At 41.5% G+C, this 57671-nt stretch carries 50 protein-coding genes and 1 tRNA gene (1 of these 51 running past the window's edge); 24 read left to right on the top strand and 27 right to left on the bottom strand.

Going from position 1 to position 57671, the window contains the following annotated elements:
- Positions 1-1081 carry the final stretch of a GAF domain-containing protein gene (locus I8752_RS33040; protein ID WP_214436394.1) on the top strand. It extends 2789 nt beyond the left edge of the window, so the window shows 1081 of its 3870 coding nt (coding positions 2790-3870); its start codon lies beyond the left edge, outside the window; the stop codon is at positions 1079-1081.
- Positions 1082-1333: 252 nt separating this feature from the next.
- On the opposite strand, the gene I8752_RS33035 is transcribed toward I8752_RS33040, so the two are convergent.
- The 3 genes from I8752_RS33035 to I8752_RS33025 all read right to left on the bottom strand — a co-directional run bounded on the left by I8752_RS33035 (position 1334) and on the right by I8752_RS33025 (position 5725).
- The gene (locus I8752_RS33035) at positions 1334-3595 is read right to left on the bottom strand and encodes a response regulator (RefSeq protein WP_318780927.1); all 2262 of its coding nucleotides are present in this window, start codon (positions 3593-3595) and stop codon (positions 1334-1336) included.
- 109 nt (positions 3596-3704) lie between these two features.
- Positions 3705-4382, bottom strand: coding sequence for a class I SAM-dependent methyltransferase (locus I8752_RS33030; RefSeq protein ID WP_214436392.1), 678 nt, complete (start codon positions 4380-4382; stop codon positions 3705-3707).
- Positions 4383-4396: 14 nt separating this feature from the next.
- Positions 4397-5725 (bottom strand): hypothetical protein, encoded by a 1329-nt coding sequence (locus tag I8752_RS33025; RefSeq protein WP_214436391.1) that lies wholly within the window; start codon positions 5723-5725, stop codon positions 4397-4399.
- A 300-nt stretch (positions 5726-6025) separates the two neighbouring features.
- Between I8752_RS33025 and I8752_RS33020 the strand changes: the two genes are divergently transcribed.
- The 7 genes from I8752_RS33020 (at position 6026) to I8752_RS32990 (ending at position 15972) form a co-directional block, all read left to right on the top strand.
- Positions 6026-10384, top strand: coding sequence for a DUF4912 domain-containing protein (locus tag I8752_RS33020; RefSeq protein ID WP_214436390.1), 4359 nt, complete (start codon positions 6026-6028; stop codon positions 10382-10384).
- Between the two features lie 20 nt (positions 10385-10404).
- Positions 10405-10704: a putative quinol monooxygenase gene (locus tag I8752_RS33015; RefSeq protein WP_214436389.1), complete on the top strand. Its 300-nt coding sequence runs from the start codon at positions 10405-10407 to the stop codon at positions 10702-10704.
- Positions 10705-10991: 287 nt separating this feature from the next.
- On the top strand, positions 10992-11771 hold the full coding sequence (locus tag I8752_RS33010) for a class II glutamine amidotransferase (protein ID WP_214436406.1): 780 nt from the start codon (positions 10992-10994) through the stop codon (positions 11769-11771).
- Positions 11772-12611: 840 nt separating this feature from the next.
- On the top strand, positions 12612-13757 hold the full coding sequence (locus I8752_RS33005) for a sulfate ABC transporter substrate-binding protein (protein WP_214436388.1): 1146 nt from the start codon (positions 12612-12614) through the stop codon (positions 13755-13757).
- Between the two features lie 125 nt (positions 13758-13882).
- Complete coding sequence (gene cysT, locus I8752_RS33000) at positions 13883-14752, top strand: sulfate ABC transporter permease subunit CysT (RefSeq protein WP_214436387.1); 870 nt, start codon at positions 13883-13885, stop codon at positions 14750-14752.
- On the top strand, positions 14739-15617 hold the full coding sequence (cysW, locus tag I8752_RS32995; protein WP_214436386.1) for a sulfate ABC transporter permease subunit CysW: 879 nt from the start codon (positions 14739-14741) through the stop codon (positions 15615-15617). Before cysT ends, cysW begins: the two co-directional genes overlap by 14 nt.
- 88 nt (positions 15618-15705) lie before the next feature.
- The gene (locus tag I8752_RS32990; RefSeq protein WP_214436385.1) at positions 15706-15972 is read left to right on the top strand and encodes an NIL domain-containing protein; all 267 of its coding nucleotides are present in this window, start codon (positions 15706-15708) and stop codon (positions 15970-15972) included.
- A gap of 265 nt (positions 15973-16237) precedes the next feature.
- Here the strand turns inward: I8752_RS32990 and proB are convergent, their stop codons facing one another.
- From proB to I8752_RS32950, 8 genes are all read right to left on the bottom strand, one after another.
- On the bottom strand, positions 16238-17347 hold the full coding sequence (proB, locus tag I8752_RS32985) for a glutamate 5-kinase (protein WP_214436384.1): 1110 nt from the start codon (positions 17345-17347) through the stop codon (positions 16238-16240).
- 263 nt (positions 17348-17610) lie between these two features.
- Positions 17611-18150, bottom strand: a complete 540-nt coding sequence (locus I8752_RS32980; protein WP_214436383.1) for a YqeG family HAD IIIA-type phosphatase — start codon at positions 18148-18150, stop codon at positions 17611-17613.
- A gap of 106 nt (positions 18151-18256) precedes the next feature.
- Positions 18257-18829 (bottom strand): DUF3727 domain-containing protein, encoded by a 573-nt coding sequence (locus tag I8752_RS32975; RefSeq protein WP_214436382.1) that lies wholly within the window; start codon positions 18827-18829, stop codon positions 18257-18259.
- A gap of 139 nt (positions 18830-18968) precedes the next feature.
- A complete protein-coding gene (gene ruvX / locus I8752_RS32970; RefSeq protein ID WP_214436381.1) occupies positions 18969-19445 on the bottom strand; it encodes a Holliday junction resolvase RuvX in 477 nt (158 codons plus the stop codon).
- Position 19446: 1 nt separating this feature from the next.
- On the bottom strand, positions 19447-20703 hold the full coding sequence (locus I8752_RS32965) for a GNAT family N-acetyltransferase (protein ID WP_214436380.1): 1257 nt from the start codon (positions 20701-20703) through the stop codon (positions 19447-19449).
- Positions 20704-20906: 203 nt separating this feature from the next.
- Complete coding sequence (locus I8752_RS32960; RefSeq protein ID WP_214436405.1) at positions 20907-21107, bottom strand: hypothetical protein; 201 nt, start codon at positions 21105-21107, stop codon at positions 20907-20909.
- 46 nt (positions 21108-21153) lie between these two features.
- Positions 21154-21351 carry a hypothetical protein gene (locus I8752_RS32955; protein ID WP_214436379.1) on the bottom strand — a complete coding sequence of 66 codons (198 nt, stop codon included), beginning with the start codon at positions 21349-21351 and terminating at the stop codon, positions 21154-21156.
- Between the two features lie 49 nt (positions 21352-21400).
- Positions 21401-23005: a peptide ligase PGM1-related protein gene (locus tag I8752_RS32950; protein ID WP_214436378.1), complete on the bottom strand. Its 1605-nt coding sequence runs from the start codon at positions 23003-23005 to the stop codon at positions 21401-21403.
- Positions 23006-23406: 401 nt separating this feature from the next.
- Here I8752_RS32950 and I8752_RS32945 point away from each other — a divergent pair, with 401 nt between their 5' ends.
- Complete coding sequence (locus tag I8752_RS32945; protein ID WP_214436377.1) at positions 23407-24345, top strand: phosphoribulokinase; 939 nt, start codon at positions 23407-23409, stop codon at positions 24343-24345.
- A gap of 24 nt (positions 24346-24369) precedes the next feature.
- On the opposite strand, the gene I8752_RS32940 is transcribed toward I8752_RS32945, so the two are convergent.
- Positions 24370-24441: transfer RNA gene (locus I8752_RS32940), tRNA-Val, on the bottom strand.
- 396 nt (positions 24442-24837) lie between these two features.
- Between I8752_RS32940 and I8752_RS38500 the strand changes: the two genes are divergently transcribed.
- Positions 24838-25095, top strand: a complete 258-nt coding sequence (locus I8752_RS38500; protein ID WP_318780926.1) for a hypothetical protein — start codon at positions 24838-24840, stop codon at positions 25093-25095.
- Between the two features lie 8 nt (positions 25096-25103).
- Positions 25104-25307, top strand: coding sequence for a hypothetical protein (locus I8752_RS38495; protein ID WP_318780925.1), 204 nt, complete (start codon positions 25104-25106; stop codon positions 25305-25307).
- 18 nt (positions 25308-25325) lie between these two features.
- Here I8752_RS38495 and I8752_RS32930 read toward each other — a convergent pair whose 3' ends face one another.
- The gene (locus I8752_RS32930; protein ID WP_214436376.1) at positions 25326-26210 is read right to left on the bottom strand and encodes an alpha/beta fold hydrolase; all 885 of its coding nucleotides are present in this window, start codon (positions 26208-26210) and stop codon (positions 25326-25328) included.
- A 5-nt stretch (positions 26211-26215) separates the two neighbouring features.
- Positions 26216-26716 carry a HugZ family pyridoxamine 5'-phosphate oxidase gene (locus I8752_RS32925; RefSeq protein ID WP_214436375.1) on the bottom strand — a complete coding sequence of 167 codons (501 nt, stop codon included), beginning with the start codon at positions 26714-26716 and terminating at the stop codon, positions 26216-26218.
- A gap of 225 nt (positions 26717-26941) precedes the next feature.
- On the opposite strand from I8752_RS32925, the gene I8752_RS32920 reads away from it, so the two are divergent.
- From I8752_RS32920 to I8752_RS32900, 5 genes are all read left to right on the top strand, one after another.
- The gene (locus tag I8752_RS32920; protein ID WP_214436374.1) at positions 26942-28219 is read left to right on the top strand and encodes a protein kinase domain-containing protein; all 1278 of its coding nucleotides are present in this window, start codon (positions 26942-26944) and stop codon (positions 28217-28219) included.
- A gap of 73 nt (positions 28220-28292) precedes the next feature.
- Complete coding sequence (locus I8752_RS32915) at positions 28293-28562, top strand: Ycf66 family protein (protein ID WP_214436373.1); 270 nt, start codon at positions 28293-28295, stop codon at positions 28560-28562.
- 57 nt (positions 28563-28619) lie between these two features.
- On the top strand, positions 28620-30104 hold the full coding sequence (locus I8752_RS32910; RefSeq protein WP_214436372.1) for a CIA30 family protein: 1485 nt from the start codon (positions 28620-28622) through the stop codon (positions 30102-30104).
- Positions 30105-30176: 72 nt separating this feature from the next.
- On the top strand, positions 30177-30518 hold the full coding sequence (locus tag I8752_RS32905; protein ID WP_214436371.1) for a hypothetical protein: 342 nt from the start codon (positions 30177-30179) through the stop codon (positions 30516-30518).
- A gap of 94 nt (positions 30519-30612) precedes the next feature.
- Positions 30613-31008 (top strand): GFA family protein, encoded by a 396-nt coding sequence (locus tag I8752_RS32900; RefSeq protein WP_214436370.1) that lies wholly within the window; start codon positions 30613-30615, stop codon positions 31006-31008.
- Between the two features lie 38 nt (positions 31009-31046).
- On the opposite strand, the gene I8752_RS32895 is transcribed toward I8752_RS32900, so the two are convergent.
- The 5 genes from I8752_RS32895 to I8752_RS32875 all read right to left on the bottom strand — a co-directional run bounded on the left by I8752_RS32895 (position 31047) and on the right by I8752_RS32875 (position 36421).
- On the bottom strand, positions 31047-32144 hold the full coding sequence (locus tag I8752_RS32895) for an AI-2E family transporter (RefSeq protein WP_214436369.1): 1098 nt from the start codon (positions 32142-32144) through the stop codon (positions 31047-31049).
- A 129-nt stretch (positions 32145-32273) separates the two neighbouring features.
- Positions 32274-33707 carry a bifunctional orotidine-5'-phosphate decarboxylase/orotate phosphoribosyltransferase gene (locus I8752_RS32890; RefSeq protein WP_214436368.1) on the bottom strand — a complete coding sequence of 478 codons (1434 nt, stop codon included), beginning with the start codon at positions 33705-33707 and terminating at the stop codon, positions 32274-32276.
- A 146-nt stretch (positions 33708-33853) separates the two neighbouring features.
- The gene (locus I8752_RS32885) at positions 33854-34573 is read right to left on the bottom strand and encodes a molybdopterin-dependent oxidoreductase (protein WP_214436367.1); all 720 of its coding nucleotides are present in this window, start codon (positions 34571-34573) and stop codon (positions 33854-33856) included.
- Positions 34574-34634: 61 nt separating this feature from the next.
- Positions 34635-35234: a cytochrome b/b6 domain-containing protein gene (locus tag I8752_RS32880; protein WP_214436404.1), complete on the bottom strand. Its 600-nt coding sequence runs from the start codon at positions 35232-35234 to the stop codon at positions 34635-34637.
- Positions 35235-35461: 227 nt separating this feature from the next.
- Entirely contained in the window at positions 35462-36421 is a 960-nt protein-coding gene (locus I8752_RS32875; protein WP_214436366.1) for an aldo/keto reductase, read from the bottom strand.
- A 79-nt stretch (positions 36422-36500) separates the two neighbouring features.
- On the opposite strand from I8752_RS32875, the gene I8752_RS32870 reads away from it, so the two are divergent.
- Both I8752_RS32870 and I8752_RS32865 read left to right on the top strand, forming a co-directional pair.
- Complete coding sequence (locus tag I8752_RS32870) at positions 36501-37106, top strand: DUF1802 family protein (RefSeq protein WP_214436365.1); 606 nt, start codon at positions 36501-36503, stop codon at positions 37104-37106.
- A 480-nt stretch (positions 37107-37586) separates the two neighbouring features.
- On the top strand, positions 37587-37847 hold the full coding sequence (locus I8752_RS32865; protein WP_214436364.1) for a hypothetical protein: 261 nt from the start codon (positions 37587-37589) through the stop codon (positions 37845-37847).
- Between the two features lie 54 nt (positions 37848-37901).
- Here I8752_RS32865 and ggt read toward each other — a convergent pair whose 3' ends face one another.
- The 5 genes from ggt to I8752_RS32840 all read right to left on the bottom strand — a co-directional run bounded on the left by ggt (position 37902) and on the right by I8752_RS32840 (position 42937).
- Positions 37902-39713, bottom strand: coding sequence for a gamma-glutamyltransferase (ggt, locus tag I8752_RS32860; RefSeq protein WP_214436403.1), 1812 nt, complete (start codon positions 39711-39713; stop codon positions 37902-37904).
- Between the two features lie 41 nt (positions 39714-39754).
- The gene (locus I8752_RS32855) at positions 39755-40492 is read right to left on the bottom strand and encodes a phytochelatin synthase family protein (protein ID WP_214436363.1); all 738 of its coding nucleotides are present in this window, start codon (positions 40490-40492) and stop codon (positions 39755-39757) included.
- 94 nt (positions 40493-40586) lie between these two features.
- A complete protein-coding gene (locus I8752_RS32850; protein WP_214436362.1) occupies positions 40587-41483 on the bottom strand; it encodes a glycine betaine ABC transporter substrate-binding protein in 897 nt (298 codons plus the stop codon).
- 66 nt (positions 41484-41549) lie between these two features.
- Positions 41550-42182 carry an ABC transporter permease gene (locus tag I8752_RS32845; protein ID WP_214436361.1) on the bottom strand — a complete coding sequence of 211 codons (633 nt, stop codon included), beginning with the start codon at positions 42180-42182 and terminating at the stop codon, positions 41550-41552.
- The gene (locus I8752_RS32840; RefSeq protein WP_214436360.1) at positions 42179-42937 is read right to left on the bottom strand and encodes an ATP-binding cassette domain-containing protein; all 759 of its coding nucleotides are present in this window, start codon (positions 42935-42937) and stop codon (positions 42179-42181) included. The genes I8752_RS32845 and I8752_RS32840 overlap by 4 nt, the downstream gene beginning before the upstream one ends.
- A gap of 362 nt (positions 42938-43299) precedes the next feature.
- On the opposite strand from I8752_RS32840, the gene I8752_RS32835 reads away from it, so the two are divergent.
- The gene (locus tag I8752_RS32835) at positions 43300-45999 is read left to right on the top strand and encodes a zinc-dependent metalloprotease (RefSeq protein WP_214436359.1); all 2700 of its coding nucleotides are present in this window, start codon (positions 43300-43302) and stop codon (positions 45997-45999) included.
- Between the two features lie 81 nt (positions 46000-46080).
- On the opposite strand, the gene I8752_RS32830 is transcribed toward I8752_RS32835, so the two are convergent.
- The 3 genes from I8752_RS32830 to hmpF all read right to left on the bottom strand — a co-directional run bounded on the left by I8752_RS32830 (position 46081) and on the right by hmpF (position 48985).
- Complete coding sequence (locus I8752_RS32830; RefSeq protein ID WP_214436358.1) at positions 46081-46410, bottom strand: type II toxin-antitoxin system HicB family antitoxin; 330 nt, start codon at positions 46408-46410, stop codon at positions 46081-46083.
- Positions 46397-46666, bottom strand: a complete 270-nt coding sequence (locus I8752_RS32825) for a toxin HicA (protein WP_214436357.1) — start codon at positions 46664-46666, stop codon at positions 46397-46399. The genes I8752_RS32830 and I8752_RS32825 overlap by 14 nt, the downstream gene beginning before the upstream one ends.
- Positions 46667-47224: 558 nt before the next feature.
- Positions 47225-48985 carry a pilus motility taxis protein HmpF gene (gene hmpF, locus I8752_RS32820; RefSeq protein ID WP_214436356.1) on the bottom strand — a complete coding sequence of 587 codons (1761 nt, stop codon included), beginning with the start codon at positions 48983-48985 and terminating at the stop codon, positions 47225-47227.
- A 598-nt stretch (positions 48986-49583) separates the two neighbouring features.
- Between hmpF and I8752_RS32815 the strand changes: the two genes are divergently transcribed.
- The 5 genes from I8752_RS32815 to I8752_RS32795 all read left to right on the top strand — a co-directional run.
- Positions 49584-50786 (top strand): response regulator, encoded by a 1203-nt coding sequence (locus I8752_RS32815; RefSeq protein ID WP_214436355.1) that lies wholly within the window; start codon positions 49584-49586, stop codon positions 50784-50786.
- A gap of 192 nt (positions 50787-50978) precedes the next feature.
- Positions 50979-51344 (top strand): response regulator transcription factor, encoded by a 366-nt coding sequence (locus I8752_RS32810; protein WP_214436354.1) that lies wholly within the window; start codon positions 50979-50981, stop codon positions 51342-51344.
- Positions 51345-51357: 13 nt separating this feature from the next.
- Positions 51358-51888, top strand: a complete 531-nt coding sequence (locus I8752_RS32805; protein ID WP_214436353.1) for a chemotaxis protein CheW — start codon at positions 51358-51360, stop codon at positions 51886-51888.
- A 16-nt stretch (positions 51889-51904) separates the two neighbouring features.
- Positions 51905-54850, top strand: a complete 2946-nt coding sequence (locus tag I8752_RS32800; protein WP_214436352.1) for a methyl-accepting chemotaxis protein — start codon at positions 51905-51907, stop codon at positions 54848-54850.
- Positions 54851-54958: 108 nt separating this feature from the next.
- Positions 54959-57671, top strand: a 2713-nt coding sequence (locus I8752_RS32795) for an Hpt domain-containing protein (protein WP_214436351.1), incomplete at its 3' end; no start/stop codon positions are given.

Genomic DNA, 57671 nt, shown 5'->3' with positions numbered 1-57671 from the left:
AAGGGCGTATGCGATCGCCCCAATATTTATTGGGCAACAACTTTGGGGCTTGCTGGCAGGTTATCAAAACTTTGCACCTCGCCACTGGGAAGATTCAGAAATTAAGTTCATCGCTCAAATTGCCAATCAGCTGGGAGTTGCCTTGCAACAAGTTGAATTATTTAGGCAAACTCAAAAGCAGACAGATGAGCTAGCACAAGCCCTATATAATTTACAACAAACTCAAACCCAACTCATCCAAACTGAGAAAATGTCTAGTTTGGGTCAATTAGTGGCGGGTGTTGCCCATGAAATTAACAATCCAGTGAATTTTATCTATGGCAATCTTTCCCATGTAAGTGAGTATACTGAAGATTTACTCAGTATGCTGCAACTCTATCAGCAAGAATGCCCTGACCCCAGTCAGGAAATTTTTCGGCACGCTGAAGAGATAGATTTAGAGTTTACCATCGAGGATTTACCTAAAACTCTAGCTTCTATGAAAATCGGGGTCGATCGCATCCGGCAAATTGTGATGTCTTTGCGGAATTTCTCTCGCCTTGATGAAGCGGAAATGAAAGCTGTAAATATTCACGAAGGTATTGATAGCTCTCTGCTGATTTTGCAACATCGCTTGAAAGCAAAATCGAACAGTCCCGACATCATGTTAGTCAAAGACTATGGTGATTTGCCTTTAGTGGAGTGTTATGCCGGACAATTGAATCAGGTATTTATGAATGTTTTGAGCAATGCGATCGATGCTTTAGAACATCATCACGAATTGTCAGCAGAAATTCATCCCAATCAAATTACCATCCGCACCACTATTGGAGAACTTAAAAACAATGTCAAGAGTGTAGTGATTCACATTGCTGATAATGGTACAGGAATTCCAGAAGCAGTGAAGGCAAGAGTATTCGATCCCTTCTTTACCACTAAACCAGTTGGTAAGGGCACTGGCTTAGGATTGTCCATTAGTTACCAAATTATAGTGGATAAACACAATGGTGTCTTTAAATGTGATTCGCAACCAGGTCTAGGAACGGAATTCTGGATTGAAATTCCAGTGTGTCAAGAAGAGGGTGTAGGGTGTAGGGTGTAGGGTGTAGGGAAGACGGCATTGGTCGGGGCGAGGATGCCCCACCAATGCCATCGTCTTGAAAAGCTTATACCAATTCAAAAAATGTTTGCGACAGATAGGGCATTCAAAATGAAATCATAGCTAGTCACAGAAGCAACCACTTCAGAGGTAATACCAGTTTAAAAAAAGAATGTGACAGATACAACTCACCAAACCCAGATGAAATCTAGCCTAATTAATTTTTAATTTTTAATTTTTAATTTTTAATTGGTATCATAGCCGCGAGTTTGCCCATACTCGTACTCGTTGGAGGCGATTGAGGATGCGGTTAGCGAGGTCTATGCCCATTACTGGTTTGCACAGGTAGTCATCCGCACCTAGGGAAAAGGCACGATTCTGGGTTTTCGCATCCGTCAGTACACTCAAAAATAACACGGGTAACTGTTGCCAACGCGGATCGCTGCGTACAACTTGGCAGAGTTCAAATCCGTTGATTTGTGGCATGTTAACATCTAACACCAGTACATCAGGCATGACGGCTTGCAACACAGTCCAGAATTGCTGAGGCTCTGCTAGAGTGGTGACTTTAAATCCCCAAGGATTGAGGATTATCGGCAAGGTGCGTAACCAATCTCGATCGTCATCGACAATCATCACCTTTGCTTCCATATTTGAACCACTCAGTAATTGCCTAAGAGTGGCGATCGCTTGTTTTGGATCTACGGATGGTTCTAAAAAGAGTTTCCCACCCCGACGTACCACTTCCAGACGGTCTGTTAACTCGCCCTGCGCTCCCACAACCAAAATCAGCAGATCGGGATAATGCTGTGTCAGAGTTTGCACCAATTCTTGAAAATCAGTAGTTTCTCTGTTTGACCCAGATGTAACTGAGGGTAGTTGAAGTAGAATCGCTTGGGGAAATTGATTGCTTGCATTCGGGATAGACTTAGAAGCTAACCATTCTCTAGCCACCTCAATTGTGGGTGCGATCGCACTGCGAATTCCACAACTTGTTGCTACTGTCACCAACGATTGAGTAAAGTAGGAATCTCGACCTACAACCAACAACAAAGGTGAATGCTCTGAGGGTAACTGATGCTGGAGCGCGATCGGATTTTGAATTTCCTGTCGTAAGGCATTTACCAAAGTCTCCATTAGCACAGCAGATTGCGGTTGTAGAGGATTGTTGCTATCTAACAACTGCTCTAGTTCGCGTGCCAGTTGCATTCCCTTTGTCAGTCCAAAGGTTCCTAGAGTTCCCACCAGTTTGTGAGCAATTTGTTGAGCTTGTTCTTGAATTTGACGATTGATTGAACCAGCTTGTAACTCTCTGACTGCTTGAGATAGCACTGTCAATTGTTCGAGGATTTTTGGTTTATTAGTTACCCAAGTTTCATTGAGGAATGCTAGGTATTGTAACTGCTGTTCAGAGTAGTGATCGCTCATAGCCCCAGACCCAAATGGTGCTGAGTTAACGCCAAGAGCAGATGAAAAAAGGGATATGGCGGCGACGGACTGTTGGCTCAACGGGGTAGTAGTTGCTACAACAGGATACGAGTCGCTACAAAGAAGTGAACTCTCCCGCGCACAACTATTTTTGTCCTTGATACTCGCATTCTCTAAAGTGCCTCCCTGAGAGTTTGAAAGTGGCACTTCTTCTCTTGCGTTTTTTACGCAAATTTTGCTACCGCTAGCACTAACGGATTCAATGGCAACTGAAGCTACGTTGCCAGGGTTTCCCCAAGTGCTGGAAGTGGCATCCAAGACTTTGACTTCCTCACCGCCTTGGCCAATTGAGGAGTGAGTTTCCTGTTGGGTTTGTGTGACTAAAGGTAAATGAGGCTGGAGTCTCGTTTCTTGTTCGGGTGCTTTGAGATAATATCCTCGTCCATGGACTGTGGCAATGAAATCTGGGGGCGCACCTGCTGCTACAAGTTTATGGCGCAATCGACGAATATGAGAGCGCACCGTCGCCTCAGCGGGAAATTCCTCCGATGACCATAATCGGTCTAAAATTTCGCTGGTACTAAAGACATGTTGGCTATCCCAAAGTAAGAGTTCTAGCAACCGATATTCTTGAGTTGTTAGGGTTAGGAGTTGACCGTTATAGGTTACTTCACAAGTACTGGGATTTAGGAGTAAATCTCCCCAAGTTAATAATGGAAAGGGACTGACGCTACTGCGTCGAACCAATGCCCGAATCCGGGCAATTAGTTCTAATCCATCAAACGGCTTAACCACGTAGTCATCCGCACCTGCATCCAATCCCCTGACTTTAGCCGTACTTGTATCCTGAGCAGTCAATAAAAGAATTGGCGTAGTATATCCCTCTGCTCGAAAGCGCTGACATAAACTAATCCCATCCAATTTGGGCAACATAATGTCCAACACTATGAGGTCATACTCAAACGTTGAACCGTATGTCCAACCCATTTCACCATCTTTGACAGTATCCACGACATAGTGATGTGCCACCAAGCTTTTTGTCAACACTGCAATTAGTGACTCATCATCTTCTACTAGTAATATTTTCACGAATGCCTCCGGGAAACCCAATATAGCAAAGTGCTGAGTAAGAAAAAGAGTGCTGAGTGCTGAGTAAGAAAAAGAGTACTCAGCACTCTTCATTGCTTGATGTTTGAGATTACTGTCGTTCAAAGATAAATATAATTGAGGCTGGTTTTTTGGTTGTAGGGTGGCAAGGTTCCTGTAATTTCAGTAAACGGTACTTTCTGAGATGAAACTCACGAATCCATGATTCAACTGTTCTGAAGTACCAAGGAGCAGGAGAAAACGGTTGATTTCCCAGTCCTTGCCATGAAGTTTCTCGCCACCCATCTTGGTATGGAAACTCACCACAAGCGATCACCGGATGAAGTGTTTGAATAATTATTTTCCCTTGGGACTCTAATAAACTCTCACCAACTTCAGCTATCTCGCCAAGAGCGCGTTCCCCAAGAATTGAAAAGTTGCAGATGAAGCACGAAAAATACTTAATAGTGCCAAATTTCTGCCCTACAAGCTCCGAGTACGAAGATACAAGAAAGCGGACATCGCCTATACACCGTGCTAATTCGATAAAATCGGCAATTGCATCAACCCCCCAGCCATCAAACCCACGCGAGAAGAGTTCGCGGCACAACCAGCCTTCACCACACCCAATATCCAAGAATGTTTTTGGTTGAAGTTCAATTACAGCTTCTAAAATAGCAGAGTCCGTCACTTGAACGCGGCTGTCAATTAGCTTCTCACGAACTACATAAGTCCACGGTTTGGCATTCGCAGCCCATGAATGCAGAATTAGTTGTTCGTTCTCATCCATATTTTATGCAAATTTTATTGAAAACCCTTTGCTGCCTTTTTTTGCCCCTTACCTTTCGGCTTAGATTTACTAACTTCTGTAACCGCTTCTTGAAATAAGTTGTGCAAATGTATGGGCACGCTAGCAATTTCTGGTAATTCTGGCTCGATAGGTTTGTCGTGTTCTTGCAAAAGTGGATTCAAGTCACTTTCTAAGTTAAATTCTGGACGTTGCAGAACAGCTTGCAATACTTTTGCTAATTGAGTTGGGTATTTTTGGGCTAACCGATGCCAGATAAAAGCGTTAATAGTTTTGTCTGTGAGATAAAAGCGAATTAGTTTTTCAGCGCCTTCAACGCTTTGCCAGTCATCGGCTGCCAAAATTGTTTGCATTTTACTGTACGTCGGTAAAAACATTTGACCCCAACGAGGATGAGAAATAGCTGTTACCTGTTCTGCTTTCTTCAATTCGCCAGGTAAATCAACTTTTGGCATCACCATTTTGCTTTTGCCACTTTTCTCTTTGAAAATTTGAGAAACTACTTTTGAGTCTCCGCCAATTTCTTCAACAGCTGCTTTGATTTCCTCTTCGTCAACGCCTGCTTCTGTTGCCATCTCGCTCAGAGATTTAGATGTATCAAGTCCTGCTGCTGCCAAGCGTTTTTCAGTAATTAATTCTTGAAATTCAGCTATTTTTTTATTCAGCTGATATCCAGGTAGTGTAATTTCATCAGTGCCAAAAAAGTCAACAAACTGCTGATGATATTCTGCTACAGATTCCCAAGCTGCCTCTAGTAAGTCTGGGGCATCGCTGTAAAGACTATTTTTATGGTTATCTTTAAAATTACCAATGGCGACAGCAAGTTTCGGTTTACCCAATTTACCCATCTGTGTATAGGGGCCGGAAAATGTCCAATAGTTCTCGGTAATCGGAGAAATACGAGTTAGCAAAATTTCTCCCGCTTTCAAGCGAGATAGTGCCTGTAAAGTTTGGCTATTGTTGGGTTTGACGATGTAGTGTTTATCTGTGAGCCAGTTTGTTAACTCAAAGCCATCGCTGAAGATTTGAGTAATGGCAAATAAACCAATAAAACTATCATGCCAGCTGCTAATCAGGTTGCGATCGCTTGGTTGTAAATCTGGATGGTTTTCTATAAATATCTCTAGTGGTGACTTTTCGCTAACTTTGCCTTCCGTAATAAAGCTGTCAACGATTAAGTCCTGTTGTGTACTATCACCACTGCCACGCCGTAACTTCTCTGCTGCATAGGTTTCTAGTGCTTGTGCTAGTTCTCCTTCGGCATCAAGGACAAAATCAACTAAAGCTTGTTTTAATTCGTGCGATCGTTCTAGTATGGCATCCACAAGTAAATCTCTTGGTTCGACAGTTGTAGGTTAGGTGTTTCTAGAAAACTTTAACATCTAGCTATTGCTAGATTTCTAGGGGTTGGTTTCATTTCTGTTCCTCTTCTAGCTCATCATTGTATATATTTCAATAGATTAATCTCTACTGAGTAAATAAAAACATGGTTGCATCCGTATATATTTACATAAGTATATATAGGAACTTAGAAGAAACTTGACAGGGAATGTATAATGAGCGCGTCTACTCTTTAATATATAAAATTTAAGACTAGCCGGCTTTCCGTACCTGATAAAGAGCATATGTGGCAACAAGAAAAAAAAGATAGTGCAATAGTTAATTTGGCATTATTGCTTGCCTTAGCTACCGCCCCTATGGCAGCAAGTCTATTTGTGTCTGCACCATTGCTGGCACAATCTGCTACTGAAGCTCCCTCTTTTGTGCTACCGCAAACAGTGGAGAATGGGACTACGGTACGGATTGATGGCTCGAATGAATTGGCGGGAATCAACCAAAGCCTCAAAGAAAGCTTTGAGAAACAGTTTTCTGGAACGAAGGTGGAAGTTGCTGCTAATGGCACTGATTCAGCAATTAAAGCTGTACTAGATGGAAATATTGATATCGCGGCAATTGGGCGCGGTTTGACTCCAGAAGAAAAAGCACAAGGTTTGGAGCAAGTCCGCCTGTATCGAGAAAAGATTGCAATCATTGTTAGTAAGGAAAATCCTTTTAAAGGCAGCTTGACTGATAGAGAATTCGCTAGGATCTTCCGAGGAAGAATTAAAAATTGGTCGCAAGTGGGAGGCGATGCCGATACAATTCGGGTGATCGATCGCCCGACAACAAGTGAAATTCGTACAGCCCTGAGCAATTACCCAGTTTTTAAAGCTACTAAGTTCGCCACAGGCTCTACTGCCACTCAACTGAGTGAAGATAATACCGCAGAAATTATCAAACAATTGGGCAAGGACGGTATCAGCTATGCAGTAGCTAACGAAGTCTCGAAACTGTCAGATATCCGAATTTTACCGTTACATCAAACATTACCAGACGATCCTAAGTATCCTTTTTCACAGCCATTAGTTTACGTTTTCAAGAAAAATCCTAGCCCAGGTATAGCAAGTTTCCTTGGCTTTACCCTAGCGTCGCCAGGAAAAAAGGCAATAGAAGCAGCTAGAACCGCCCAAGCAAATGCAATCGCTAACGGTGGAACGTTATTAACGGCTGCCACTCCCACGCCGAATCCAACGGCAACCGCTACACCCAGCCCAGAAGCGACATCTGGGGCAACCGCTACACCCAGCCCAGCAGCGACATCTGCCGAACAGCAACCTGTTGTACCTCCTGCTGCTGATAATCCAATTGCTGAAGGAAAAGTACCACTTTGGTGGTTGCTGTTGCCTTTGGCTGCGATCGCCGGATTGCTAGCGTGGTTTCTCAGAAGTAGCCCATCGAATACTCAAAGCACCAATAACGCGCCAGATACTCCCAATTCCCCCGCGCCGACAGATAATACTAACGTTGCTCCTACCCCCGTCAGCGAATCTGAAATTAAAACGCCATCCAACCAGACAATATCAGATTTGCCAGCAGAAACCCCGACAACTTCTAACTTGAGCGACACAACTCCAGCCATTGCAAATACAGGCGAAAATATCTCCTCAATAGCAGGTGCAGCTTTAGCAGCAGGAGCGGGAGCAGCTATCTTGTCTCCAGTTACTAAACAAGAAACAGATAATCAAAATCCCCAAGAAACTACTAATTTAAATAATTCTGCGGCGGTCGATCCTTACGATATTGGCGAGTCACCGTGGGATATGGAAGCACCAGCAGCTGTTGTTAATACTTCTTATCCACAAATATTAGATGCGTCTCAAGGTACGCAAAAGGTAGAACCTCCTACACAGGAAGTTGCAGATATAATTCCCAATCGGCCTGATGTGCCTATGGCAACTGCCGAAGAAACTAATAATCCAGAAATTGCTTTAGAACCAACAACAGAACAACCACAGACAGAATCGAACTGGTTAGAGGATATTACTTCAACTGATGCAAACCAAGCCACAGGAGCAAGCATCTGGTCTACTAATGAAGAGACTAATGACACTACACAAGGGAATTCTGCACAACTATCCTCAACTGAAATTGACGAAATGACACCTGATTTGGAATGGCCGTTGGGAGTATTTTCAGATGTAATTCCCGACCAGCTTGCAGAGGGAACTAGTCAAGTTGAGGAAGCTGAAGGAGCGAGAGAAAATATCTGGCCTGCTGATTTCGCAGTAAATAATGACACTAGGGAATTTAATCTCGATCCCGAACTCGCCTTAGGCGAATTTAGTGAAGCAACATTAGACGAACAATGGCCAGAAGCGGAAATGCCAACTTCTCTGCCAGTACTGCCAGATATTCCAGAAGAGACGTTAAATGTAGTAGCGGATGAAGCTGAACCCACTGAGGATGAAATAATCTCTAACCCACTAGAAGAAACAGAAGATTTTACTCAATCTGGATTTGCAGATTTCGCAGAAAGTGCAGCTTTAGCAGGATTAGGAATCGGCTCTTGGGCTAGCGTTCGAGACATGGCTGAATCAAATGAAAATATACCTACAGAAGACGAAACAGCTTTTAATTGGCTAGATGCAGAAGACCAAAGTAGTGTTGTCCTCACGCCCCGCACTTTTGAATGGGCTGATGTCTCGTGGCATGTTTGTGAAACTGACGAGCAAGCACTGCGCTCGGCTGGCTCTCAATTAGCACTGCGACTGTATGATGTGACAGGCATTGACCTAAGTTATCAAAGTCCGCAACTCGTACAGCAGTATGCATGTGAGTTAACAACACACGAGCACTACATAGCAATTCCTCAAAGCGATCGCGATTACGTTGCAGAAATTGGCTATCTTAGTTCTGGCAACTGGGTAACGCTGGCTCGTTCGGCAATTGTCCGGATTTTCAATCCTCCCCACACAGATAGCGAAACAGTGCTAGATGCCAACGAACAAAGCAGCCTTGTCCTCACGCCCCGCACTTTTGAATGGGCTGATGTCTCGTGGCAACTTTCTCATGCTGACGAGCAAGCATTGCGCTCAACTAATTCTCAATTAGCACTGCGATTATATGATGTGACTGACCTTGACCTGAGTTATCAGAATCCTCCTTTAATCCAACAGTATGTATGCGAGGCAGTAAAAGACAATCGCTCCATAGCAATTCCTGTAAGCGATCGCGATTACATTACAGAAATTGGCTATGTGACTGATAGCGGTTGGGTAACGCTAGCCCTTTCAGCAATTGCTCGCGTCTTCAGTCCTCCCCACACAGATAGCGAAACGAATTTGCCAGATGCCCAAGACCATAGTAGTGTTGTCCTCACACCTGCAACTTCCGAGTGGGCTGGTGTCTCGTGGCAACTTTCTGAAACTGACGAGCAAGCATTGCGCTCAACTAATTCTCAATTAGCCTTGCTACTATATGATGTGACCGACCTTGACCTGAGTTATCAGCATCCTCGTTTAATCCAACAGTATGTATGCGAGATAGTAAAAGACAATCGCTCCATCGCAATTCCTGTAAGCGATCGCAATTACATCACAGAAATCGGCTATGTCACTGATAGCGGTTGGGTAACGCTAGCTCGTTCGGCTATTGTTCGCGTCTTCAGTCCTATCCCCACAGAAAATCAGGTAAATTCACTCCACACAGACAGCGAAACAAATTTATTGGATACAGAACAAAAAAGTAATGTTGTCCTCACACCTGGGACTTCTGAGTGGGCTGAAGTTTCTTGGTATGTTTCTGATGCTGACCAGCAAGAACTGCGCTCAACAGGCTGCCAATTAAACCTGCGAATGTATGATGTGACAGGCATTGACCTGAGTTATCAAAGTCCGCAACTGGTACAGCAATATACATGTGAGCTAGCAAAACACCAACAATACGTAGCAATTCCCGCAAGCGATCGCGATTACATTATGGAAATTGGCTATGTGACTGCTGGCGACTGGGTAATGCTAGCTCGTTCGGAAATTGTTCGCATCTTTAGTCCGATCTCTACAGAGAATGCGGTAGATTTACCCCAGACACACGATGCCCAAGACTATAGCAATGTTGTCTTCACATCCCGGACTCCCAAATGGGCTTATGTTTCGTGGCAACTTTCTGATACTGACAAGCAAGCACTGCAAAAAGCTGGCTCGCAATTAGCTCTGCGGCTTTATGATGTGACTGGTCTTGACCTGAGTTATCAAAGTCCCCAGTTAGTACAGCAATATGCATGTGAGTTGGCAATCAACGAGCAATATATAGTTATCGGCAAAAGCGATCGCGATTACATCACAGAAATTGGCTATATCATTGATGGCGATCGCTGGGTAAAATTAGCCCAATCAGCCATTGTTCGTGTTTTCAGTCGTCCTGAAGGAGATTTCTGGTTTATAGCGGATGCCGAGCTAATTATCCACGGAGCAACAGACCCAGACGCAACCGTAAATATTGCTGGTAATCCCGTCAAACTCAAATCAGATGGTACTTTCCATTTGCGTATTCCCTTCTCAGACAATTTAATTGACTATTTGATGACGGCGGTTGCTGCTAACGGAGAAGAAACTAAAACCATCCATAAAAAGTTCTCCCAGGATACTCCGAAAACAGAAGGATAAAGAGATACAAAAGGTTGCAAATGACTAACCAAACTATTCGGGTTATCGCCCGTATGATTGCTTTACCTGAAAAAGTAGAAGAACTCAAAGCCGTACTGTTGGGACTTATTGAGCCAACTTTACTTGAAGCAGGCGCGATTAAGTACGAACTTCTGCAAAACCAGTCCGATTCAACTGACTTCACTTTTGTAGAAGAATGGACTTCTAATCAAACTCTTGATGCTCATCTCAACTCAGCTCATCTGCAAGCAGCAGCAGCCAAACTAGAAGGTTTGGTAGCTACTGCACCGGATATCCGCCGCTACCATCTTTTGGCATAGTGAGAAATTTATAGTGCTGAGTGCTGAGTCACCGAAGTTTGCAAGGAGGGTCTCCCTCCGGGCAACTTCTCGCTGAGTGCTGAGTAAAAATACTAGTCTCTAGTCCCCAGTCGCATTTTCATGCATGGCGATGAAAAAATTTTCATCGGGACTGCCTTCTGCCTTCGTTAAAGCGTTTAGCAACCTGACTAAATCTTAAGATTGAAGCGATCGCTCCAGAATTGATGCAGCAATCTGAAGTATCTTAATCCTCAGAGATGAGTCGAAATTCAGAGTTGCAAGATCCAATGTGCCAATTGCTGGGAATGAATTGCAATGTTCCAACAGACATCTGCTTTTCTTTTGAAGGGTTTTCTGCACGGGGAGGAAAAACCGACGATCATAGTGATGGTTGGGGCATTGCTTTTTTTGAAGGAAAAGGATGTCGGTTATTTTTAGATGAAAAACCCTCTATTAATTCTCGGATCGCAGAGTTAGTGCGGTGCTATCCCATCCACTCTACCCATGTGATTGCTCATATCCGTAAAGCCACTCAAGGAGAAGTTGCTTTACACAACTGCCATCCTTTCCGTAGAGAACTTTGGGGAAGGTATTGGGTATTTGCTCACAATGGCAATTTACCTGACTTTGAGCCAGAAAATATGGGTTTCTATCAAGCTGTAGGTAATACAGATAGCGAAAAAGCATTCTGTACGATCCTAGAAACTTTGCGAGAACACTTTCCCAAGGGCAAGCCTACCCTTGATAAACTTTATTCTGTCTTGCGTCAAGTAACAGATAAACTAGCAAAAGTTGGTATTTTTAACTACTTGCTATCCGATGGAGAACATTTTTTTGCCTATTGCTCGACTAAACTGAGCTATATTGTGCGTCAAGCACCTTTTGCTGCTGCCCATTTGATTGACCAAGATATGACTGTAGATTTTCGTGAGGTGACTACCGAACGCGATCGCGTCGCTGTCATTGCCACTACTCCTCTGACTGACAATGAAGTTTGGACTCAGATTCAACCAGGGGAATTGCTAGTATTTCAAGATGGTTTGCCGCTAAAATATGCGTCCAGTTAATGATGAGTGTAGGTTGACTAGAGTCTCTTCATCCAACCTACGCTTCACTTGAAATCAAGTAATGTCTTGAATGCAAGCGCGATCGCTGTAATTAGAAAAATCCGGCGCAACCAAATATTGCTTAGTTTAATGGCAATATGCGAACCAATCATATCATGTATGGTTGAAGACTTATCATTAGGACTGACACGAAGACGCAGGGACGCGGGGACGCGGAGAGTTTTTTTGACAAGTAATTAGGCGGACACGATATCATATACCATAGCAAACTATCCTAATTTATCTACATTAAAGCTACAAAAAATAAAAGTTATACCAACTTGAAAAAAGAATGCAACAGATACCTTAGTAGGGGTGCTGTTAGGTTCGCCCTTACAAATAATTCATGTGTCTCAAAGATTATTGAAGTTGGTATTATTTTTAATTATTAATTATTCAAATCAAAGTATAAAACGAAGTAATTATAAAGCTTTTGACAAGTTTTTTGAGTTGATAAATTATGGATAAACGCTAGCGTAAGCAAGCAAATATGATGCTGAAAAATAGCTTGGTAAAAACTCCTGCCTAGATTTGAAGCGAAAATAGGCTGCCTTCAATAACTTAGCTATTCTCCAAGAAGTGATTTGAGAGACGCGGTAGCTAATTATTATGACAACTTGATACTTGCAAGTAAAAGTATTTTTTATTTTACACCAAACTGGTAAAATCACCATATTCTCGATAGAGAATATGAAGTTATTGTTTTTTGTTGGCAATTTGATACCAGTAATCATCCATTACCGTAAACTATATATAACTGTATTCCTATCGAAAAACAGGAAATTAAGAGGAGAAAACTGAATGACTTTATGGCAGCGCTCATTGAGAATATTACAAGCAATCGTGGAACGGCGATTGTATAGATTGAGGCTGAAATCGTTTAAAGGTTTCGTGTCGCTCGCAGTGGTAGGAGCGATTTTAAGTGTAGCGATCGCCGCTTGTTCTGGTGGCAATGAAGCTAATTCTCCTAATGAAACTCCTAATGCTAGTCCTGTTTCTGCTAGCAAACAGAATGTTGAATTAACATTGGTTTCCTTTGCCGTGACTAAAGCTGCTCACGAAGCCATCATTCCTAAATTTGTAGAACAGTGGAAGAAAGAACATAACCAAACTGTTACCTTCAAGCAGAGTTATGGCGGATCGGGTTCTCAAACTCGTGCTGTCATCGATGGTTTGGAAGCAGATGTTGTTCACTTAGCATTAGCTGGAGATACTTCTAAAATTGAGAAGGCAGGACTGATTCAACCAGGATGGGAAAAGGAAGTTCCTAACAATGGTATCGTCTCCAAAACTGTTGCAGCGTTAGTTACGCGCCCAGGCAACCCTAAAGGTATCAAGACTTGGACAGATTTGGAAAAGGGCGGTGTAAAATTAATTACTGCTGATCCAAAAACGTCAGGTATTGCTCGTTGGAATTTCTTAGCATTGTGGAACTCGGTCATCAAAACTGGTGGCGATGATGCCAAAGCTACTGAATTTGTCACCAATGTTTACAAAAATGTACCCATCCTGACAAAAGATGCACGGGAAGCCACTGACACATTTGCCAAGCAAGGTCAAGGAGATGCCTTGATCAACTATGAAAACGAAATTATCTTGGCACAACAAAAAGGCGAGAAAGTTGAGTATGTCGTTCCTGATGTGAACATTTCTATCGATAACCCCATTGCCGTAGTTGATAAAAACGTTGATAAGCACGGTACTCGTGAAGTTGCTGAAGGTTTTGTCAAATACCTCTATACTCCAGAGGCACAGCAGGAGTTTGTCAGATTGGGATTCCGACCCGTGGATGAGAAAATAGCCCAAACCAAGGAAGTTACAGACAAATATCCCAAGGTGAAAACTTTGGGTACAGTTGCAGACTTTGGCGGTTGGGAAGCAATTGACAAGAAGTTCTTCGCAGATGGCGGTATTTTTGACCAAGTTCAAGCCAAAATCAAACGTTAATTAGCCAGTAGTCAGTAGTTAGTGGTCAGTAGAAAAACAACTGACAACTGACTATTGCACAGACGCGATTAATCGCGTCTCTACGACAAAACTACTTTTAAATTTGAAATTTTGAATTGTTGACTATGGCTGTATCCCCTTCTGTAGAAGTTGAAGTAAAAACTCCAGTCTGGAAGTCATTTTTGCAGCGGTTGGTGCGGCTTCCTTGGACTTGGCGAATTACTTTGTTGTACCTAGCAGTGATGTTATTTCTCCCCATAGCTGCTATGTTTTTGAAAGCAAGTACGGAACCTCCAGCTAGATTTTGGGCGATCGCTACTAGTCCGATTGCTTTGGCAACATACAATGTCACCTTTGTTACTTCAATATTTGCGGCCCTACTCAATGGTGTATTTGGTACTCTGATTGCTTGGGTTTTGGTGCGCTACGACTTTCCCTTGAAACGCTTGATTGATGCCACTGTCGATTTACCCTTTGCCTTACCAACTTCAGTCGCAGGATTAACGCTGGCAACAGTTTACAGCGATAATGGTTGGGTTGGTTCGCTACTAGCACCTTTAGGAATTAAGGTATCTTTTACCCGTATGGGAGTAGCTGTGGCCATGATCTTTATTTCGCTGCCTTTTGTGGTCAGGACTGTGCAACCAGTGCTGCAAGAAATGGAACATGAAATTGAAGAAGCCGCCTGGTGTTTGGGTGCTTCTCAATGGCAAACCTTCTGGAAAGTAATTTTGCCGCCTTTATTTCCCACAATTTTGACTGGTATTGCCTTGGGTTTCTCCCGTGCGGTGGGCGAATATGGTTCGACTGTGATTATCTCTTCCAATACGCCTTACCAAGATTTAATCGCACCTGTGCTGATTTTCCAACGCTTGGAACAGTATGACTACTCTGGAGCGACTGTAATTGGCATAGTTTTACTGTCAATTTCGTTGGTACTGCTTCTAGCAATTAACTTCTTACAAGCCTGGGCAAGACGATATGACAGTAGATAAGCCAAGTTTTCACTCAACAACCGAGACGAATACAGATACAATCAAACCCAAACAGCAGAAAAGCTGGATACCAACACTTTTAATTGGCATAGCGATCGCCTATTTAGCCCTGATTCAATATATCCCGGCTCTCAACGTTTTTGTCCAAGCTTTCAGCAAGGGAGTCGGGCCGTTTTTGTCCAACTTGAGTAGACCCGCCTTTCTCCATGCCGCTTGGCTAACGCTGATTCTAGCTGTAATTGCTGTGCCTTTGAATACAGTATTTGGACTGTGTGCGGCTTGGGCGATCGCTCGTCACAAATTCCCCGGACGCGCTATTGTTTTGAGTATTATTGACCTGCCTTTTTCAATTTCTCCTGTAGTTGCAGGATTGATGATTGTATTGCTCTATGGGCGCAATGGCTGGTTTGGCCCTTGGTTACAGGCACATGACATCAAAATTATCTTTGCCTTTCCAGGTATGGTGCTAGCCACGGCGTTTGTGAGTATGCCTTTTGTCGCCCGCGAAGTTATTCCAGTTCTAGAAGAATTCGGCAAGGATCAAGAAGAAGCTGCTAGAATTTTAGGTGCAAAAGACTGGCAAGTATTTTGGCGGATTACGTTGCCCAGTATTCGCTGGGGCTTACTATACGGCTTAATTTTGACGAATGCCAGAGCAATGGGTGAATTCGGGGCGGTTTCAGTAGTATCTGGGAACATTGCCGATAAAACCCAGAGTTTACCACTGTTTGTAGAGGATGCTTACAAACAATATGAAACCGAAGCTGCCTTCTCGGCGGCTGTACTCTTGGCACTGCTAGCAGTAGTAACTTTAGTACTAAAAGAAATTCTGGAACGTAAAACCCGCATTAAAGATGTTGAATAAGGAATTGGGCGAATTCTTGAGAAAATTAAAAATTAAAAATTTTGAATTTTACATTTTTAATTGATTTGTCCTCTTGAAGGTGACAATTATGGCTAGTGACAATACGCTTACCCATAAACGGATTCGAGTCAGGATTCCCAAAGACTATCACCAGGAACCTGTCATTTCTCGTCTAGTATCCGAATACGGTTTGACTGTGAACATCACTGCGGCAATTCTGGGAGCCAATGCCGTTGGAGATGGTTGGTTTGACTTGGAGTTGCAAGGCACAGATGAACAGATTCAAAGTGGACTAACTTATCTCCATAACTTGGAACTAGAAGTTTGGGATGACACTAAAAAAGGTGATTGGTGAAAAATAGTTAGAGTATTCATACTAACGTCATGAAATTGCAATAGTTTTGTCAAATTCCTATGTGATAGTTAATTCGGGCTAAACAATATGCTCTGCAACAAGGTGGGGCTTCCTACCTTTTACTTATTTCATAAAAGCTATCATCACGTAGACTTGATGAATAGTGAACTTCTCCAGTGGAAAAATCATGTGGCTAATGAAGCGAAAACCCCAGTCGTGCAAGGGGTTTTTTCTTTTTAGAGGCAAAAGATCGTATCTCTCCCTCCTAAGTTAGAACTAAATTATCTCGGTGAATCACTGTTTCTGTACCTGCATAACCTAAAATTGCAGGAATTTCTCTGGAGTGACAGCCGCGAATCTTTTGTAGTTCTTCGCTGCTATAGTTGACCAAACCTCTAGCAATTTCGTTACCGCTGCTGTCACACAACTGCACAGCATCTTGAGTGTCAAATTCTCCTTCTACTGCTTTAATTCCCGCTGGCAATAATGATTTTCCTGACTGAGCGATCGCGGCGATCGCTCCAGGATCTAAATATAATTTTCCAGCAGGCACAAGACCGTAAGCTATCCAACGTTTACGGGCAGAAGTTGGTTCTGGTTGCGGTTGAAAGTGAGTGCCAAGGGGTTCGCCTTGTAAAATTTTTTCGATATTGCGAGGAAATCGTCCTTGGGTAATTACAGTCCGCACTCCGGCAGCGATCGCAATTCTGGCAGCGGATATTTTTGTCACCATCCCGCCAGTACCCCATTGAGAACCCACAGAACCCGTTTGGATCTGCAATTGCGCTAATTCTTTAATACTATTCACCAAAGCAATGGGTTGGGCATCTGGTACAGAACGGGGATCGGCTGAATATAGCCGATCGACATCGGTGAGCAAAAATAGCCAATCTGCTTGTACGAGACTGGCTACTAAGGCTGATAAGGTGTCATTATCGCCAAATTTCAGTTCGTCCACTGCTACAGTATCATTTTCATTCACCACGGGAATCACTCCCAGTCCCAGCAGTTCCCGAAAAGTGTTGTAGACGTTGAGATAACGGCTGCGCTGTACCAAGTCGCTGCGAGTTAGCAAAACCTGAGCAATTGGCTGTTGTAAGGTAGTAAATAAATCGTCATATACGCGCATTAACCTTCCTTGCCCGACTGCTGCTACTGCTTGTTTAAGAGCGATCGCTTTCGGACGTTCGGTTAAGCCTAACCGCGCACAACCTACTCCTACAGCCCCAGAGGATACTAAAATCACTCGATGACCTTGCTGCCTCAAAGAACAGAGGGTTTCCGCTAAAGTGGCGATCGTGGAAAGTGCCAGTTGTCCAGTTTCTGGCTGGGTAAGGCTAGAAGTGCCGATTTTGACGACAATCGTTTTGGTCATTGGTTATTGGTCAGTAGTCAGTAGTAGGGGCGAACGGCCGTTCGCCCGTACAGTTGTCAGTAGTAACGGACAACTATCTAAAAAATTGTAAAGCGCCAGTCCCTCTATAGTGAAGGCTGACGCTCTACGTGTTTATATTTATTTTGTATGGGCTAGGGTCTTTTATTGGCTGACCCCATGTTATTAATACCTATGATCCCCGATTTTTGGATGTCAGTAGGATTCCTTAACTATTTTTTTAGATTTACTTTCCTGACGATTCGTCAATGTTTATGAATTTTGTCTCGTTCGGGAGTAATAGAGGCTCCTAAGAATTCCGAGATCCAAACTTCAAAGTTTCTGATGGGATGGGAGCGCAAAGCAATATCAGGATGGACAATTGGCTCGACCAAAATGGTAAACATCCCTAGACGATTACCTGCTAAAACATCGGTAAACAAGCGATCGCCTACCATTGCCACTTGCTGCACTGGCAGATTCATTCCCTGGAGTGCTGCTCTAATTTTGCGTCGTGAAGGTTTGGCCGCACCTAAGTAATATGGCAAGTTAAGAGAGCGAGCAATTCCGCCAATACGTGCTTCACTGAGGTTATTGCTCACCAAGCATAACTCTGCAAACGAACGGATTTGCTCCACCCATTGTTTTAGTTCTGGTGAAGCTACCCCGACTCTCATCGGTACTAAAGTTTCATCTACATCCAACACTAATCCTTTCAGCCCGTATTGTTGGATAATATCTGGTGTCAGGTTCAATATTGAACCCTCTAAAATCAAGTTAGGCTGTAAGAATTTGTTCCAAGTCATAAGCTTATCTGCGCCAGCAATAGTGACTGAGCAGCTCTTTAACAGCTGCTCAAAGCTTATTTAAATATAATTAAAAATTAAAAATTTTAATTGTTAATTTTTAATTTTATTCAACTTCGTTAAAAAGGTGTTCTTCCAAAAGTGGTTGGACTTCGCGGAACTCCTCTGGAGACAGCAAAACAGGTTGACCTGTTTTTGATATCCGTGCAAAAAACAGCAGAGGATCGAGGGGAGTATAAATTGCATACTCTTGGTCTTCAAAATAGAAGCTAGCAAGTAGTTGTAATTGCTCTGGCTCTAAATCTGCTTCTTCGTCTTCAATTTCTAGAGTGAAAAGTTCTGACTCTTCAACAGGCGGTAAATCCCCAGCGACTGTAAGAGCATAGGCAGTGTTTTTAACAATCAAGTTTTGCTCGGCTAAGACAGCTTGAGCAGTGCCAAAAATTCGCTCAATGACAGCATCATCATCTACTAAAACTGCCTCTTCTTCCTCGTCTTCACCTTGCCAAGCAAAAATTTCTATGGGTGAATCTACAGGAAGCAGCAAAACATATTCTTGCTCGTCAACCGAAAGTGAATGCTCAATGTAACACTCAAGAGTTCGCCCTGTATCATCGTTCAAGGTGATAGTACCTGCATGAGCGCCATCGTTGTCTTTAGAAAATGGAGAGGAAAACATAACCGACTTGTGAAAATTTATAAATATCAGTAGATGTAAAAATCGCTTTACTGTTTAATGACAAATTATGCCAAGCAAATAGCTTCAGACGGAATACAACTACTGGGTAATAGTTTTCAGAATATCACGTTAAAAGGTATCAATATTCTGTAGCTACTGCGGGCTTTTGCAAATTGGCTCGTCTTGCATCTAGCCATTGTTGCAAAATTAAAGATGCTGCCTTACGGTCAATCAAACCTTTATTACGTGATGGAGAAAGATTTTCAGCTATTAGCAGTTGCTCTGCTTGAAATGAGGTTAACCGCTCATCCACATATTCCACAGGCAGCTTTAGAGCTTTCGCTAGTCTAGTGGCAAATTTTTGCACTTGACGGGCTTGAAATCCCAAAGAGCCATCCATTGAATAAGGCAAGCCGATCGCCAGGACTTGTACCTGACGTTCGTTAACTATTTGTCGTATTTGCTCGACATCTCGCTCAAAAGAGGTGCGTTCAACTGTAGTAATGCCTGTGGCAATCAAACCAGTGCGATCGCACCCAGCTACACCAATCCGCTTGCGTCCAACATCTAACCCCAACGCTGAAACAAACGGCTTTGGTTGCTCTTGAAATATCACATTAATTCTCCTGCTTTACATCTGGTGAATCAGACTGGCAAGATATTTCCTGACTACAGTTTTGACATCCAAATCCAGAAGATTCTGACTTGGTGGGCATTCTATCTGATTGTGGTAGCGGTCTCGGTTGCGCCCATGACATCCCACCCGGTATCGGCTTGCGTGCTGGTTGCAGTCCTTGCAGTACTTCAGTCCACTGAATTCCTTCTAGAGAGACGAACTTTGACTCTCGCAGCTTGTGCCAAACTGAGCGAGACATAACTAGGGTATGTTCTATGCGTTTTGCTCCAATACGTTCTAAATACTCTTCTCTTTCTGCTTGGTAGTCTGACGAAGCTAACTGTAACCCTTGCTGGGGAAAATCTTGGGCAATACGAGCTAGTTGGGACAGTAACTCTGGATATAGCCATGTATAAGCAGGGTGAACAGTCAGTGTTGCCACGTGAGGAGTTTCACCTTTGCGATCGAGTTGCACCTGAAAATAGCCGATCGCTGCTTTGCGTTGGGGTTCAAACACGTACCCGCTTACCACTTCTATTTTAGTTATCCATTGCTTGACGGCATCTTTTAGAGCAGCAAACAAACTGGTTTTGAAGTCGCGGGTGTTGCGATCGAACACTTGACGCACCAAAGGCGGCATTGAAGCTGTATCTAATTGATAGAGCAACTGAGCATCAGCATTACTTACAGGTAGTAAATTGGGTAAATCTGGTTCTGATTGCGCTAATTCAGTCAGCAATTTCGGTTCGATTTCCCAATATGTCATTTCTGCTAGACGCTGAAATCCATTTTGGCGATAAAGTGCCAGCGCCTCTTTGTCATTGACATTTACTTCCAACAACCAAGTGCGGGCTTCTAAAATCGACTCAAAGCAATAACGTAAAAGTTGCGAACCAATTCCTTGCTTATCAGCAGTACGATCCAGCATCACTTGGTCAACCCGCCAAGTACTGCGAGTCCGGTTAAAAGGCGATACTTGAATCATTCCTAAAAGCGTACGCCCTTGCTCTGCTACATAGGCACAGAAGCGATACTGTAATGGGTTGGGAAACCAACTCAAAAATTTGAGTAACCCATACCAGCGGCGCAGCCCTTGCATCTGGCGTATGTCGAAGCTATCCCCTTCCTGAGAAGTGGGTTCTTGTAATGAGTCTTGGGTTAGTCGCTCAATTCCATCCAGATCCCTGTATTGGACTGGACGGATGACAACGCTGAGATTTCGAGGAAGTAATGAAGTCATTTTGATTCGAGCTGCCATTTAGCCCTAATTAACTGTTCTTGGGAGGAACTGCTGCAATCATCTTAACGGCTTTCTGCTCTTTGCTATTGCTCCAAAAGGGTGATTTTCGTAACTTTATAGTTAAAAAATTAGAAAAAGCAGAATTGGTGAGCACGCAATTGGCGTTGACACAACAATATCTGCTTTTATTTTATTTTAATTTTGATTAAAGTTTGTATATCCTACAGCCCTTGCCGAGAAATTAGCTTTTCAAAGTTGGCTTGGGTTTGATGGAGCAATTGTTCTCGACTATCTTCAACTGTTTGCTTCAGCGGTGGAACCAGATTGCGAGCTTGCAGAGTCATGTGAAGCTGTAAGTGAGCAACGTATTCACTGAAATCTTCGTTTTGTGCGACTGTGCCCGTTAAGAAATTTGATTCCATTGCCACTGTGTTCTCCTTTACTAATTGTGTACGTTTCTTCACATCGTTAAAACTTATCACGTTGTTTTGCCGAGCTTCTTAATTCGCAACGAAGTTTAACGGTTGTTTGGGAGTACTGAGTTCTGAGTGCTGAGTGCTGAGTGCTGAGTTCTGAGTGCTGAGTGCTGAGTAAAAACGTAGAGACGCGATTAATCGCGTCTGTACAAGAGGCAGAAGTCGCAAGTCGCAAGTTATTCTCCCTCATCTCCCTCATCTCCCCCTGCTCCCCTGCTCCTTAAACTTTGCCCTAAACCTCAGTAACTATGCCCATCCCAGGCAACGGGGAATGTGTAGTCTGAAAATAAGGGCAAATCATAATTATCGCTACGAGTTTCTTCATCCAGTACTTTGACGACTTTGTTGTAAATATCTTCTGCTTGTTGTGGAGAATCGCCGATGCTGGTTAATCCCAATTTGCCAAATTGCGACAGACAACCCATGAGGTGAAATACTGTACCTGTTTCTGTGCCGCTGTCAAAATGTAGCCTGTGATGAGCGATGATATCCATCAAATCGTTGGGTAATAATCCCCGATAGCGGTCTTTTTGCAGGTTGTCGGTAGCAATATAATATTTAGGTCGTCCTTGCTGACTGTAAAATAACCCTGTAGAGAGGTCATAGCGACCGTTAGTTAATAATTTCAGTGTCATAAAAGGATGAGTAGTGCCGCCTTTACGCAAGTTAATCTCGATCGCTTGAATATCCCACTTCTTATTACCTTTATCGACGGCGATAAAATCTACTCCAAATCTCTCTAAAGCTCCTTTTTCTGCTAGTTTTCTGCCGACTTGTAATCCCAATTGCTGTAATTCCAGCCGATAGCTTTCATCCGCCGGAAATCGGCAACCGAGATAAATTTGTCCGTCTGGGCCTCCGAGAATTTGGTCGTGGGTTGAGAGGATTTCTACTTCGCCTGTGGGTGTAATGCGTCCTTGGACGCTGGGCGATCGCTTGATTTCTCCTTCTACAAATGACTCAACAATTGCTCCTAATTCTGGAATTCGTCCGGCAAAATTCGCCCAAGTTTCTTGTTTGGATTGGAAGCGGAGATTTGAAAAGCGATCGCTAATTGCTGTTACTCTTTCGGCTGTAGAACCTTGACCTGGTGCTACATCCATAATTGGTTTTAAATCTAGCAGCGCATTTCCTTCTCCAGAAATACCTTCGTTAAGTTTCACCACCATTCGTTGCGATGTTGGCTGACGTTCCCACAATTCGCAAGCTGCTACTGCTAAATCTTGTTGGTTCCAAACTCTCGTGCTGCCATCTGGATAAGGAACTTTACTTTCTGCGAAGATTTGCCGACTGCCACTTTTTGTTCCCAAAATTTGCAAATCTGGTGCAGCAGCATACAATGGTACGTTCAATTGTAAAGATAATTCTGCTTCTAAAAAGGTGGCATTGTAGCACACCATAAATGATTTTTCTAACCTTAAAGCTTGGCGAATCCGTTCTGTCAATCGGGGGCGTTCTAAAATCTTTTCGCTCAGAGGTTTAAGGGAAGAATCATAAGTCGAAAGCAGCAGCAAGCGATTCCGGGCATGGGAAAATGGAATTCCCGGCAACAGTTGTAGATAGTAATCAATAATACTCGGATGCAGTGGTGTTGAGGTGACATAAATTAGTCTCGTGCGAGGATTCCGCAAGCGCATTAAAGAAAAAAGTAATCTTTCTTCATAATGTTCGCAGCCTTCAATTTTTTGGAGTTCTCGCTGATCGATACTCAAAGAGGGAATAACAACTATATCTGCCTCGCTATTATCGAATAGCTCGATGGTTTTCCAGCGCTCGCGTAAAGTTGATTGAAGATGGCGAAATTTATCGACCTGCTCTAACTCTGAATTATTTATTGTCACCATAATCCCTGCTCTGTAACGATCCCAACCTACTTTACTACTCTGGTAGAGTCCAAAAAAGTAAATTTAATTATGATTCCATTAATGTAGATACTTTTTTGGCTGCGGATATTAGCAATCCTCTTCTGCCATAGTAGGTATTTTTTTAATTAATGTGTTGCCTATCTACCAAAAGTTAGATAAAAAATTATAAATCTCAAGAGTTCGACAACATAGGACAGTTTATCTCTATAACTAGAAGAAATTTTTTAATTTTGTAGAAGAGGCAAATATAGATATTTTTATGTATAGAGATATTGCATACAGAGTTTTGGTTTGAGTTACTTGGGCAATTCCCTTCTAGAATAAAAACATTATCTGCAAAATTTATTACTAAAGTTCCTAAACCTGTGGGGGGAGTATTTATGAGCCGTCCAATAATTCTTGGTATTGTCGGTGATAGCGCAGCTGGAAAAACAACACTCACTAAAGGAATTGCTCAGGTACTCGGCCCAGAAAATGTTACGCTCATTTGTACAGATGATTACCACCGTTACGATCGCCAGCAAAGAGCAGAAATCGGGATCACTGCCCTCCACCCCGATTGCAACTATTTAGATATTATGCAGCAGCAACTGTCGTTGCTCAGGACAGGACAGCCAATTCTCAAGCCAGTTTACAGCCACAAAACAGGTACATTCGAGCCGCCACAGTACATCAAACCCAATAAATTTGTAATTATTGAAGGATTGCTGGGCTATTCTACCCGTGCTGCCCGCGATGCTTACGACGTTAAAGTTTATCTAGCACCTCCCGAACCACTGCGCGCCAAATGGAAAGTGAAACGAGATACCCAAAAGCGTGGTTATACCGCCGAACAGGTGTTGGCGGAATTAGAAAAGCGCGAACCAGACTCAGAGCAGTTTATCCGTCCGCAGCGACAGTGGTCGGATATAGTAGTGAGCTTTTATCCTCCTAATGAAGATGCTGATGAAAGTAACGGACACTTGAACGTGCGCCTAGTATTGCGTCCGACAATTCCCCATCCAGATTTTACTTCAATTATTAATTTGACTCGTGGTAGTTCTGATTCGGCGATTCGCCTCGGACTAGACCGAGATATGAATAAGCCCGTAGATGTTTTGGAAGTTGACGGTCATGCTACCTTAGACCAGGTGAATAAACTAGAGCATATCATGTGTTCTGATATGCCTTATTTGAGAAATATCTGCGATCGCGAAAGTAACCCCGAACTAGGTAAAATTGCTGGCACAACTGGGGAGACAATCCAAAGCTATCCCCTCGCCCTGACTCAGTTGATCGTCACTTACCACATGCTGAAAGCGACACAAATTTTTCAGTAACAATTCAAAAGCTCAATCAAATCATGGGCGATACTGGATTTGAACCAGTGGCCTCTCCCGTGTGAAGGGAACGCGCTACCCCTGTGCTAATCGCCCACGAGGAGCCAGATTAACATATCTAGAATTGAAATACAAGGACGGGAGAGTATGGGGGCAGTCCCAATGAAACAAGCTTCACCGCCATGTATGAAAAAGGTTTCTTCACGGCAGTTGCTACAACGGAGGGAACCTCAACGGACAGTTTGCTCAAGTCGGGGAACCCGCCCACGCAACTGTCCTCCGCAACGCACTGCCTCCCCTACACCCCACACCCTACACCCTTTTTCAAGCTAGAGGGGCGGAGGAGAAAAAGACTATACAGAAATTACTCTTATCTCCCTATCTCTTGTTGACTATATTCCCGTACTGCTTGGAAGTATAGCGATCGCGCACCTTTTCAGCCATCCAGTAATATGAATATGTCAGCATTGGCTATCCAAAATTTCCAAAGCCATGTCAGAAACTACTTTCGCTGCACCTTATGTAACCCTGCCGCCAACCCAAGCGGAACTGCCCTACGATGACGGTATTCCGATGGAAAGCCAAAGGCATAAAATGCAAATGGATTTGCTGATCGATACCTTTGTGACTTGGTTGGAAGAACGAGAGGACGGGTATGCAAGTGGCAATATGTTTGTCTACTTCAGTTTGGCGCAGGTTAAAAACCTTACAAAGGAGTTGAGACAACTTGGTTGCGCTGGGCAACTTTAAACGGAGAATTGTTACCAACTGCTGAGGAAAAAGAGCGACAAAAGGTAGGTGAAGCTCAACAACAAGTACAGCAAGCTCAACAACGGGCAGAACGTGCCGAGTCGCAGTTACAGCTAGCAGTAAAAAACTTACTTCAGTCAGGGATGACGGTAGAACAGGTAGCTAATATAACAGGTTTATCTGACTCAGAAATAGCGGCACTAGATATTTAGCGTTAGTACAACATGTTTTTAAAGATACCGTTGCAATAGACCAATTATCACTTCTGGTATTTCCAAATGAGGTAAAACTCCGGCATCTGCGATCGCCCGAAAATCACGAATGGCATTTATATTTAAATTGGCTAAACGTCGCCCTAGTTTGATGCTAGTAAATTGTGCCTTCTCTCCCCAAAATATAACTGTGGGAATTATTAGTTGTTGCATGTATAAACTCAAATCAAAATAAAGATCGCCTCGTAAAAATGCCAAGGCGGCAAACTTAGCATTCGGTTGTTGGGCAGAGGTTAAGTAAGCTTGCACCATTTCTTGGGAAACTCTTTCTGGTTTGGCAAACAGAAAACTTTGCAAAAAGTTTCTCACAGCAAATTCATTTTCTGCACCTAAGGCATAAATTAAATTATCCAGCAAAGGTGTATTAATAACTGAAAGAGGAAGTCTACGTCCAGCACCTTGACCAAAGTCATCAAATCCAGAGGGACAAATCAACAATAGTTTTTGGAATAAATTAGGTTGGCTAATAGCTAAACGGATAGCAAAAGCAGCTGTTAAAGAAGAGGCAATTACCGTTACAGGTTGGCGACAAGTTTGGGTAATAAACTCTGCGATCGCATTAAGATAATCACTAATTTGGTAATCTCGCACCGGATGAGCTGAATCTCCCCAACCGATTAAATCTGGGGCTAAAATGCGGCGCTCAGAAGCAAAAGCTGGATAAACTTTAGACCATTCATAAGCTGATGCGCCACCACCAAAATTGTGCAAGAAGAGTAACGGCGGTAAATTTTCAGTGTCAGTATCTAACCATGGTGCACTTGTCTGGGTATAGTAAACCATTTTCCCAACAGATGTATTGATGACTTTATGCCCAAAGCCAAGAGGTTGAAACTGAAGCATAAATTTCACCCTTTTTTATCTCCTGTGATTTGAACGAGTTTATCGAGGTTATCTCCACTGATGTGGTAAGCTGCTCCAAATCCAATGACAAAACGACCTTCACTAGGAGTTAGCTGAAAAATCCGAAAGTCTGCCAAACCGCGTAAAACTTCAATAATTTCACCAAAACGTTGTTGAAATTGGTCAACAATTTGATTCCAAGTAGCAGTTTCACGCTCTATGAGAGTAGCTGTACAATCAAAACTCAAACGGCGACGCGCAAAGATTTGGTCAGCTTTGGCTTCATCCTCAATTAGCAAAACACTAACATGAGGATTACTTTCCAGATTTTGAGTATGGGTAGAAAGACCGCTGACATAAATGTAGATATTCTTAAAATCATCCATGACAAAAGGAGCATAGCTAGCATTCGGTATTCCTTCTTTATTAATAGTGCTAATGATTACACTTCCTAATTCTTGAGGAAAACTTTCATACTCAGCTTGAGCTTTTTCGAGTTGGCTCATAAATTTTTATTTAATTAATAGTTTATTCCTAAGTATCCTAACGCTTGTCAGTTGTTGGTTGTCAGTTGTCAGTTGTCAGTTGTCAGTGGTCAGTTGTCAGTGGTCAGTTGTTATTCTCCGTTTCCCCGTTTCCCCGCGTCACCGTGTCCTCATTTCCTCTTGCCTGCTTCCACTCGTTATCATGTAGCAATATGATGTTATAAAAACACTTGCTTCACTTACACCATGTTAGGAAAGCTATTAGATGGGCGTTATAAAGTTATCCAAGTTTTAAGTGCGGGAGGATTTGGCGAAACATACATAGCAGAAGACACGCGCCGACCAGGTAATCCTCGGTGTGTTCTCAAGCTGCTGAAGCCTGCGAATTCCGATCCTTATTATTTGCAAGTTGCCCGACGCTTATTTAATAGCGAAGCAGAAATTCTCGAACAGTTGGGCAATCATGACCAAATTCCCCGTCTTTTAGCTTACTTTGAACAAGATGAAGAATTTTACTTGGTGCAAGAGTTAATTGTCGGACATCCCCTCAGTAGAGAATTGCGACCTAATGAATGCTGGAATGAAAACCAAGTCATCCAGATGCTACAAGATGTTTTAGGAATTTTGACATTTGTTCACAGCTACGGCGTAATTCATCGCGATATCAAACCTGACAACTTAATTAGACGCGATGATGGCAAATTAGTTTTAATTGATTTTGGCGCAGTTAAACAAATACAAACGCCAATGGCTGCATCTGGTAGCGAAATAGTTGCCACGGTGGCTATTGGTACTCCTGGCTACATGCCAGCAGAACAGGCACAAGGTAAACCGCGTCAGAACAGCGATATTTATGCAGTAGGAATAATCGCCATCCAAGGGCTAACGGGGTTGTTTCCCGCGCAAATACCAGAAAATCCAGCGACAGGCGAGATTATTTGGCAAAATCAAGCCCAGATTTCCCCTAAATTAGCGGCAGTTTTGCAAAAGATGGTGCATTATCATTACCGCGATCGCTATCAGTCTGCCACAGAAGTACTACAGGATCTCAGGGAATTGCTGAGTCCCTTTGCACCAACTCAACCATTTATTCCTAGCGCACCTGCTGTCACATCTGGGCAACTATCATCAGTATCTTCTTTTGCTACAAACTCTCCCACAACATCATCGGCAATTCCCTCGCCAGCTTTGTTAAACAAAACTCTGTCTGTACTGAGATTTATCCCTTTTATTGGCGCGGCCGGATTATTCTTCTTTAAAGCTGCAACCTGGATTATTTTACTAGGCGTTGGTCTAGCTGCTTTTGGTGCAGGTTTATTTTTACTTCGTTCTTGGTATCCCAATATCGGCAGAACTTACGATGCCATTTTTGCTGTAATTTTTTGTTTGTGTGGTATTCTGCTTTTATTTCAAGAATTCCAATCTTATCAAACTCAAGAAATACCAATAACGCAATTTTTATTAGCAGGAGCCGGAATTTTCTCGTTAGCTGAAACTATTCGTTTGCGAAACATTAGGAAATAAATGCTGCTGACTTTTAGTAGTTATCTTTTTAAATAAAAAATATTATTTGAAAAATTTATAAATTCCAAGTCATATGTTTAATAATCCACTTAACATAATAGGCATTTTTTTAATATTTATTGCGATAATTTTGTCTGCTTTACCCTGGGTACGTCCACAAAGCTTCCGTCGGCAAGATATTATTTTAATAGTCATTTTTTTAATCTGTGGTTCGATTTTATTGTCTCAAAAACGCTGGTATAATAAAGAACTGATACAATTTAATTTAATTCTCTTAACGTTACCTGCTGTTTTTTACAGCTTGGAAAATATAACCTTGCGAAATAGAAATAACCAAAGATAAGATTCTATATTCCCAATACAATAAATATAGGTATAACTGAGCGATCGGGACGCAATTGTGACTGACAAAAATCGTTCTCAATGGGACTTAGGCAGATTTATCGAAACTCTGAGCTACTTTGAGGTTATTCCTTTCCTTAACTGGATACAACAGTTAATTCAAGGTAGTCCCAAGGATAATCAAGCTCAACCCAATGGAGGAAGAAATGTGAGCCTAATATTAGTAGCAGGTGCAACTGGTGGTGTCGGTAAACGAGTAGTACGGCGACTGTTAGAACAAGGTTATAATGTTCGAGCACTTGTACGAGATATCGACAAAGCTAGGTCAATTCTCGGTAATGAAGTTGATTTAGTCGTTGCTGATATCACTAAACCTGAAACTTTAAATTCTGTAGTTTTAGCTAATACCCAAGCTGTAATTTGTTGCACAGCAGTACGCGTACAACCAGTAGAAGGCGACACAGCAGATAGAGCTAAATATTATCAAGGCGTTAAATTTTACCAACCAGAAATTGTCGGCGACACTCCAGAAAATGTGGAATATCAAGGTGTCAAAAACTTGGTACAAGCCGCAGATAAATATTTACCCCAAGCAGGTGAAAAACTCATATTTGACTTCACCAACCCATCAGTAGAATTAAAGAATGTCTGGGGTGCAGTGGATGATGTGGTCATGGGTGGCGTGAGTGCCAGTAATATTCAGTTAGGAGAAAATGGCGCTTTTTTTGCTGGTAATGTTTCCACTGCTAACTCTGGAGGTTTTGCTTCAGTTAGAACTAAAAATTTCAATCCACCCTTCAACTTATCTGGTTATCAAGGGGTAAAATTGCGCGTCAAAGGTGACGGTCAGCGTTACAAATTCTTCTTACGAACAGATACTGCATGGGATGGCGTTGGTTATAGCTATTCCTTTGACACAGTAGCCAATACTTGGATAGATATTTGCATACCTTTTACCGATTTGACTCCTGTATTTCGGGCAAAAACTGTCAAAGATGGTGCGCCAATTGACTCTAGCAAAGTTGCCTCATTTCAACTGATGTTGAGTAAGTTTGAATATGATGGCGATTTAAATCCGCAATTTTCCCCTGGTGGTTTTACTTTACAAGTAGAATCAGTCAAAGCCTATGGAGGGAAAACTTTACCACAGTTTGTTCTTGTTAGTTCCGCAGGAGTAACTCGTCCCGGTCGTCCAGGCATCAACTTAGAAGAAGAACCACCCGCAGTTAGATTAAATGACCAATTAGGTGGTATTTTAACCTGGAAATTAAAGGGAGAAGATAGTTTAAGAGAAAGCGGAATTCCCTACACAATTGTTAGACCTTGTGCTTTAACAGAAGAACCAGGGCACAAAGAATTAATATTCGAGCAAGGCGATAATATTAGAGGAAAAATCAGTCGGGAGGATGTAGCAGAACTTTGCGTGCAAGCGCTACAACAACAAATAGCGTGTAACGTAACGTTTGAAGTAAAAGAAGGGGAAAATAGCGCTAACTCAATTAATTGGTATCAGCTATTTTCAAACTTACAAACTGATAAATAAGCAACATATAAAGAGATAGGAATTATGAAAATAAGAGGAAATTCTTCCTATCTCTCTAAAGGAGTAACGAAAATGTTTCGGAAAATATTGTTTGCTGGGATTTTAGTATTGATTATTTGGATGGGACTATTGTCAAACAAAGCCTCATCACAACAAGTAGAATCCCGCATCAATAATTTAGAGGCGGATTTGAATCGTGTAGAATCGCGGTTAAACCAGATAGAATCTCAACTTGGCAATCGTCAATCTCCATCTTCTAGAACAACACTTACTCCTCGGTCATCTGGTTCCAGAGGCAACTCATCACTTTCAGAACGAGATAGCATGTTTGATCGCCTAGCAACTTTAGTGGTTGGATTAAAACAACAAGTAAATAAATTAGAAGAACGCGTCACTAGATTAGAAAAACGTTAATTATATTAAAATCACATATTTGATATTCTTACTAAAAAATAAATTTTATACTAAAATTGTCTCGCTACATATTCACTTTTTATAGTAAATTAACATGACTGAAATTAATAAAGAAGTCATTTACGAAGGCGGATGTCATTGTGGTGCAGTACGTTTTCGAGTCGCAGTTGACAAGCACAAAGCTGATGATTGCAACTGTTCAATTTGTCGAAAAAAGGGTTTCTTACATTTAATTGTGCCGCGATCGCAATTTACTTTGCTGCAAGGTGAAGAGAATTTAACAACATACAGATTTAATACAGGAGTTGCCCAACATAAATTTTGCCGCACTTGCGGGATGCATCCTTTTTATATTCCTCGCAGCCATCCTGATTGTATTGATGTGAACGTGCGTTGTTTGGATGGAGATGCGATCGCAAATTTTGAAATTGTGTCTTTTGATGGGGCAAATTGGGAAGCAAATATTCACAAACTGCGTGATAATTCATAAAATTCTCTGTTTCTCCTCTTGGCGTAGGCGGTTCGTTATTAAGAAGTTGACTCATTAGTTAACATCTCTGACACTTCTTTACCCTCAATAATATCTGGAGAATAATTCGATTCAGAAAAACCAGCAATTGCATCCTTAATAAAACCAGCCAAAGGTACAGCAATTACCAATCCTAACAACCCGCTGATATAAGTTCCTACTAGCAAAGCAACTATTACCCATAGCGGTCTCAGTCCTGTCAAGCTACCCAAAAGACGAGGTGCGATCGCTTGGTCAATCAACTGATCTATAATCACAGCTACCGCTAATACTTTTACGGCTAACCAAAAATTATGTGACGCTATTATTAAAGTTATTAAAATTAAACCTGCAACATCACCAAAAGGAATTAAACTTAAAACCCCAATACTAAAACCAAAAAGCAACCCAAACTGGACTTGAAAAACTAAAAACAGTAATGTTTGCGAAACTCCCATCAGTAAAGCCAAAGTTCCCTGACCTATCAAATAGTTCTGAAAGTTTTGCTGAATCGATAAGCTTACCTGTTTAGTAAAACTTAAAGGCAGTTTTTTCAAGATGCTTTCCCAAAGCCTTGGCCCATCTAACAACAGGTAAAAAGTTAACACCACCGTAACTATAGCTTCCGAAATACTATCAATTGTATCTATAATAATACTTAATATTCTATCTGAAAAATATTCTAATTCTTCAGGTAATTTATCAGTAATTCGTGTTAATATGCCACCTAAATTAATTTTTAAATTTTGGTTAATTACTAAATTATTAAACCTTTGTAGTTGTTCTTGACTAGAATCAATCCATTGAGGCAATAAATTAGCCACTTCATTAAATTGGTCTAAAACAACGGGTAATAATGTAATTCCCAAAACTACTAAAATTACCACCGCTAATACAAAAACTAATGCTACTCCATATTTGCGTCGAACTCCTTGTTTTTCAAGAAGTGAAACAGGATAATTTAAAATAAAAGCTAGTAAAGTTGCTAAGACAAAAATTGTAACTAACGGTTGAAAATATTGAAAAAAGCGAAAAATTAACCAACCATTCAGAAAAACTAGCGGGAAGATCAATGTTACAATTAACCATTTTAGTAATTGTTTGAGTGAAATATTCATAATTAATACAAAAAACCATTTTTAGGATTGCTGAACTCAAAAAGGCAGCTAAGAAAATTACCTATACAATTTTTTTGTATAGGCTACTTTTCCAAACAAAGGAAAATGCACTTAATTAAATATTATCTTTTAATCTTCTACAAACGCTAAAAATTGTTCTTCATTAATTCGTCCTGCTTGATAAAGAGTATTTGTAATTTCCGAAATAGTGAAAACTGCATGACCTCGATAACCATTTTTTATTAATTTCTCTTGTACTCCTTGTTCGTGGTCAATCAACACCACAATATCATTAACATTTAATCCCGCTGATTTTAATTTCTCCGCTCCTTCCATTACACTTTTACCGCTAATGAGAATATCATCAACCACTGCTACTGTTTCGCCTGGATGAAAATTACCTTCAATTACCCTGCGAGTTCCATGTGCTTTTACCTCTTTACGAGGGAAAATCATTGGACATTGAAGACGCAAAGCCAAACCGGTAGCAGTTGGTAAAGAACCGTAAGGAATACCTGCTAATCTATCAAAATCCAGGTTTTTCAAAATTTTCTCATAAGCGCTTAAGACTTGATTAAAAACTTGGGGATTAGAAATAATTTTACGTAAGTCGATGTAGTAGGGAAATACGGCTCCTGATGCTTGGACAAAGCTACCAAACATAATGCAACCAACATCATAAAGTTGCAAAATCAGATCGTGTTGAGGATGCTGATTTAAAAAACAAATATCAGGTAACCACACAGAACAGGTAGAAGCATCACGAATAATTTCAGTTCTCACTTGATTAATTTCTGAGCGCAAAGACTGAATTTCATCAGATAAATTTGTGCTACTTAACATATCTTGCGGTACTGGAATCAGCAAACCATCACCATTAGTATTTAAACCTGCTTCTAAAATTTGTTTAAACTTACTGTCCTGTGCCCAAATGCTACGTGCCATAATAAATCTTTCAGGAGCAACAGCTCGAATAAGAGCTAAAACTTCAGGATTTGTAGTCCCAACTTCCAAACCCAATTGTTCTGGAGTTCCCCAGTTTTTTGATTCCTTTACTACCTGCAAATACAGAGGAGATTCATTTGTAGGATATTGCTGTAAAGTTTCTGCTCCCGGATTAGAGGTACAACACAAAATAAACACTGCTTTATCAGGATAGACTAAAAAGGGTACTACATGGTCTTGTCCTGTGTAGGGGCTAAGAGTAATTGCATCTACTTGCCATTGTGTAAATACAGTACGGGCAAAAATTGTACTTGTATTTAAGTCACTATGTTTAGCGTCTAAAATAATCGGAATATGTTTAGGTACAGCTGCTAAAGTTTGATGCAGTAGTTCCAGCCCTGGAACGCCCAACGCTTCATAAAAGCCCAATGTTGGCTTATAAGCACAGACAAAATCAACAGTTTCAGTAATAATGAATTGCAGCCAATTCCATAAACCAGTGATGACATCTTCAGATTCATAACAAGCAGGCATCATTTCTGGATTTGGATCTAATCCTACAAAAAGTAAGCTTTGATTTTGCAATATATTATTTTGTAATTTATCAGAAAAGCTCATATTTTTACCATTTACTAAAGAGTTAGAACGTGTACTAAAACTATAGAATAAATAATTAATTGATTATAAATAGAAAATATACTTTTTATTTCTAGCAACTTATATAATTACTAAAGCCTTTTCTATAAACTTTTATCTGTAACTTTTTAAAGTCCTGCAAACCATTCATAACCTAGATCCTCCCAATAGCCTTTAAAAGGAGATAAATAACTCACCAGAGAAATTTTAGTTACCCACTTACTTTGCTTGTAGCCAAGCTTAATAGGCGAAGCTAAACGTAAAGGTGCGCCATTATCAACTGGTAAAGGTTGACCATTTTTTTCATAAGCTAGTAAAGTTTGGGGATGTAAAGCTGAAGCTATATCCCAGCTTTCATAGTAGCCATCTGCCGATTTAAAATAAGCATATCGAACATTAGCTTTAGGTTGAGCAAGGGCAACAATTTCTTGCAGACGAATACCATTCCATTGCACGATCGCAGCCCAACCTTCCACACAAACATGGCGTATAATCATAGAAGTCTGTGGCAAAGCTTGAATTTCTGCCATACTCAAGCTCAAAGGATTGTTAACCTCGCCATCAACAATTAAACGATATTTTTCTATGTCAATAATAGGAGTATCTCTGAAAGTATTAACTATCAATGCTTCTGGCTGAATTTCACTCAATGAAAATTCTGGCACGGGCTTTTGAGGTTTAAATATTAACTTTTCAAACTTCTGATTGAGTGGTTCAGAAAGTTTTCCTACTAAATCTTCAAAAACTGGTGTGCCACAACCATCTAAAAGAAAACTTATGCCAGATAAGCCAGCAATTTTCAGAAAGTGGCGACGTTTGAATTGATGTTGATGCACCTTGATATTCATATTTAGTCAGTTGTCAGTGGTTATTACCCAATCCCCAATTCCCAGTCCCTAATCTCCACCTCTACCAAAACATTGATTCTATTAATTTATCTCCTCCAGCTTGCCGCCCTAAAGTAGAGTGAATTACTACAAATACAATAACCATTGGGACAGTAGCAAAGTGAACAACTCGTAGTGCTTGCCAACTACCAAACATGTCTACAACCCAGGGAAATTGAGCGGGTTTATACATACCTATACCTGTTAGTAAAGCCAATAGTAAAATAGGAATAATGGCTGTATAAACAATGCGATGCCACGCATAAATTAGACGCTGAGAATTTTGGCTTTTTTGTAATGCTTTCATGTCATTAGCACCTACAAACCGATGTCGCCAGCGTCGAGTAATTAAAATATAAATTCCATACCACAATAGATTTAGTGAGAATAGCCACATTGCTGCAAAATGCCAGTGTCTACCCCCTGCTAGCCAACCTCCTAATGTAAATATGGGAGGAATGTGTAAGCCTGCGCGTCCACCAAAAACTGGATTGGCATTATAAATTTGTAAGCCACTGGTAAGCATCAAAAATAAGCTAATGACATTACAAGAGTGAAAAATTTTCGCCCCTATTGCTTGGGTTGGTAACTTCCGAGTTTTAGAAGAAACGGTAGAAGCCATAAAGTTAGTTGGGGAAATTTGCTGTTTATCTGTTTTGGCAAATTGTTCAGCAAGTTCGAGATGAGCATTGCTTCCTCTTATTTTCCCATTCAATGATTCACATGAAGAAAAGACTGCTACTAATGACGCAAGGACGCAGAAATTGATGTGCAGCCAGTTAGGCGGTGCGTTAGAACGCCATAACGCACCCTATTGGATAATTAGTCCCTTAAATTAACTTGGGTAGCTTACCAATTCCACATAATTGGACTGTCATCGAGATGGTCAGTCACAATGCGTCCTATGGCATCGATTTGGGATAGTTCATCGGCAGAAAGTTTAACATCAGCCGCTAGGGCATTATCTTTTGCTTGTTCGGGATAGCGCGCACCAACGATCGCATTTGTTTGGGGTTGGGCAATTAACCATGCCAATGCCAACTGAGCCAAGCTACAATTATGACTCTCTGCAATTGGGCGCAGTTTGTCTAAAGCTTGTTGAGCGCGTTCAAAGTTTTCGCCTTGAAACAGCTTATTCTTAGCACGGTTATCTTCTGGAGCGAATTTTTGACCGGGAACAAATTTTCCAGTTAGCAATCCCTGTGCTAAAGAAGAGTAAGCCAAGATGGAAATATTGTTTTCGATACAATAAGGTTTTGCATCTGCGTCCACCTGCCGCCAAAATAGAGAATAAGGGGGTTGTAAGCTATCAATACGTCCGTATTTTGCTGCTTCTGCCAATTGGGCGCGGGAAAAGTTGGAAACACCAATCGCTCGGATTTTTCCTTGCTCTTTTAGCAGCGTCAGAGCGCTCATAGTCTCCTCGATAGGTACTATTTCACTATTAAAAGCCCCGGAGGGCCAATGAATTTGGTAAAGGTCGATATAGTCCGTTTTGAGGTTTTTCAAAGAGCGATCGCAAGCTGCAATCACTTGGTCGTACTTGAGATGATTGGCGAAAACTTTCGTGGCATACTCCACGCGATCGCGCACATCAGATAAAGCTTCGGCTACAATGCGCTCAGAATGTCCTTCTCCGTAGACTTCAGCAGTATCAACTGTAGTTATACCAGCTTCAAATGCAGCTCGGATTGTTTTAATCGAGTCCGCATCTTCGATTCCCACCCACATCTTTTTACCGGCTTGCCAAGTACCCATAAGGATAGGTGTGATTTGCACGTCTGATGTACCTAGTGTTCGCTTTTCCATAATGTTTCCCTAACTCATATTCCCGGATAGTTTCATACTTTAACGGGTCTAGCTTGAAATTAAATCTGAATTACAGTAGATGCTGATGCCATTGACTACAACCTTACATGCTCTCAAAGAATGGGCAGTTGCCGTAAATGCCTTGGAAACTGGTCAAACAATTATGTTGCTGCGTAAAGGCGGTATTCATGAAAGACATGGACGTTTCCAAGTCGCCCACGAGCAGGTTTTGCTCTACCCGACTTACGAACATCAACAGCCTTTTTTACTCAAAGCTGAATATGCTAATCAAGTTTGTCCTGTAACTCCGGGTTGGCATCCAGAAACAGTTCGCATCGGTGGTTGGGCGAAAATTACCGATATTATGCCAGTTAGTGACGAGTCAATTGTCAGCGCTTTGCTCCCTTTCCACATTTGGAATGAGTCTTTTATTAGCGATCGCCTCAAATGGAAACCACGTCAGCCCTTGTATATTCTGCTTTTGAGAACTTACAAACTACCCCAAGTGGAAGAATTTTTTTATCGCCATGAATACGGTGGTTGCAAATCATGGATTGATTTAGCACAGCCTCTGAAGTTACATGGTTCAGAACCAGTTTTGTCAGACTCAAACTACGCCCAGTTAGGAGAAGAAATTCGCAAAATTGTTGGCGATAAGTTCTACATTCCATCCCCGCTATCCTAATTCGTAATTAAGACAAAGAACAAGCCTCAATATAGAGATATTGAATATCAAAGGAGAAATTTAGCGCTCAAAACTTACGAAGTTTTGGGCGCTAAATCTAAATATAGGACTTGCATCTCTTCCTTAAGTAAGCAATTTCTGACATCTAGATGATTGTAACCGTCTAAACAAACTGTCTTAATCCTACATATGTAAAAAAAAGTAACTATCGATACATACATCAACCAAGACCACAGATAAGATTAGAAAAAACTTACCCTTACGGTAAGGAAAACGACAATGAGTTATTTGCCTTTTTATCTCTGTAGTTTACGGAAAGCCGTCCAGATGAACTACAGCTATTTAGGTAATAGTACTATTTGGGTTTGTAGATAAGCAGACACATACTGGGAAAATTAAAAAATTACCCCACAAGGGCGAGGCAGGTATTGACAAAAGTCTGCCATTATGCACAATAAGCTAAAAGTAAAGGAGTTTGCCATGCATCGACACATGTGCTGGTTATCTAAGTTTGGCAACGATGAAGAGAAAATTCTGCATTTGCAAGCCGCGCCTAATCAGCCTTGGCGGCCCTACACAGCTTTTCCACAATATGCAGTACCAGATTATCAAATACCGGGCGGTTCTAAAGGTTGGGCAACTTATCAGAAACTTCTCAAAGCAGGCTGGACGCTAGTACCTAGTGCAAGAGCAAATGAGTTTAGCACTCAATATTCAGAGTCAAAATTTACTGGTCAATAGTTATTAGCCAGTGGTTAGTTGTTATTCCCCAATCTCCCTTGGCTGTTGACTAATTCAAAAACCTCTGGGAGAACCTTCGCCGCGAGGATCGGCTGCTCCTTCTAAGCTGCCATCTCCTGTGACAGCGATCGCGTTAGCATTACCCCAAGGATTAGTTTCTTTAATGTTGTGTCCGCGACGGCGCAGTTCTTGCAATGTCAAAGCATCCAAACCCCAAGGTTCGACGCGCAACTCATCGGGTAGCCACTGATGATGTATGCGTGGAGCAGAAACAGCTGCGCCCACATCCATATTGTACGCTAATACGTTCAGCACAATTTGCAAAACTTGAGTGATGATGGTGCTACCACCTGGCGTACCCACTGCCATCCGCAGGCGATTATTCTCGGTGATAATTGTCGGAGTCATACTAGATAAAGGAGTTTTGCGGGGTGCGATCGCATTGGCTTCATTACCAACCAAGCCAAAAGCATTTGGTACTCCTGGCGCAGCAGCAAAATCATCCATTTCGTTGTTGAGTAAAATTCCAGTTCCTGATGTCACTACGCCAGCACCAAAACCAAGATTAACTGTGAAAGTTAAACTCACTGCATTATGCTGTTCGTCCACAACAGTCAGATGACTAGTTTCAGGAGATTCATGCCCAGTTGCGTACAGTTGTTGAGACTGATAAGGTAGCGGGATGGTATTATTTCCCTGTCTTTGAGTATCAGTTTTACTAAAGCGTTGGAGGATTTCTGGAGTCGCTGGCTTAACCTCAGTAGAAGGTTGAGCCTTTTGCATATTTATTTCTTGGCGGCGTTTTTTGGCATAGGCGGGACTAATTAATTGTTGTACGGGAACTTTGACAAAATCTGGATCGCCTAAATATTGCGAGCGATCGGCGTAAGCAATTTTCATCGCTTCCACCATTAAATGTAAAGCGTCGGGATGATGCCATCCTAAAGATTTTAAATCTGTGTCCCCAATAATGTTTAAAATCTCTAATAGGTGAACGCCTCCTGATGAAGGTGGCGGCATTGAACAGACTTTGTAGGTACGAAAATTCCCACAAACTGGAGTGCGCCAAATGGGTTTGTAGGCTTTCAAGTCTGCCAAAGTAATCAAACCACCGTTTTTTGCCATATCGTTGGCGATCGCTTGGGCAATTGTGCCAGTATAAAAACTCTGGGGATTCTGAGCGATTTTTGCTAAAGTGCGCGCCAAGTCTCGCTGTACCAACTTTTCTCCAGGCTGGTAAAATTCACCATTGCGAGTAAAAATATCCCGCGCCGCTGGATTGTTGAGAATTACTTGCTTGCGGTTTTCGTACTCTGAAATCGAACGCCAAGTCAGCCGAGGACTGATGATGAAGCCATTTTGAGCAAGAGCGATCGCAGGTTTTATGACTTCTTGCCAAGGTAGCTTACCATAACGACGATGCACTTCATACATTCCCGCTACCGTTCCTGGTGTTGCCACTGCCAAATAACCGTTAATACTTGCATTGGGACGCACTTTACCTTGTGCATCCAAATACATATTTCTGGTTGCTTTTAGAGGTGCGCGTTCGCGGAAGTCTAACGCTTTGATTTCCCCCGTTTTTTCTGAATGCATCAGCAAAAATCCACCACCGCCAATTCCGGCTGAAAAAGGCTCGACTACAGAAATCGCAAAGGTTGTGGCGACAGCTGCATCAACTGCATTGCCACCTTTGCGTAGCATCGCAATTCCCGCCTCACTCGCTAGGGGATTTGCCGAAACCACCATTGCCTTTTTGCTGCGTAGAGGTAAACTAATAGCGGCTGATGCTGCTTGACTGTAACAGAGAACGCTAAGGGAAAAGATAGCGATCGCTACCCGCTGAGATTTAGCTACAATATGCATTTTTATGCCATTTTGATAGCTCATAAATTTTTGATCGATTATCAACTTTTACTTACTAATACAAATCCGCGTGTCTTACCTGAAGTTGTATCAGTGGTTGCCATTGCTTTCCATAAATCTTCTGCTTTTACCCAAATTGGCGGATATTTGTAACGAGAAACATCCATAATTAAAAGTCTATCTGTCTGCTCGTCATAGGCTGCTAAAGGAGATATATGTCCGCCTGTTTCTTGTCCAATTGCTTTCCGCAAATAATTAATGATAATAAAGTTTCCTGGTTGCTTTAAATTTTCTGTTGCTAGCTTGCGAAACTTTTCTAAACTTGTGTCGCCAGCATGATAAACTTCGACTTTCACATCATAACTAGCAATTAAACCTCCCAACTGATCTAAAGTCATCCCTTGACGGGAAACAACCTCAGCAGTTACTACTTTATTAGTTTTTTGATTGCTAAAAAAATTCTCTTGAGTAAATATTTTGTATGGCTTGTATTGAGGTGCTTCTGGTGCGGGAATTCCTAAACTATTCAATACCATCACAATACTGGCGACCCCGCAATAAGCTTGATTATTTTGGGTAACAAATTGAGTACTAAGCGGGAAAAAATCTACTTTGGATTTACTTTTATTAAATAATTCTTCACCTTGAGGAGAATTTAAATTAATTAAGTTAGGGGCAAGAGGTAATGTCTGAGCAACAGCATTGCCAGCAGCAATATACACCCCTACAATCAAAGCTTTGAGAGATAGCTTGACGGTTTGCTTATGACGATTTCTCATACAATCTGCATTTTCCCAAGATTTTTGAACATAAGGATACTCACCCTATGAGGAAGCAGTTTTATCATTCTGCTTACAGCTACATTTCAAAAAACTATAATCCTTTAGATTGACGAAATTTTTGCACAATATCTTTTATATCACGTAATTCGCCCTCAGCTAAATAATTTAATTGCCGCATTTCATCTGCGGAAATTTTTCCAGATAGTTGGGCGATCGCTTTTCTTAATTCTGGATATTTTTCTAAAGTTGCTTGCCGTACAATTGGCGTAGCTTCATAAGGAGGAAAATAGTGCTTATCGTCTTTTAGTACCACTAATCCCAAGCGGGAAATCTGCCCATCAGTGGAATTTCCTGCTATCATATCTACTTGCTTTTGCAGCAAAGCCCGATAAATTAGACCCAAATCCATAATTTGCGGTGGTTTGGCAAAACGGAAACCATAGGTTTTAGCTAATCCTGGAAAGCCATCTTCTCGTTCTAAAAATTCATAGCCAAAACCGCCACGCCATTGGGGTGTATACTGAGTAGCTTGAGAAAGGCTTTGAAGATTATAGCGGTTGGCATCTTCACCTCGAATAATCATTGCAAAAGTATTTTCAAAACCCAAGCTAGGCATCACTTCTAAATTAAATTGTTGAGCGTATGCTTGTTTCAACTTTTCGTAAACTGCTTTGGGATCGTTAAGACTTTTTTGCTTTAAAATTCCAGTAAAAGCCGTACCTGTGTATTCTATATATGCGTCAATTTTACCAACCAGAATAGCATTATGACAGACAAAAGACCCACCCAATCGAGGGCGACGAGCTACTTTTAAATTAGTTTTTGCCTCAATTTGTTGGGCTAAGAGTTCGCCTAAAATATCTTGTTCGGTGAAGTCTTTAGAAGCAATAATAATATCACCAGCACTATTATTTAAATTGCGATCGCAACTAGCAGCCCCAATTATCAATAGAAAAATTACTAAACTTAATACAAAGAATCTTTTCATAGTTTATTTTATTTGCAGATAAAACTATCATCTGAAAATTACAGATAGAAAGTTTTTGCATGATTTTTAATTTTTAATTTTTAATTTCTTCTCCATCCAGCCAATTGCCAAGTCAGCAAGTAATGCAATTACCGCTGCTGGAATTGCCCCAGCTAAAATCAATTGATTATTCACAACAGCAATTCCACGAAAAATAAATACTCCTAAACCACCAGCACCAATTGCTGCTGCAATAGTTGCAATTCCAATGGCAATTACCGTTGCTACTCTGACACCGGCTAAAATCACTCCCATCGCTAAAGGAATCTCGACTTGCAACAACAATTGTCTGTCTGTCATTCCCATACCTTTCCCCGCTTCCCGAATCGCTGGATCTACACTAGTAATACCTGTGTAAGTGTTGCGAATAATTGGTAAAAAAGAATATAAAGTCAAAGCCACAATTGCTGGTACAACACCAATACCGCCAATGATGGGTACAGGAATCAGTAAACCAAATAATGCCAAACTGGGAATGGTTTGTAGAATATTCGCTATGCCAAGAATTGGTTGGCGGAGGTTAGTTTGGCGTGTAATCAAAATACCTAATGGAATACCTACAAGTATGGCAATGCCAATAGCAATGCTTACCAAAAATAAATGCTCTAGGGTATGCTGAAAAATTTCTGGGGCATACTTAATCAGAAAAAAATCTTTCATAATCTTTCTTGTATCGAACGCAGACATTCAAGAAAGGCTAGGCTTTCTGGATGTTGCGATCGCATAAATTCATCCTTTGTCCCCAATACTATCAATTCTCCGTTATACATTAAACCAATTCTTGAGGCCAAAACAAAAGCTTCTTGAATATCGTGGGTGACAAAAACAACTGTTTTGCCTAACTCTTGCTGTAGCCGCCGAAACTCTTGTTGAATTTCTAAACGCGTAATCGGATCGAGTGCCCCAAATGGTTCATCCATTAACAACATTGGCGGATCTGCTGCTAAAGCCCTAGCTACACCTACTCTTTGCCTTTGCCCTCCAGATAGTTCGTGAGGATAACGCCCAGCAAATTTTCCTGGATCTAACCCTACTAACTGCAACAACTCGTAAACTCGCATTTTGATTTGTTTTGACTTCCAACCTTCCAAAGTTGGGACTAAACCAACATTGCGTTCTACAGTAAAGTGGGGAAACAAACCAGTTTCTTGAATTACATAACCAATCTTGCGCCGCAGTTTAATTTCATCCCATTGAGTTGTGGGAGTACCAGCAAATAAAACTTCGCCTTGCGTGGGTGTGAAGAGGCGATTAATTAATTTCATTGTCGTAGTTTTGCCGCTACCGCTGCGTCCGAGTAATACTAGCGCTTCTCCCTGGCAAATGGAGAAATTGAGATTGGATACCAAAGGACGGCGATCGCGGCTAAAGGTGACATCGCGAAATTCAACAGCAGTTTGATTATTTTGTCGCATCGTTTATTAACAGTACAAGCCTATACTTTGACTTTAACCAATTAAGTACAAGGCAGTTCTCATTGAAAAAGGACAAGATAGACAACAGAGAAATTTTACAGTCTCCGGTCTTGGCATTACACAGCCAAATGTAGCTCAAAATACATTTTTTAGTTTTTGTGCCAAGATATAGTTCTAAAACAAGTATCTTTAGTTTGGCAAACCATCTATCTTAAGACATAAATATTTATATGAGTTATTTTCTTTTGCAAATGGATAATGCTTGCAAAGCTCCAATGTTTTAAGTAGTTAAGAAGCTTGCTAAAACAGCATTAACTATATTTCCCTTGACACAATAACTGCTTCAGGTGGAAAGCCAAAGGATGAAAGACTGGATACTAAAATTAGTAATTGCGGCATTATTTTTGTATAACCTGTTGTTTGGTAATAATTACGCACAAGCCAATCAACTTGCTCATATTGATGTCCAGCAACTAGATATACTTCCAGTAATTGAAAATTTAGCAAGTGCTGACAATCTAGGGGAAAGTAGAAAAGAAGATTGGCGACGATTTCGGGAGATAGTCAAAGGGACAGAGAAATTAGAGGGGCTATTTACACTTTATAGCAGTGAAGATTTCAACAAAATTTACTTAGAAATTCAACCAGATCAGTTAAACAAAGATTACCTAGCCACAGTAACATTAGAATCAGGTATAGGTGAAAGCGGTATTTATAGTGGATTGCCGCTTGCTGATTTCTTGTTCTACTTTCGGCGAGTAAATAATAATTTACACTTTGTGATTCGTAATGTGAAATTTCGCGCCGAATCAAATAAACCAGAACAGCGATCGCTTGCTCGTTCATTTAGCGACTCAGTTCTTTATTCACTCGAAATAGACACTATCGATCCGCATAGTAAAAATATTTTAATTAACCTGGAAGACCTGTTAATGAATGATTTTCCCGGATTAACGCCTTTATTAAAATACTCTCTACAAGCAGATTACCACTTGGAAACAAGCAAATCTTATTTTGGTAATGTTAACAGCTTTTCCGAAAACGTAGAAATTGATTCGATTTACGGTTTTTCATCGCTAGAAGGCTCGGATTTAGTTTCTTTGCCCGATAGTAGGGCACTCAGTTTGCAAGTACACTACAGTTTTTCTCAACTGAGAGAAAACAACGGTTACATTCCGAGACTAGCTGATGACAGAGTTGGATATTTTATTACTGCCTTCCAAGATTTTTCTCAAAATAACGCTCAAGAACAATTTGTACGATATATCAATCGTTGGCATCTCGAACCATCCGACCCGAATGCACCCATATCTCCACCCAAAAAGCCGATTGTGTTTTGGATTGAAAATGCTGTGCCCTTTGAGTACCGCAACGCAATTCGGGAAGGAATCTTGATGTGGAACAAAGCATTTGAAAAAGCAGGATTCAAAAATGCTCTTGAAGTGCGGCAAATGCCAGATGATGCTGATTGGCAACCAGCAGATGTACGCTACAACACTATTCGTTGGTTCAATTCTTTAGATGCAGGTTTTGCCAGAGGGCCAGCGCGTGTCAACCCACTTACCGGAGAAATATTGGACGCAGATATTATCGTAGATGCCAACATGCTGCGCTCAATTCAGCAAGGCTATCGCGCAATCATAGAAGTCAATTCTTCAGTAGAGACGAAGCCATGTCAACAGCAGCAGGTTTCTTTACCTACACCCTTTTTCTCTTCCGACTTCTGCTACGGTGCTGAATCGTCAAATCAAGCAGCTATCGGGGCGTTGACGTTGTCACTTTTGCAAAACGCTACGCCAACTAGTGAAGCAATCAAGGAATACGTACATCAATATTTACGTTCTCTGATTGCTCACGAAGTTGGGCACACTCTCGGTTTGCGCCATAACTTTCACGGCAGCACTATGTTAGCGCCTGATGAATTAAATAACACTGTAATTACTCAATCTAAAGGTTTAGCAGGTTCGGTAATGGACTATCTGCCCCCGAACATAGCGCCACAGGGAATAGAGCAAGGTGACTATTTTCCGGGAGTTGTTGGGCCGTATGATGAATGGGCAATTGAGTATGGTTATAAAAAAATTCCTCAGACAGCACAGGAAGTTATTCTTCCAGAAGCGGAAAAAAGTTTTTTAGAAGAAATTGCTTTAGTATCGCCTCAGCCAGAATTATCATACGCAACTGATGAAGATATTTGGGACATCAATCCTCTAGCAAATATCTGGGATATGAGTAGCGATGTGCTAGTTTATTCCCAGTGGCAAATGGATAATGCTCGCGTCATGTGGCAACGCCTTGACAAACATTATCTATCACCAGGAGAAAGCTATAGTAACCTGCGCGTCTTATTCAATAGAGTACTGTATTACTATTTTCGTAATGCCACTTTGCTATCTAAATACATTGGTGGACAATCATTTCGCCGTCTCCATGTCAGTAATGATACTTCCTGGGCATTTGTACCAGTTTCACTGTTAAAACAACGTCAGGCATTGGCGAAGTTACAAGAATATGTTTTTGCTGAGGATGCTTTCAGGTTTTCACCGCAATTGTTGAATCAGCTAGCACCGTCGCGTTGGCAACATTGGGGTAGCCCTGTACTCGATAATCGCCTTGATTATCCGATTCACGATCGCATTTTAAGATTCCAAACAGAAGTATTACGATCGCTATTAGATTGCGATCGCTTAAATCGTTTACAAGATATAGAATTAAAAACCCTACCCGGTCAAGCCCTCTCCATACCAGAACTATTCGACACCCTGCAAAAAGGCATCTGGACAGAAGTTTTAGCCCCAGAAAAACCACAGTCAATTTCTAGCATTCGCCGTTCATTGCAACGAGAACATCTAAATATTTTGCTAGAGATGGCGTTGCGTACTACTGATGCCCCTGAAGATGGACGTACACTAGCTTGGTATGAATTGCGCCAGCTACAAAAAGCTATTGACAGCAACTTAAAACAACTTAGTAAAACCCTTGATATTTACACACTAGCCCACTTGGAAGTTTCTAGCGATCGCATCGCCAAAGCATTAAATGCCCAATTGCTATCCAATTGAAAGAGGCAATATAAAAACACTGCCAGCTACTCAGAAGAGTTTTTTAGCTGATAGTGTTTAATATTAGTCAATAAGAGGCTTTTAGCGACAAGCAAGTTTTAGATTTACATAGCGATTTAAGCTGACATTTTCCTCTGCTGCTTCTATGGCTAGCTTCCGATGAAGTTCTGGAGGTATACGAACCTGAAATTTACCACTATAGTTTTTTTCTGCAATAGGTTCTGGAATCGTTTCGCCATTCGCTTCCATATCTGCCACTACATCTTTTACTAGGTTTACAATACCTTCAAGTGTGGCAGCACGGCTCTCATGAAGATAGGACAAACTAGGAAATTCAGTACATAGACCAACATACTCTCGATCTTCGCTTGACCAAGTAACTTTATATGTATAGCGGTCATAGTTCTTCATCTTCTATTTCCTCTATTTTCTCGATTTTCTTAATTGCCTCCAAAACCTGCTTGACTTGATATACCTTGGCTTTTCCATTCTTTTCTTGAATGTTGACACGCGGATCTCCAGCCCAAGGGGTTTTGTAAACATAATGGCTCGTTCCTTCCTGTCTAGGCTCTCCAAAGTAATGATTACAAATCTTTACTAAATCAGTAAAGTTTACATCTTTGGGATTGTTTTTTATTTGAGCAAGAAGTTTTTCTATTTTTGCCATACGTTTATACCAAGTTGCTGTCAGATAAGTAGAAAGAGAAAGTTTCTCCAAAATGACATGTTAAAAGCAGCTTGGTATTGCTTTACGTTAATAATAGTATCAATAATGGTACTATGTCAAGTATTGGTAGTAGTACCATTACACTAATTCAAACAGGGTATATCAAGAAAAGAATTCTGTGAAATTGCCACCGAAATAGAGGAAAAGCGATCGCATGAAATGCTTATCCAGCAGTGCAATCGCGCTTTGTGATGCTGCTTTCTTCCTCACAGAGATATTGTGATATGTGAATATCACGACATTGAAAGAAAAGCGGCTAAACGTCAGTAGATCAAAATTTTTTCTCAAAGACGCGGTAGGGGCGTACAGCTAGCTATACGCCCTTACTAAAAACCTGTACTATAAGCAACTGAGAACTACTAGTTCACCACGCAAATATTGACAGGTGTAGGCTCTTAAAAGGGGAAAGGGGAAGGGTTTTAAACCTTTACCCCTTACCCCTTACCCTTTTCCCCTCTGTCAAAAAGACTTTGGCAGACTACTACTACATTTATAATGTTATGACGCTAGCAATTCTGGCTGAGATATTAAACTCTGGAGAGTCTGGCGCATTTCACTAATAGTTTGGAGTTGATAATCACCAGTTTCTTGAACGTGAGCCAAAGATTCCCCAATTGCTTGCAACTTCTGCCGCAGACCATCTAAAGAATCCTGAATTGGTTGCAATGTTTCTTGATAGAGATTCACTCGACTCCAACATTCAGCTGTTGCTGTCCGCAAGGATAGCAAGTTTGCTTCCATCTGTTTGAGTTCTTGCTGTTTTTCCTGTTGCTCGTGGGTTTGATTGTCAATCATTCCTTGATCTAGCTCAATTGCAGCCCGCATCTGCTCAATCTCACGTTCCAGCTTTTGTAGTTCTTGCGATTGTTGTTGTCTGTGGGTTTCAAGTTGCAAAAGAATCGGCCCCAAATCAATTTGGTTATCTTCTTCTGTATCGGTAACAGGATTTCCTTGCCGCCGTGACAATACAGCTTGATGTTGCTTGATTAACTTCTGCCGCTGGAGCAAACTGCGCCGTTGTCCGATCAAGCTGGAGTTTAGCATTTGGTAGTGGTCTTTTTCATCTGCTAGTTCCATTTCCAAATTGATTTGGTCGCGATCGGGTGCTTGACTAATTTTAGTTTGCAGTTCTTCTATGGCTTGTTGCTTGTATATTAATTCTTGTTCTTGATCGTGGACAAAGCTAGAATCTATTTCCAACTTTTTCAACAAGTCTTGCACGAGCTTTTGCAGTTCTTCCAGAGGCATTTTTTCCAAAGCTTCTACATCAACTTTCTCGCTTGGAACCACACCACCAGAAGTAGCAGCCAAAGAATGAATCTGTTGACATAACTCTTCTTGAGATTGCAAATGCTCTTTCACTATCCGCGCATACTCTTGCTTGCTAGCAAGCGCTGCTGTGTTTACTTTCAATTGGGCTGTTTGCTGCCCTAGAGAATCGTGTGCTTGTTGCCACACATTTTGGCGATCGCTATATGCTTGCAGCAGGCGATCGACTTCCTCTTGCTGTTGAGTCGCTACAGTTTTCTGCTGCTCTAGTTGTTGCCAATGTGGATTTAGGGTAGCTTGCTGGCTTTCAACCGATGCCAATGCGAGGTGCAGATGTTCTCTGACTTTTTCTGTGGGAGCAACACGGCTAGACAAGCGATCGAGTAAATCGCTCATCACCCGACTTTGCTCCTCATCCAAAACCGTTCCTTGTTGACACTCTGCTTGCCGTTCTTCAAGGCGACGCTGTTCGCCCCGCAAATGCTCCCAAGCTCCCTCTAGTTCCTGACGATTCCGTTCAATTTCTGCTTGCAACTTTTCAATCTGCTCGCGGGATGTATCAACTTCCTGCTTTTGCGACTCTAGCTGATGAAATTCTTCCTCCATTTGCTGTAGCTGTTCTAACCGTGCTTCCATGTCCATTTCACGGCGATTCATCTCTTGCGCCTGAAACGTCAGCGACTCCTTCCATTGGTCAATCTCGTCTTCCTTGAGTTTAAATTTTTCTAATTGACGAGAAAAATTTTGCAAAATATTAACTAACGGTCGTCCAGCCTCTTGAATCCGTTGTACTTGACGGTTCGGATTCAGTTCTACCAGTACCAACGCACCATCATTTAATTTGCTTGCTTCTTCAGCGGCAATTACTTCTTCCGACACAGTACTCCAATTCTGGTCGGTTCGCTGACAAGCTAGCAGTTTCAGTTCGGTTTTGGAACTACCACCCAGTAAGCCGCCTTTCTGCTTTTGTACTTCTGCTAAATACAGCACACCGTTTGTCCTTTTGTGTACTTCATGTCAATGTTTTAGAATATACCTTAGATAATTCTGTTCACCTGTCGATACCAACTTGGAATTTGAGATTTTGGATTGAAAGTCTTTACTAAAAACCTGTTCCAGAAATCTCAAAAAATACTATTTATTTCGATTTAGTATGATTTCACCTTAGTTTGGCAAAACAAGACAGACAAAACTATTTATAGACGCAAGATATTACGTCTTGATATTTATAAAAACGATTCGCTCGCGCCTTTATATTTTCTACTGATGAGAGTGATGATGACTTCCGTGGTATCACTAGCTTTGTCAAAATGTATTACGAAAATTTACAGTTAGTATCTGAATGTATCCCCTGATAAAGACTGGTTACAAAGGAAATAAGATTTTGAGTACTCCATACCAAATTAGGATAGCTAGTATTGTTTGAGGTTTTTGTAACAGCCTTTTGGTAAAGACTTTCAATCCAAAATCTCAAATCAAAATCTCAAAAAAGTATCATCCGTCATCCGCCTGCTTGAAACATAGAAAAATTGACGGGCACAATTAACAAAGAATACAAACGGATTTATAAGGAGCACTGTCAAGCTAAATGCGAGGAAATTTAAGTGAAATTGATATTCGCAGTATTCTGCAATTGATTGAGTTAGGGCAGCGAACTGGGCAACTGCTAGTGGAAACCAGCTTTCACAACAGCGACAAACTTACAAAAGATGAGGCAGTCAGACATCGCCATACCCAAAACTATAAAAGACAATCTTGGTTCGCCTTTTTCCGCAACGGTCAAATTATCTATTGCCAAGAAGGCGAGAGTAATTTGTTACGGATTGATGATTACTTACGTCATTACCGAGTTGAAATGCGGCTTGAAGAAAAGCAACTGGCCTCCCTAGGATTACAGAGTGCGCGAGAATACGGCTATCTCTGGGCACTCCTAGAAAGAAATATTATCAACCCTAAAATAGCTCAAAATATCATCCACCATTTAGTGCATGAAACACTCTTTGATTTATTGAGTTTACATCAGGGTAATTTTATTTTCCTTCAAGATGCTGCGCTTGCCCCGCAACTAACTAGTTTAGAGATTGCTCCTTTAGTGGCTACAATTACACAGCAAGTACAGGAATGGAAGCAGCTATATCCACATATTCAGTCTCCCGAACAGTTACCGATACTCGCTGACATAGTTCAACTCAACTCCTCACTACCGACGGCAACTGTAAGTAAACTACAACAATGGGCAGATGGTAAAACATCCTTACGCCAACTAGCTCGCCATCTCAACCGAGATATTTTGACAGTTGCTAAGGCAATATATCCATACGTGCAACAGGGTTGGCTCCAACTTGTAGATTCAGTGGCAAATAACTCAAAGACACATAAGCAATCTACAGGGATGCAGGACAAGCAGAGAATGCGGATAGTATGTATTGACGATACAACAACTATTGGTGAAACTGTAGAGTCTATCTTAAAGGCTCAGGGGTATGAAGCGATCGCTTTAAGTAATCCCCTAGAGGCGCTTAGTCTGATTTTTAGATTACAACCAGATTTAATTTTATGCGACATTGCCATGCCGGAATTGGATGGTTATGAAATTTGTGCCATGCTACGACAATCAACAGCGTTTCGGTTTGTACCGATTATCATGCTGACTGGTAAAGATGGATTTATCGATCGAGTCAGAGCTAACATGGTCGGCGCAACAGATTATTTAACCAAGCCGTTTGGAGACACTGAGTTATTAATGCTAGTAGAAAAATATATAAAGGTACAGTCCTATGCGAGGACATAAACGAGATCGAAGACTTGTTGATTCTTAAAAGATAGAGTAAAAAATGTTATCACAGAATCAGTCAAGTCCACTACAACGTTATTATTCAGTAAATTAGTGAACAATAGATATTATTTTATACAGTAAATAGTTATGGGAGATCGGGGAATGTTCCAAAGAGGAACGTCTACATCAGGAGGTAGATAAGCATTTATGAGTACAGTTCTGATTGTGGAAGACAGTATCGCACAAAGGGAGATGATTACAGACCTCCTGAAAGCAAGTGGCTTAAAAGTCACCCATGCCAGTGACGGAGTAGAAGCATTGGAGGCAATTCAAACTGCACCTCCTGATTTAGTGGTATTGGATATTGTCATGCCCCGGATGAACGGCTACGAGGTGTGCCGTCGCTTAAAATCCGATCCAAAAACCCAAAATGTCCCCGTGGTCATGTGTTCTTCCAAAGGTGAAGAATTTGACCGCTACTGGGGTATGAAGCAAGGTGCGGATGCCTACATAGCCAAACCGTTTCAACCAACAGAGTTGGTAGGAACAGTCAAACAACTGCTGCGAGGATAAGGATGAAAACAATATGGTCAGCAAGCCGGACTTTTTAAGTGGCAGTGGTCAAGACCACTTCCGTCCTGAATTACAAGTAGAAAGTCCTGAGGGTGAATTACACTTGCGCTTTTACATACCCTCGCATCAGGAGTTTGCCCTACCAGCAACTGGCATCAGAGAAGTCATGGAACTGAGTCCTGATAGAATCACCCCGATTCCTAATGCTTCTCCTTTACTTTTGGGTACTCTAAATTTACGAGGTCGAGTAATCTGGGTGGCTGATTTGGGTCAATTTCTTGGGGAAGCAACTCCGTTAAATACAGATCGAGCAGAGATTCCGGTGATTGCTATTGAAGAACAAGACACAATTGTGGGTTTAGCAGTGGACGAAATTGGTGGTATGGACTGGCTGGATGTACAGCACTTGATGCCACCCACTAATCTACCTGATACTATGGCTCCTTTTTTACGTGGAGAATGGTTAATAGGTGCTAAAAACAATCAGTGTTTACGACTGCTCGATCAAATGGCAATTGTACGGAGTGCGAGGTGGGCAGGATGAAATCGGGAGAGAGGAAATGGCAGCAAGTATAGATGATTACCTCGAAACATATCAGCAGGCTTGTACAGCCTACGCGCAACAGGACTATGAAGTTGCGGCTAATTTAGTCGATCGGGTGGTGCAAAACGTACCAGACGATCCAAACTGCCATTTATTGAGGGGTCATATTTACTACGTTTTGCAGCAATATGATGTAGCAAAAGCAGAATATCAAGCAGTGTTGCAATTGAGTGACAATCCCGAAATTATTGGTTTTGCTAATAACGGTCTTGAAAGCATTAATCAATACCAACAACCATTAGAGGAACCGTTTGCTAATGTCGATAATAGCGAACAAAATCCGATAAATCTCACAGGAATATCAGATACTCTGGATTCTAGCAACCTAGAGTTAGAAGATTTAGGAACATTTGACGATTTGGATAGCAACAGCTTTGATTTGAATTCCTTCGAGCGGGAGCCAAAAACTGCGGACTTAGAAGAGCCTTCCCTAGATAATCCATTTGCAATCCCTACAGACAGTGTTTCATTTAATCAAACTTTAGATTCGTCAGAAACTTTAGGTGACGATCCTTTTGCTTTAAATCAACGCTTAGACGAACAAGAATCAAACGCCAACGTTTGGGAAAAGCAAACAGAATTGGAATTACCAATTTTCTGGCAGGAAGATAGTTCAGAAGAAAGTTTTGATGAACCAGAAATTAATAGCAATTTCCTTGATAGCAGTGCAAATGCTATTAGTGAAAAATCTCTAGAGCAGAACAATAGTATTAATTCACCTTTTGCGGAAATTAATTTACCAACTAACAATAGCTCGGAAAAAAGTTCCGAGTTTGTAGAAGAAAACTATCAGCAATCAAGTATGGCAGGTAGGGAATTGAAAATGAATAATCTGCCAGATGAAACTGTACTGCTGGAAAAAGAAGAACTTCATAGCAGTTCAACCCAAACTAATAAATTCCAATACAATAGCCAAGATACCTTCTCAAACTCGGATAGTAATTGGATACAGCAGCTAGAAGAAAAAGAAAAATATTCAGAACCGCCTTCATCTTTGAACGGACACTTTTCTTTGAAAGACCAGCAGATAAGAGCAGATACAACAGGAAATACGAATAACTTTGATGCTGATGAAGGTTTTGATTTTGAAGCTTTTGAATCTGCCTTTGGCTCAGAGGAGTTCTCTGGGGATGAAGACACAAACAGTATAATAAATAGACAAAATGCTAAAAGCAATATTGAGTTTTTAGATGATTTTGATGAATTCGACGATTTAGGAAATATCCCTGGGTTTGACTTGGCAGAAGGAGACTCTAGCTTTGATGACGTGGCAATGCTTTCCAGTGAAATGGAAATCGGTAACAGTCCGCGCAAAAAGTCTATAGAAGCTACTACCAATAATGCAGCAAGCGATCGCGATGACGAACTATTTTCCATCACTGGTTCTCATACTGGCGCACAAGAAGCAGTGCCAGTTTTTACCCAGACCGATGTCTCGAAGCTAGAACCCAATGTCAGCATTGAGCAGGGTTGGTTAGCACCATTAGAGAATGCTCCCCTAGATATGAAACCCTGGTTCGTCGCTGGAACTGTGGGCGTTTTCTCGGCGCTAGTTGTAGCCACAGTCAGCTTTGCAGCCACCACCTTTTCTCCACCCCAACAACGGGAAGCAGTACGAAATACAGGCTGGGCCATGTCCTTGGCAGCTGGGATTGCCGGATTTTCCACTGCCGCCTTTATGGGAAATCTCACACTCAAGCAAATTCGCCGCACAACCAAGGATTTGCAAGCTCAATTTGATGCAGTTCGTCAAGGGGATCTCAACGTTCAAGCTACAGTATATTCCGAAGATGAATTGGGGCTACTAGCTACTGGCTTTAACGAAATGGCGCGAGTAATTTTCTCAACCACCAATGAAGCTCAACGCAAAGCCGACGAACAAGAGGAAGCCAAAGAAAACCTGCAACGCCAAGTGATTCGCTTATTGGACGATGTGGAAGGAGCTGCTAGAGGAGATTTAACAGTCCAAGCAGAAGTGACAGCCGACGTACTGGGAGCCGTTGCCGATGCTTTTAACCTGACAATTCAAAACCTGCGAGATATTGTACAACAGGTAAAAGTAGCAGCCAAAGAAGTAACAAAAGGTGCAACCAATTCCGAAACTTTTGCTAGAGCCTTATCTAGTGATGCTTTGCGACAAGCAGAAGAGTTGGCAGTAACCTTGAATTCCGTACAGGTGATGACCGACTCGATTCAGCGGGTAGCAGAAGCCGCGCGGGAAGCTGAAACTGTGGCTCGTGATGCCAGCACCATTGCCCTCAAAGGTGGAGAAGCAGTGGAAAATACTGTAGCAGGGATTTTAGAAATTCGAGAAACTGTAGCTGAAACTACCCGAAAGGTGAAACGGCTAGCAGAATCTTCTCAAGAAATTTCTAAGATTGTGGCATTGATTTCGCAGATTGCCTCCCGCACCAACTTACTAGCACTCAATGCTAGTATTGAGGCGGCACGGGCAGGAGAAGCCGGACGCGGGTTTGCAATTGTAGCAGATGAAGTGCGCCAGTTAGCGGACAAATCTGCTAAATCGTTGAAAGAAATTGAACAAATTGTGATGCAAATCCAAAGCGAAACAGGCTCCGTGATGACCGCAATGGAAGAAGGCACACAACAAGTAATTAAAGGCACAAAATTAGCAGAAGAAGCCAAGCGATCGCTAGAGAATATCATTCAAGTAGCGAATCGGATTGATACTCTCGTGCGTTCAATTACCAGCGATACAGTAGAACAAACGGAAACTTCCCGCGCCGTTGCTCACGTCATGCAATCAGTAGAATTAACAGCCCAAGAAACCTCCCAGGAAGCGCAGCGAGTTTCTGGTGCCCTACAAAACTTAGTGGGTGTCTCCCGTGACTTGATTGCCTCCGTTGAACGTTTCCGATTGGAAACACTTGAATCCAAGTAAATCAAAATTAAGAGTGAGGAGTTAGGAGTTAAGAGTGAATAAAAATCACAACTCGTAACTCAGAACTCAGAACTCAGCACTCAAAACTCAGCACTCAAAACTTTTATTATGCTGCCGGAACAACAACAGCGGATTTTAGGTTACTTTATTGAAGAAGCTAGAGACCACCTGAACACGATTGAACAGGGGTTGCTGAATCTCGAAAGTACCTTGAACGACCCGGAAATGGTTAATGAAGTTTTCCGGGCGGCTCACTCTATCAAAGGAGGAGCGGCAATGCTAGGCCTAAGTAGCATTCAGCATACCTCCCACCGTCTGGAAGATTGTTTCAAAGTTCTCAAAGAGCATCCGGTTAAAATTGACCAAAAGTTAGAGTCTTTATTTCTTGGGGTATCCGACACCCTTAAGTCACTGTTAGAGCATTTGAGCGGCCCCTTTGGTCTATCGGAAGAAGCCGCTAATACTCTGATGTCAGAAGCAGAGCCAGTCTTTAAATGGCTATACGAGCATCTCGATTTACTGGTACAACAAGGAATCAATGGTGGCGATAGTTCTGCAACAGAAATACAAACAATTCCAGTTGATAATGTCAGCACGCTCACGGAGCTTTTCTTGCGGCGGGATATTCCCGATCTGGAAGACAATACTCATAACAATTGTGCAGAAATACCTGTCTCCATAGCATCTCAGGCAGAGCGTTTGCCAGTCAATCCCAGAGAAAATCGGGATTGGGCTGAGTTTCAAACCCAAGTGTTACAGGCACTGCGGGAAATGTTGCAACTGTTTAAGCAAAAAACCACACCCGAATCTCGGCAAAATCTTCAGCAATGCTGTCACCAGTTGGTCAAACTTGGCGAGACATGGAATTTACCCAATTGGTGTAGTTTATGCGAAGCAGCGGCTAATGCGATCGCTAATCCCGACAATACTTATCTGACTTTAGCTAAGATCGTCATCACTGAAATTAAGCAAGCTCAAGAATTAGTTCTCCAAAATAGGGAAGCTGAAATTGTAATTAGTCAGCAATTAGAAGGACTCTTAAGCTTTCCAGAAATTGATTTGTTAGAAATAACTACAGATTTACTGGATGAGCGGCTAGCTACGATCGCAGAACCAGCGCCAGACTTATCTACAAACACCGCAATATTTGATGAAGTATTGCCTGCTACAACCAATAATTTTGCCAGTGATGCTACTGTTTTCCAACCAACAGACAGCATAACTAGCTTAACAGAATTATCCGAGCAACTTAACTCAAATCAGGATATTCAAGTAGCAACAGAAAGTACTGTCTCTGCTAATCTCTTTTTTGGGAGTGAAGATGATGCACATTTTAGCAATAGAAGTACCGATCACCACGGCCCAGAGGTAGGATTAGCTGAGTTAAATACACTTGCTGATTTGTTTGAAGGTGAAACCCCCGAATTAGATGAAAACTGGCAACAAGAGGAAGTTCTAGATATTGCTGGTGTTAGTCAATTGGGAATTGGAATCAACGCAAGCAATATTGAGGATACTGATAGCGATTTAGCAGATTTCCTCTCATTTGATGAAGATATAAACAGCGATGAGCCTCAAATCAGCGCCACGACAACAGAAGACTTGAATTTATTATTTGGCGACAACTTCCTAGAAAAAGAGAATTCAGAACCACAAACTTCAACATCTGCCGCAATTGCTGACGATCTCTTACAGGAATTTGTCGAAATTACTCGTGAATCACAGCCATCAGTTGTAGAGATTGCCTCAAAAGATGTAGTAAACGACTTATTAGCGATCGCATTTGATGAAAATGAAGCATTGGCGCTAGGTGAAGTAACTCAACCAGAAACTGAGATTATTAGTAGTATCGAACTCTCCACCAGCCAGCAAAACAGTTTTGATGAGTTATTTGAAGCAACTGCAAGTACAGATAGCGTGGAGGCAATTCGCTCGCCCCAGCCAGATACCGCATCTTTAGACAATTTGTTTACTAATCTAGAAGAAAATACGGCATCGCCTCCGAACGAATCAGAAATTAGCGATTTATTTGCTGCATCACCTACAACGCCAAAAGAATTTTCTCAGACAGATGACGATTTGAGCAACTTCTGGAATCAGACAACCGCAGCAGAACAACAGTCAGAATTTGACTCTGAATTCGAGCAGGATGTAGCAAAAGCCTTAGAAGAGAGTTTGTTTGCAGCAGCAGCTTCGGGTGAGATTTTTGGCGAAATTCCGCAGTCAACACCATCGCCCACCACAAGTTCTGATATAGAAGATTTCGCTCTCGCTTTCCAGCAGCCACAGCCGCCGCTAGATTTGAGTTTACCAGCGGATAGTGGAGATGATTTATTTGAGGAATTAGCAGCAACCAACTCAACAATTTCTCCTACCGTTGAAGATGGCGATCTTTCTTTGCTAGAAATTCGTAGTTTTTCACAAGAACCTGAAGCTTTAGATTTCATCCCCGAATTTACCAATCAGCCCACAGGTAACTCTTTTATAGATTCTCCTCAAACATCTGCTGATTTAGAAATTGATTTGTTTGAGACTCTCGACGCAAATAGTAATCAGAATTTGCAAATCCCCTTTGAGGATATAGGCGCTACATATAATTCAGTTGAAATTCAGCAGGAAACTACAGAAAATCTGGTTGGAGATGATTTATTTACTACAGAAAATACTTTAGAGATAAATCTTGGCGAAACCTCAGATTTACAACAGTTGCCATCTAATTCAGAGATTCAAGAATTTAACATTGATGCTAGCCAAGAAGCGCTCGCTCCGATTTCCGAAATAGCAGAACTGAGTTTAGTTGATGAATTATTTGGCTCTGAAA

The sequence above is a fragment of the Dendronalium phyllosphericum CENA369 genome (assembly GCF_016056275.1).
Taxonomy (GTDB): domain Bacteria; phylum Cyanobacteriota; class Cyanobacteriia; order Cyanobacteriales; family Nostocaceae; genus Dendronalium; species Dendronalium phyllosphericum.
This window is presented reverse-complemented; position numbering and strand designations above follow the sequence as displayed.

Excerpts from the sequence above, each read along its gene's own strand:
- I8752_RS32930 (WP_214436376.1), bottom strand. The coding sequence starts at position 26,210 with ATGCTTCAGTTTCAACCTCTTGGCTTTGGGCATAAAGTCATCAATACA.
- I8752_RS32840 (WP_214436360.1), bottom strand. The coding sequence starts at position 42,937 with ATGCGACAAAATAATCAAACTGCTGTTGAATTTCGCGATGTCACCTTT.
- I8752_RS32835 (WP_214436359.1), top strand. The coding sequence starts at position 43,300 with ATGAAAGACTGGATACTAAAATTAGTAATTGCGGCATTATTTTTGTAT.
- I8752_RS32865 (WP_214436364.1), top strand. The coding sequence starts at position 37,587 with ATGCATCGACACATGTGCTGGTTATCTAAGTTTGGCAACGATGAAGAG.
- I8752_RS32980 (WP_214436383.1), bottom strand. The coding sequence starts at position 18,150 with ATGACTTGGAACAAATTCTTACAGCCTAACTTGATTTTAGAGGGTTCA.
- I8752_RS32925 (WP_214436375.1), bottom strand. The coding sequence starts at position 26,716 with ATGAGCCAACTCGAAAAAGCTCAAGCTGAGTATGAAAGTTTTCCTCAA.
- I8752_RS33020 (WP_214436390.1), top strand. The coding sequence starts at position 6,026 with ATGTGGCAACAAGAAAAAAAAGATAGTGCAATAGTTAATTTGGCATTA.
- I8752_RS32800 (WP_214436352.1), top strand. The coding sequence starts at position 51,905 with ATGGCAGCAAGTATAGATGATTACCTCGAAACATATCAGCAGGCTTGT.
- I8752_RS32920 (WP_214436374.1), top strand. The coding sequence starts at position 26,942 with ATGTTAGGAAAGCTATTAGATGGGCGTTATAAAGTTATCCAAGTTTTA.
- I8752_RS33005 (WP_214436388.1), top strand. The coding sequence starts at position 12,612 with ATGACTTTATGGCAGCGCTCATTGAGAATATTACAAGCAATCGTGGAA.
- I8752_RS32890 (WP_214436368.1), bottom strand. The coding sequence starts at position 33,707 with ATGAGCTTTTCTGATAAATTACAAAATAATATATTGCAAAATCAAAGC.
- I8752_RS32880 (WP_214436404.1), bottom strand. The coding sequence starts at position 35,234 with ATGGCTTCTACCGTTTCTTCTAAAACTCGGAAGTTACCAACCCAAGCA.
- I8752_RS32805 (WP_214436353.1), top strand. The coding sequence starts at position 51,358 with ATGGTCAGCAAGCCGGACTTTTTAAGTGGCAGTGGTCAAGACCACTTC.
- I8752_RS32955 (WP_214436379.1), bottom strand. The coding sequence starts at position 21,351 with ATGAGGGAGAATAACTTGCGACTTGCGACTTCTGCCTCTTGTACAGAC.
- I8752_RS38500 (WP_318780926.1), top strand. The coding sequence starts at position 24,838 with ATGTCAGAAACTACTTTCGCTGCACCTTATGTAACCCTGCCGCCAACC.
- cysT (WP_214436387.1), top strand. The coding sequence starts at position 13,883 with ATGGCTGTATCCCCTTCTGTAGAAGTTGAAGTAAAAACTCCAGTCTGG.
- I8752_RS32990 (WP_214436385.1), top strand. The coding sequence starts at position 15,706 with ATGGCTAGTGACAATACGCTTACCCATAAACGGATTCGAGTCAGGATT.
- I8752_RS32900 (WP_214436370.1), top strand. The coding sequence starts at position 30,613 with ATGACTGAAATTAATAAAGAAGTCATTTACGAAGGCGGATGTCATTGT.
- I8752_RS32945 (WP_214436377.1), top strand. The coding sequence starts at position 23,407 with ATGAGCCGTCCAATAATTCTTGGTATTGTCGGTGATAGCGCAGCTGGA.
- I8752_RS32845 (WP_214436361.1), bottom strand. The coding sequence starts at position 42,182 with ATGAAAGATTTTTTTCTGATTAAGTATGCCCCAGAAATTTTTCAGCAT.
- I8752_RS32855 (WP_214436363.1), bottom strand. The coding sequence starts at position 40,492 with ATGAGAAATCGTCATAAGCAAACCGTCAAGCTATCTCTCAAAGCTTTG.
- I8752_RS32875 (WP_214436366.1), bottom strand. The coding sequence starts at position 36,421 with ATGGAAAAGCGAACACTAGGTACATCAGACGTGCAAATCACACCTATC.
- I8752_RS32960 (WP_214436405.1), bottom strand. The coding sequence starts at position 21,107 with ATGGAATCAAATTTCTTAACGGGCACAGTCGCACAAAACGAAGATTTC.
- I8752_RS32915 (WP_214436373.1), top strand. The coding sequence starts at position 28,293 with ATGTTTAATAATCCACTTAACATAATAGGCATTTTTTTAATATTTATT.
- I8752_RS32850 (WP_214436362.1), bottom strand. The coding sequence starts at position 41,483 with ATGAAAAGATTCTTTGTATTAAGTTTAGTAATTTTTCTATTGATAATT.
- I8752_RS32825 (WP_214436357.1), bottom strand. The coding sequence starts at position 46,666 with ATGGCAAAAATAGAAAAACTTCTTGCTCAAATAAAAAACAATCCCAAA.
- I8752_RS32950 (WP_214436378.1), bottom strand. The coding sequence starts at position 23,005 with ATGGTGACAATAAATAATTCAGAGTTAGAGCAGGTCGATAAATTTCGC.
- I8752_RS33010 (WP_214436406.1), top strand. The coding sequence starts at position 10,992 with ATGTGCCAATTGCTGGGAATGAATTGCAATGTTCCAACAGACATCTGC.
- ggt (WP_214436403.1), bottom strand. The coding sequence starts at position 39,713 with ATGCATATTGTAGCTAAATCTCAGCGGGTAGCGATCGCTATCTTTTCC.
- I8752_RS33015 (WP_214436389.1), top strand. The coding sequence starts at position 10,405 with ATGACTAACCAAACTATTCGGGTTATCGCCCGTATGATTGCTTTACCT.
- I8752_RS32895 (WP_214436369.1), bottom strand. The coding sequence starts at position 32,144 with ATGAATATTTCACTCAAACAATTACTAAAATGGTTAATTGTAACATTG.
- I8752_RS32870 (WP_214436365.1), top strand. The coding sequence starts at position 36,501 with ATGCTGATGCCATTGACTACAACCTTACATGCTCTCAAAGAATGGGCA.
- I8752_RS32905 (WP_214436371.1), top strand. The coding sequence starts at position 30,177 with ATGTTTCGGAAAATATTGTTTGCTGGGATTTTAGTATTGATTATTTGG.
- I8752_RS32815 (WP_214436355.1), top strand. The coding sequence starts at position 49,584 with ATGCGAGGAAATTTAAGTGAAATTGATATTCGCAGTATTCTGCAATTG.
- I8752_RS32810 (WP_214436354.1), top strand. The coding sequence starts at position 50,979 with ATGAGTACAGTTCTGATTGTGGAAGACAGTATCGCACAAAGGGAGATG.
- proB (WP_214436384.1), bottom strand. The coding sequence starts at position 17,347 with ATGACCAAAACGATTGTCGTCAAAATCGGCACTTCTAGCCTTACCCAG.
- I8752_RS32975 (WP_214436382.1), bottom strand. The coding sequence starts at position 18,829 with ATGTTTTCCTCTCCATTTTCTAAAGACAACGATGGCGCTCATGCAGGT.
- I8752_RS32830 (WP_214436358.1), bottom strand. The coding sequence starts at position 46,410 with ATGAAGAACTATGACCGCTATACATATAAAGTTACTTGGTCAAGCGAA.
- I8752_RS33030 (WP_214436392.1), bottom strand. The coding sequence starts at position 4,382 with ATGGATGAGAACGAACAACTAATTCTGCATTCATGGGCTGCGAATGCC.
- I8752_RS32965 (WP_214436380.1), bottom strand. The coding sequence starts at position 20,703 with ATGGCAGCTCGAATCAAAATGACTTCATTACTTCCTCGAAATCTCAGC.
- cysW (WP_214436386.1), top strand. The coding sequence starts at position 14,739 with ATGACAGTAGATAAGCCAAGTTTTCACTCAACAACCGAGACGAATACA.
- I8752_RS32885 (WP_214436367.1), bottom strand. The coding sequence starts at position 34,573 with ATGAATATCAAGGTGCATCAACATCAATTCAAACGTCGCCACTTTCTG.